Consider the following 43273-nt stretch of genomic DNA (forward strand, 5'->3'; position numbering starts at 1 on the left):
CTCGTCCTCGGCCTCGGACTGCTCGGCGGGGCGGCGGCCGGAAGCTGGCTGGGCGACCGCCCCGGCGCCCAGCCGTCCACCGCCGATACCTACGCCCACGCCCGCTCCGCCTGGCACAGCATCCCCGTGGCCGACCTCTTCCCGCGCACCCTGCGCGGCAAGGGCGAGGGACCCGGCGGCGCCGACCGCGTCTGGACCCGAATAGCCGTCGCCCCGGACAGCAGCTGCGGCGGCGGATTCGATCCGCTGCTCGCCAAGGCGCTGGCCCCGGTGGGCTGCAAACGGCTGGTGCGCGCCACGTACACCGACGCCACCAGCACCAGCGTCACCACCGTCGGAGTGCTGATCACCACCTCGGGGCCCACCGGGATGCGGGCGCTTCAGCAGCGCTTCGTCACCGAGAAGCTGGACGAGCGCACCGATCTGATGCCCCGCGCATACGCCGCCAAGGGCACCGCCGCGGCCGGATTCGGCGACGACCAGCGCGCCAGCTGGCGGATCCGGATCCTCACCGACGCCCCCGCCGTCATCTACACCGTCACCGGCTTCGCCGACGGCCGTGAGGTCACCGACCCGCAGTCGGCGGGCGAGGCGACCCAGCGCGGCGCCACCTCGGCCCCCGCGCAGTCCGGCCTCGGCAACGACGCCCGGGGCATCGCCGACGCGATCGAGGCCGGGTTCCGCCGGGCCCTGGACACCTTCACGGAGACCACTTCATGACCGGGATCGGGCGGCGCCTCGCCGTGGCACTCGCCGCCGCCGGGCTGACCCTGGTGCCCGCCGCGCCCGGATACGCCGACGGCATACAGGCCCAGGAGTGGGCGCTGGACACCCTCCACGTCCGTGAGGCATGGCAGACCACCAAGGGCTCCGGGATCACCGTCGCCGTCCTCGACACCGGCGTCGACGAAGGCCACCCCGACATCGAGGGCCAAGTGCTGCCGGGGAAGGACCTCATCGGCTTCGGCGCCCGGCGCGGCGAACGCGCCTGGGCCCGCCACGGCACCGCCATGGCCGGGATCATCGCCGGGCACGGCCACGGCGCCTCCGGCGGCGAGGGCGTCCTGGGCGTCGCGCCCAAGGCCCGGATCCTGCCGGTGCGGGTGATCCTCGAGGACTCCGATCCCGACCGCAAGAAGGCCCGCTCGACCCGTGGCGGCGCGCTCGCCGCCGGGATCCGCTGGGCGGCCGACCACGGCGCCGACGTCATCAACCTCTCGCTCGGCGACGACAGCGCCTCCGCCCACCCCGAGGCCGCCGAGGACGCCGCCGTGCAGTACGCGCTGCGCAAGGGCGCGGTCGTGGTCGCCTCCGCGGGCAACGGCGGTGAGAAGGGCGACCGGGTCTCCTACCCGGCCGCCTACCCCGGGGTCATCGCCGTGACCGCCGTGGACCGCTACGGCTCCCGCGCCGCCTTCTCCACCCGCCGCTGGTACGCCACCGTCTGCGCGCCCGGCGTCGACGTGGTCATCGCCGACCCCGACAAGCGCTACTACGAGGGCTGGGGCACCAGCGCGGCCGCCGCCTTCGTCTCCGGCTCCGTCGCGCTCGTCCGCGCCGCCCACCCCGACCTGAGCCCGCGCCAGATCCGCGGACTCCTCACCAGCACCGCCCAGGACGTCCCCGAGGGCGGCCGCAGCGACGACCTCGGCGCGGGCCTGGTGAACCCGGCGGCCGCGATCACCGCGGGCGACAAGCTGAAGCCCGAGGCCCAACGGCCCGCCGTGGCCGCCTCCCCGAACCGCTACTTCGGCAACGGCCCCGGCCACACCCAGGGCGCCCACGACGACTCCGGCCCCAACCAGATGGCCCTCCTCGCCGGCCTCGCCGGCACGGCCCTGATCGTCGCCGCGATATCCCTGTGGCGCGGCTCGGGCCCCCTGCGGGTGCCCCCGCGACTGCGGGCACTGCTGCCGGGGACGCGTACGCGCTGAGCGCCGCCCGGGCGCCGCGGTGATCGGCTAAGGCCCGTTGCCAGGCGCACCGCTGACGGGGTTCCGTCGGCCTGAGCGGCGCCGGCCGCCACGCCGCCGGTCCGGGGCCGGTGCGCGCCTGCTCGTGGGGAGGCCGCGCGCCGAAGGCCCGGCGGCGGTCGTCGGCTGGGGGCCGTTCCGGACCAGTCCGCTCACCGCGACGCGTATGCGGCGGTCGTCGCCACGGCCGTCCGGGCCACCTCTTCCACCAGCGCCACTCCGCCCTCCTGGTCGGCATTGCCCTCGGAGAGCACCGCGATCAGATGGGGCCGCCCGTTCGCCGTCACCTCGCCGATGCTGTTGACGACCCACAGGCCGGTGGCGTCGCGGGGCATCCAGCCGTTCTTGAGCCGGGCCCCCGGGCCGGTGCCGTCCGCGGCGGACGATATGCCCCAGGCCTGACCGTCGATGACGCGGCCCATCAGCGTCCGCAGATACGCCTGGGAGCGCGCGCTCAGCGGGGAGCCGTCCAGGAAGACCGCGCGCAGCAGGGTCAGCTGATCGGACGCGGTGGTGCGGGTCAGCCCCCAGCGTCCGCTGTCGTCGGTGTGGGTATCGGTCAGCCCGAGCCGTCCCAGCGCGGTCTCGAAACCGTTCGGCCCGCCGATCGTCCCCCACAGCGCCGTCGCCGCGTCGTTGTCGCTCTTCTCGATCATCACGGTGGCGTACGAGCGCTCCTGGGCGGTCAGCCGCCGCCCCTCGTCCTGCGCCCCGACCAGCAGCGCCGCGAGGATGCCGACCTTGACGACGCTCGCCGTGGCGTACGAGCCGTCGCCGTGGGCCGCGGTCACCCCGGACCCCGTGTCCAGGACGGCGACCGAGAAGTTCGCGGTGGAGCCCGAGGTCAGGGGCGCGAGCGCGTCGGCGAGCGCCCCGTTCGGCCCGTCCGCACCGGACAGGGCGGGCAGCACCGGGCCGTCGTCATCCACCTGTGCCACGCCGTCTCCTTCACTGCGCCCGCCCCGGGTGGGGGTGCGGGGGATCTCGGTCTCCTCGCTGTCGATACCCTCATGGCGTGGCGCTCAAGAACATTCCCGACCCCGGCTTCTCCGGCGACGACGGCTCAGCCGACCCCCGGCTGACCGCGGCGCTCGCCGCCTGGGCCGATGACCGCTCGGCCGAACCGGAGGTGCTGGCCGCGCTCACCGAGGCCCGCCTGCTCGTTCCCGTGGTGGCGATCCTCGGCGAGGCCGAAGTGGTGGAATCCAAGCCGCGCGAAGCGTCCGTTGAGGGTGGTGGTGGGCGACGGGCGGGCAGGCTGCGCCGTGACAAGACCAGCGACATGGCGGTGCCCACGTTGCAGGCCCCCGACGGCCGGCGCGCGCTGCCCGCGTTCACCTCGCTCGAGACGCTGGCCCGCTGGCGCCCGGACGCCCGGCCGGTGGCCGTACCGCTGCGCCAGGCGCTGGAGGCCACCGCCCATGAGAAGGCGGACACCCTGGTCCTGGACCTCGCGGGCCCGGTGCCGTACCAGCTGACCGGCCCCGCCCTGCTGGCCCTCGCCGAGGGGCGGACCAGCGCCGATCCGCTCGCCGACCCGGCGGTGACCGAGGCGGTGCGCACCATGCTGGCCGCCGAGCCGGAGGTGCTCAGGGCCCATCTGGCCCCGGCGGCGGACGCCGACGGGATGCTCGCGCTCGTCCTGACGCCGGAGGCGCCCGCGCGCGAGACGGCGCACCGGGTGGCGGGCGCCCTGGCCGCCGACGAGGTGCTGCGGGCGCGGCTGGTGCGCGGGCTGACCCTGGCGCTGCTGCCGCCGGACGCGAACGTCCCCGGCGAGCCGCTCTTCAGCCGCTGAGGGGCGGGGCCCGGCCCCTCCCCATTCGGACCAACAGGCGAATCCTCCCGATACCGCCCACAATGCTTAGGCGACTGGCGGTCGGAATCTGCGTGAGGAGAGCGCCATGGAGACGAGAACGGTCGTAGCGGAGTTCATCGGGACCGCGATGCTGGTCCTCTTCGGAGTCGGTTCGCTGGTCCTGGCGGGCGACTACATCAACGCCCTGGGGATCTCGCTCGCCTTCGGCTTCACGCTGATCGCGATCGCCTTTGCCTTCGGACGCATCTCGGGCTGCCACATCAACCCGGCGGTGACCCTCGGTGTGCTGCTGGCCAGGCGCATCGACATCCGTACGGCCGTCCAGTACTGGGTCGCGCAGTTCGTCGGCGCGATCGTGGGCGCGGCGATCCTGTTCCTGCTCGCCAACCAGGTGCCCCGGCTCCAGACGGCCGGCGCCTTCGGCAGCAACGGCTACGGCGGCCGCTCACCGGTCGGCATGGGCGCGGGCGGGGCGTTCCTCGCCGAGGTACTGCTGACCTTCCTGCTGGTCTTCGTCTTCCTCACGGTGACCCACGCGGTGCCGATGGTGGGCGCCGAACCGGTCCCGGTGGGCCTCGCCCTCGCCGCGGCCAACCTGATCGGCATCCCGCTGACCTGGGCCTCGGTCAATCCGGCGCGCAGCTTCGGCCCCGCGATCTTCGCGGGCGGCGACGCGCTCGGCCAGCTGTGGCTGTTCATCGTGGCGCCGCTGGTCGGCGGGGTGCTCGCCGCGGTGGTGCACCGGTTCACCCATCAACATCCGGCGGGCCAGGCCGACCGGGAGGAGGCGCATCCGCCTCCGGCGACCGGGCCGTGGGGACGGATGCGCGGTGGCCACCGCCCCGAGGCGGGTGGCCCGGAGACCAAGGGCCCGGAGGCGGCCTGAGCCTGAGCCGAGACCGGGGCCCGGCCGTGAAGGGGGGCAGCGGTCGGCCGAGGACGGCGGCCGATCAGCCGAAGATCGGACCGGTGAACTTCTCGCCGGGTCCCTGCCCCGGCTCGTCCGGCACCACCGACGCCTCGCGGAAGGCGAGCTGGAGGGACTTCAGGCCGTCCCGCAGCGGAGCGGCGTGGAAGGAGCTGATCTCCGTGGCACCGGCCGTGACCAGCCCCGCCAGGGCGTTGATCAGCTTCCGCGCCTCGTCCAGGTCCTTGTGCTGGGGGCCCTCCTCGGCCAGGCCCAGGTTGACCGCGGCGGCGCTCATCAGGTGCACCGCGACCGTGGTGATCACCTCGACGGCGGGCACATCCGCGATGTCCCGGGTCATCCGGTCGAAGTCGGGGGCCGGCGGCTGCCCGGCGTTGGCGTCGCTCATGGTGGTCGGGGCTCACTTCCTGATGGACGGTGTACCCCAGCCTAGGCGTCCGCCCGGCACCGTACGCACGGGGCGGGTGAGTTCACAGGAACGGGCAGGAACGGGAGGGACCAGGGAAGCCAGGCGTCCGGGAAGCGTGGGAACGGCGGACGCCGGGGACACGGCGGGTGAGCATCCCGCGCGGGTGCTGGTATCGTAGATAAACGACCGGCCGGTCACCTGTGTGTCCGGCCCACAAGTGGAGGCTCCCCAGCTCCCACCTCCCGACCCCCCGGGTCGGCAGGTCATCGGTCAGGCTGCGCCCCGCGGTGATATCGCGGCGGTGCTCCCGGTCAATGAGGAGCCCCGCCTGTGTACCCGTCGGGGCGTTTTGTGCGTCACGACGCGGTGGTCTCAACCTAAGAGACGTTACGCGGCAGTCCGCCAGGCGGTCGCGTGGTGCAACCGAGGAGGATCCATCAGCGCCGAGCCCCGCATCAACGACCGGATTCGCGTCCCCGAGGTGCGACTCGTCGGTCCCAGTGGCGAGCAGGTCGGCATTGTGCCGCTTGCCAAGGCCCTGGAGCTTGCGCAGGAGTACGACCTCGACCTGGTCGAGGTGGCGGCGAACGCCCGTCCGCCGGTCTGCAAGCTCATGGACTACGGAAAGTTCAAATACGAGTCGGCCATGAAGGCCCGTGAGGCGCGCAAGAACCAGGCGCACACGGTCATCAAGGAGATGAAGCTCCGGCCGAAGATCGACCCGCACGACTACGACACCAAGAAGGGTCACGTCGTCCGGTTCCTCAAGCAGGGCGACAAGGTCAAGATCACGATCATGTTCCGTGGCCGTGAGCAGTCCCGGCCCGAGCTTGGCTACCGCCTGCTTCAGCGGCTCGCCGAGGACGTCCAGGAGTTGGGCTTCGTCGAGTCCAACCCCAAGCAGGACGGGCGCAACATGATCATGGTTCTCGGTCCGCACAAGAAGAAGACCGAGGCGATGGCCGAAGCCCGCGAGGCGCAGGCCGCCCGCAAGGCGGAGCGCCAGGGCGTCAGCGCCGTTGAGGAGCCCGCCGAGGAGCCCGCCGAGGCGTGATTGGGCGAGGCGAGAGCCTCGACCGCCCACCCGGAGTCGCACGGCCCCGGAGACCAACCGAAACATATGACGCTTCCGGATGCCCGGATCGTGGTCGCCCCCGCGCCGCGGCCGCCCGGACAGCGCCCTGACGAGGAGAGTACGGCGACATGCCGAAGAACAAGACGCACAGCGGTGCCAGCAAGCGCTTCAAGCTCACCGGCTCCGGCAAGGTGGTGCGCCAGCGCGCCGGTCGCCGCCACCTTCTCGAGCACAAGCCGTCCACGCTGACGCGCCGCCTGGCCGGAAAGGTCGAGATGGCCCCTGCCGACGCCAAGAAGATCAAGAAGCTTCTCGGCAAGTGACGCCGCTGCCCCGCTCCGGCGGGGCGAGGCGAGCGCCAGACCGGGACCCACCGGGACCTATTCGTTTCCGGGCCGCGTGAGTCACCCGCGGCCCCGTACAAGGAGTTAACAAGTGGCACGCGTCAAGCGGGCAGTCAACGCCCACAAGAAGCGCCGGGCGATCCTCGAGCAGGCCAGCGGCTACCGGGGCCAGCGCTCCCGCCTGTACCGCAAGGCCAAGGAGCAGGTCACCCACTCTCTGGTCTACAACTACAACGACCGCAAGAAGCGCAAGGGCGACTTCCGTCAGCTGTGGATCCAGCGCATCAACGCCGCTGCCCGCGCCAATGGCATGACGTACAACCGCTTCATCCAGGGTCTGAAGGCCGCGAACATCGAGGTCGACCGCAAGATCCTGGCGGACCTCGCGGTCAACGACGCGAACGCGTTCGCGGCGCTGGTGGAGGCTGCGCAGAAGGCGCTGCCGAGCGATGTGAACGCGCCGAAGGCCGCGTAGGCGCTGCGCTGAGCATTGCCGGGTGGACCCGCAGGTGAACGATCACCTGCGGGTCCGCGCACGTCGGCGCCCCCCCGGGGTCTCGCCGCCGGGCGCGGCCCGGCGGCCGGGTTCGGGCTGTGCCCCCTTGGGTTTCGTCGCGGGGCGCGGCCTGGTGGCCGGGCTCGAGGTGTGCCGTCGCGGGGTGCGGCCCGGTGGCCGGGTTCGGGCTGTGCCCGCTTGGGTTTCGTCGCCGGGTGCGGCCCGGTGGCCGGGTTGTGCCCACCCGTCCCGCCCTGCGGGACGATTGCCCACAACCGGGGTGCGTTCCGCTCTGCCGGATGGCTGGCCCCGGCTTCGTGCGGCGCCGCCGCTGCGGGGCTGCTTGCGGTGCCGCGGTCGGGTACGCCCTCCCCGGAGGCCCGGAGGCCCGGAGGCCCGGAGGCCCGGAGGCCCGGAGGCCCGGAGGCCCGGAGGCCCGGAGGCCCGGAGGCCCGGAGGCCCGGAGGCCCGGGGGCCCGGGGGCTTGTTCCCGGTTTCGGGGAGGGGCGGGGTGGGGGAGTCCGCCCCGCCGGACGATGCCCCGCAGCCGGGCGCGCCGCTGTCCCGGCGGGGCTTGCGGCGCTGCCGCCCGGCCCGGGCGGGAACCCGGGCGGGAACAGGTGCCGGTCCCGGTACGCGCAACCAACACACCACACGAGAAAGCGCACCCCATGGCGACCCCCGAATTGACGTCCCTGCGATCGCCACGCGTCACCGCCGCCCGGCGGCTCGCCAAGCGCAGCTTCCGCGGCAAGGAGCGGCGGTTCATCGTCGAGGGGCCGCAGGCCGTACGGGAGGCCATCGCGCATCTCGTGGAGGTGTACGCCACCCCCGAGGCCGCCGAGCGGCACCAGGAGATCCTGGACGCCGCCCGCGCCGCGGACATCCCCGTGTTCTCCGCGACCGACGACGTCGTCGCGGAGATGTCCGACACGGTCACCCCGCAGGGCATCGTCGGGCTGTGCCGCTTCCTGGACTCGCCGTTCGAGGAGATCCTGGCCGCCCGGCCGAGGCTCGTCGCCGTACTCGCCAACGTCCGCGACCCCGGCAACGCCGGCACCGTGCTGCGGTGCGCCGACGCCGCCGGGGCGGACGCGGTCGTACTGACGGACGCCTCCGTGGATCCGTACAATCCCAAGGCCGTACGCGCCTCCGTCGGCTCCCTCTTCCACCTCCCCGTCGCCGTCGGCGTGCCGGTCGAGCGCGCGGTGAGCGGGCTGCGGGAGGCCGGGGCGCGGGTGCTGGCCGCGGACGGGGCGGGGGAGCGGGACCTGGACTCCGAGCTGGACGACGGGCTGCTGGGCGCCCCCACCGCCTGGATCTTCGGCAATGAGGCATGGGGCCTGCCGGAGGCTACCCGCGCACTCGCGGACGAGGTGGTGCGCGTTCCGATTCACGGCAGGGCCGAGAGCCTCAACCTCGCCACGGCCGCCGCCGTGTGCCTCTATGCCTCCGCTCGTGCGCAGCGCGCTCCCGCAGGGTGCCGTTCCGTCACATCGACCTAGTAGGGTTGCCCCCTCTGGGAGGGGATCCGGGAGGGGGTGTGGGGATGGACGTCAGGACCTCCGGCGCCAGGGCGGCCGAAGCCCATGCGCCCGGAGCGGAGCGAGACGGGAAGCAAGCGGAGCGAGACGGGAAGCAAGGCGAGGGGCACGGCCGCCCGTCAACCGGGGAGGGCCCCGGCGGCGCGCCGGACGCCTTCGGACCGCACCCCGACGAGCTGCCCGACGGCCTGGTCGTGGCCGACGAGACCGGCCTGGTCACCTGCTTCAACGCGGCGGCAGCCCGCATCACCGCCACCGACCCCGCGGACGCGATCGGCCGTCGGCTCGAGGTGGCCCTCCCGTTAGAGGACCTGGACGGTCGGCGCTGGTGGGCGCTGACCGATCCCTATGGAGGGCTGGCCATCCGGGCCGGGCAGCCCGAGCGGAACCTGCTGCTGCCGGGCGGCCGCGAGGTGCTGGTCTCGGCCCGCTATGTGCGCGAGCGGCCGACCGGGCCGGTGCGCCGGGTGGTGGTCTGTCTGCGCGGCACCGAGGCCCGCCGCCGCACCGAGCGCAGCCATGCCGAGCTGATCGCGACCGTCGCCCATGAGCTGCGTTCGCCGCTGACGTCCGTGAAGGGGTTCACGGCCACGCTGCTGGCCAAGTGGGAGCGGTTCACGGACGACCAGAAGCGGCTGATGCTGGAGACCGTCGACGCCGACGCCAACCGGGTCACCCGACTGATCGCGGAGCTGCTGGACATCTCCCGGATCGACTCCGGCCGGCTGGAGGTGCGCCGCCAGCCGGTGGATCTCGCCGCCGCCGTCCGCCGCCATGTGCAGGCGCTCACCGCGGCCGGGCACACCGCCGAGCGGTTCCTGATCAGGGTCAGGGGACCGCTGCCCAGGCTGTGGGCCGATCCGGACAAAATCGATCAGGTGCTGGGCAACCTGCTGGAAAACGCGGTGCGCCACGGCGAGGGAACGGTCACCATTGACATAGCGCCCGCACCGGCCAGGCCGGTCGCGGAAAGCCCCAAGGAAGGCCCCGCTGAAGGCCCCACTGTCGAAAGGACCGCCGTCACCGTGAGCGACGAGGGCCCCGGTATCCCGGAGGAGTCGATGAGCCGCGTCTTCACCCGCTTCTGGCGGGGCAGCAAGCGCGGCGGCACCGGCCTGGGGCTCTACATCGTCAAGGGCATCGTCGAGGCCCACGGCGGCACGATCACCGTCGACCGGGCCCGCGGCGGCGGCGCGGAGTTCCGATTTACCCTGCCCGTGGGCACCCCGGCCTATCTGGCCTGAGACACCCGCGGGCTTCTTCAGCAAGGGGTGGACCCCGGCGCGGCGGCCGTCGCGCGGCGTCCCCCGGGACAGCACCCCTCCCGCGCCCCTTAGACTCGGGCTTTGGCACCTTTGGCGTCCCCTGTACGGGGCGCAGCGGTCGCAGCCAGTCGAGCCGGGGTCGCGCAGCCGGGGGGCACCTCCCAGCGGTAGCTGGGGGACAATCGGAAGCACGGGAAGAGATGTCGGCACCCAATAAGTCGTACGACCCTGTCGAGGTCGAGGCACTGAAACCGGAAGAGATCGCCCGCAGGCGGGACGAGGCGCTCGCCGCCATCACCGCCGCCGGGGACCTCGAGGCGCTGCGCGAGGTGAAGGTCGCCCACACCGGCGACCGCTCGCCGCTGGCCCTCGCCAACCGCGAGATCGGCGCCCTGCCGCCGCATGCCAAGGCGGACGCGGGCAAGCGCGTCGGCCAGGCCCGCGGCCAGGTCAACCAGGCGCTGAAGGCCCGGCAGGAGGAGCTGGAGGCGGAGCGCGACGCCCGGGTGCTGGTCGAGGAGGCGGTGGACGTCACCCTGCCGTACGACCGCACCCCGGCCGGCGCCCGCCACCCGATCACCACGTTCTCCGAGCGCATCGAGGACGTCTTCGTGGCGATGGGCTACGAGGTCGCCGAGGGCCCGGAGGTGGAGGCCGAGTGGTTCAACTTCGACGCGCTCAACTTCCCGCCCGACCACCCCGCCCGCGAGATGCAGGACACCTTCTTCGTGCGCGGCGCGAAGGACGGCAAGGACGGTGAGGGGTCCGGTGTGGTGCTGCGCACTCACACCTCGCCGGTGCAGATCCGGTCGATGATCGACCGCGAGCCGCCCATCTATGTGATCTGCCCGGGCCGCACCTACCGCACCGATGAGCTGGACGCCACCCACACCCCCGTCTTCAGCCAGGTCGAGCTGCTGGCCATCGACGAGGGCCTGACCATGGCCGACCTCAAGGGCACGCTCGACCACATGGTCCGGGCGCTGTTCGGCGAGGGCATGACCACCCGGCTGCGGCCGAACTTCTTCCCGTTCACCGAGCCGTCCGCCGAGATGGACATGCTGTGCTACGTGTGCCGCGGCGAGTCCGTGGGCAACCCGGACCGGCCCTGCCGCACCTGCTCCAGCGAGGGCTGGATCGAGCTGGGCGGCTGCGGGATGGTCAACCCGCGGGTGCTCATCGCCTGCGGTGTCGACCCGGACCGGTACAGCGGCTTCGCCTTCGGCTTCGGCATCGAGCGGATGCTGATGTTCCGGCACAACGTGGAAGACATGCGAGACATGGTCGAGGGTGATGTGCGCTTCACCAGGCCCTTCGGGATGGAGATCTGATGCGGGTCCCGCTTTCTTGGCTGCGGGAGTACGTCGACCTGCCCGCCGGTGAGACCGGCCGCGACGTACAGGCCAAACTCGTCGCCGCCGGGCTCGAGGTCGAGACGGTCGAGCAGCTCGGCGCCGGGCTCAAGGGCCCCCTGGTCGTCGGACAGGTGCTGGCCATCGAGGAGCTGGAGGGGTTCAAGAAGCCCATCCGCTACTGCCAGGTGGACGTCGGCCAGGCCAACGGTACGGGTGAGCAGCAGAACATCGTCTGCGGCGCCCGGAACTTCGCGGTCGGCGACAAGGTGGTGGTCGTGCTGCCCGGCGCCGAGCTGCCCGGCGGCTTCGCGATCTCCGCGCGCAAGACCTACGGCAAGACCTCCGAGGGCATGATCTGCTCCGCCAGCGAGCTGGGCATGTCCGACGACCACGACGGCATCATCGTGCTGCCGCCGGAGTACGAGGTCGGCACCGACGCGATCGAGCTGCTCCAGCTGGTCGACGAGGTCCTCGACATCGCGGTCACCCCGGACCGGGGCTACTGCCTGTCGATGCGCGGGGTCGCCCGTGAGACCGCGACCGCCTACGAGCTGCCGCTGAGCGACCCGGCCCTGCTCGACGTGCCCGCGCCCAACAGCCACGGCTACCCGGTCAAGGTCGCCGACCCGGTCGGCTGCGACCGCTTCACCGCCCGCACCGTCACCGGGCTCGACCCCGAGGCGCGCTCCCCGATCTGGCTCCAGCGGCGGCTCCAGAAGGCCGGGATGCGCCCGGTCTCGCTCGCCGTCGACGTCACCAACTACGTGATGCTGGAGATCGGCCAGCCGCTGCACGCCTACGACCGCTCCCGGATCACCGGGGCGATCGGGGTGCGCCGCGCGCAGCCCGGCGAGAAGCTCACCACCCTCGACGGCACAAAGCGCGTCCTGGACGCCGAGGACCTCGTCATCACCGACGAGAGCGGCCCCATCGGCCTCGCCGGAGTCATGGGCGGCGCCAACACCGAGATCGCGGACGCCAACGAGACGGCGGGCACCACCGAGGTCGTCATCGAGGCCGCGCACTTCGCCCCGGTCTCGGTCGCCCGCACCGCCCGCCGTCACAAGCTGTCCTCCGAGGCGTCCCGCCGGTTCGAGCGCGGTGTCGACCCCGAGGCCACCTCGGCTGCGGCGCAGCGCACCGTCGATCTGCTGGTGCTGCTCGCGGGCGGCACCGCCGAGGTGGGCGTCACCGAGATCATCGCGCCCAGCGCCCCGCACACCATCACGCTGCCCGCCGACCACCCGGACAAGGTCGCGGGCGTGCCCTACGGCCGCGAGACCGTGGTGCGCCGGTTGCAGCAGATCGGCTGCGACGTCTACGGGGCCGACGACCTCACGGTCACCGTGCCCAGCTGGCGGCCGGACCTCACCGACCCCAACGACCTGGCCGAGGAGGTCATCCGGCTCGAGGGGTACGAGAACCTCCCCTCGACCCTGCCCCAGCCCCCCGCCGGACGCGGGCTGACCGAGCGTCAGCGGCTGCACCGCCGGGTCGGCCGGGCGCTGGCCGGGGCCGGCTACGTCGAGGCGCTGAACTACCCGTTCCTCGGCGAGGAGGTCCTCGACCAGTTCGGGCTGGCCGCCGACGATCCGCGGCGCGATCTGGTCCGCCTGGTCAACCCGCTGTCGGACACCGAGCCCGCGCTCCGTACGACGCTGCTGCCCGGGCTGCTCGGCGCGCTGCGCCGCAACGTCGGCCGTGGCGAGCACGACCTGGCGCTCTTCGAGACGGGGCTGGTCTTCCGCGCCACCGGTGACGAGCCGCCCGCGGCCATCCTGCCCGTCGACCGCCGTCCCACCGACGAGCAGATCGCCGGGCTCGACGCGGCGCTGCCGCACCAGCCGCGCCGCGTCGCCGTCGTCCTCGCGGGCGACCGCGAGCAGGCCGGGTGGTGGGGCAAGGGCACCCCGGTGAGCTGGGCCGACGCCGTCGAGGCGGGCCGGATCGTGGCCCGCGAGGCGGGCGCCGAGCTGATCGTCCGCCAGGACCAGCAGGACCCCTGGCACCCGGGCCGGTGCGCCGCGCTGCTGGCCGTCGTCGACGGCCAGGAGATCCTCGTCGGCAACGCCGGTGAGCTCCACCCCCGGGTCACCAAGGCCCTGGGGCTGCCCGAGCGCACCTGCGCGATGGAGATCGAGCTCGACCGTCTCGAGCAGGCCGGCGTCGGCCGCGTGGAGGCGCCCCACGTCTCCACGTTCCCGGTGGCCACGCAGGACGTCGCGCTGGTCGTGGACGCGTCCGTGCCCGCGGCCGAGGTCGAGACGGCGCTGCGCGAGGGCGCGGGGGAACTGCTCGAATCCCTCCGCCTGTTCGACGTCTTCACCGGTGAGCAGCTCGGCGAGGGCAGGAAGTCGCTGGCCTACGCGCTGCGCTTCCGCGCCCCGGACCGCACGCTGACCGCCGAGGAGGTCGCCGCGTCCCGCGACGCCGCGGTGTCGGCGCCCGCCGACCGCACGGGCGCCACCCTGCGCGGAGCCTGACGGCACCCGGCTCCCGCCACCACGGAGGGGCGCACCCGTACGCAACGGGTGCGCCCCTCCGCCGTTCCCGGCGCACCAACGGATGGGGCGCCCCCGACCCGGGTGCGCCCATCGCCGTACCCCGGCCCCCGCGACGGCGGACGCACGCGCCACGCCGCGCCGCGGGCGGCCCGGGACCGCGGGCGCGCGGCGCTTCACCGCGCTCCGGGCCGTCCAGCGCGCGGGCCGCCGTGGTGGCCGCGTTATGGGGTGTCCGGCGCGATCACGCGGGCTTTCCCCTCCCCGCCCCTTCCCGATACCAAGGGCTCCGCCCCTGGACCCCGGGGCCTGGGGTGGAGCCCGGCTACGCCGTGGAGCCTCATATCGGTGCCGTGGGTGCGGGCAGGTAGGGGAGCGACCCGCCCCTACCCGTAACCAGGGGCTCCGCCCCTGGACCCCGGACCCCGGACCCCGGACCCCGGACCCCGGACCCCGGACCCCGGACCCCGGACCCCGGACCCCGGATCCCGGGGGCGGGGGTGGACCCACCATCCTGGTTGATCGCGCTGCCCCGCACGACGGCGAGCACCGGGTGACCGTTGTGACGCGCGTCCGGCAGCCGCTCCATCCTGTCGCGCGGGAGCCCGTCGCGCGGTGGGGCCCCGTCGCGCGGTGGGTCCTGTCGGGCGGCGCGGAGCCGGGTGGCGATGTCGTGGGAAGGGGCGGGGAGGGGGACAGCTCGCCGCAGGCGTCGCGGTCCGTCGCGCTCCCCGGCGGGCGCCGTCGGCCTTGCGGGCGGGCTTGGGGGCGGGCTTGGGGGCTACGGCCCCTCCGTAGCCCCCAAGCCCGCGGCCCCCGGTCAACGGCAAACAGCCGACATCCGTCCGCGGCACGGCGGGGTGTTCGGGTGGGCGCCCGGGGTGCGGTCACCCGATCAGGTGAGATGCGGAGGCGGCTGGTCCAATTGGCAGAAGCTGTCGCAAGAATCGTGCCGGTCGTACGGCCCATGCGGGACCGACCGTCCGGGGGCCCGGCCGACCGCCTCATTGGCCGGCGTTGGGGGCGACACATGATCGGGACATCGGCAGTCGGCGGCGCGTTCGTACGGAGGGCCGGGAGCCTGCGGGCGGCCGCCCGCGCCGTCCCCTGTCTGTGGGTGCTCGGCGTCATCTGCTGGGAGCTGCTGACCCCGCACCACACCGAGGTCGTCCCCCTCATCGCCGCGGCACCCGCCATCGCCTGCGCGAGCGGCGGCCGCCGCGGATGCGTGCTGCTGCTCGGCGGCGCCGGTCTGCTGTTCGCCCTCGCGCCCGCGACCGCGCTGGAGCCCGACGGCGAGGTCACGGACCCGCACGCCCCGCTGGTCACCTGCTGCGCCATCGTCGGCGTGGCCCTCGGCGGTTATCTCACGGCGGGCCGCAAGGTACGGCTGGTCCGCGAGCTGGAGGAGCTCCGGGCGGTGGCGGCCGCGGCGCAGGACGTGGTGCTGCGGCCGCTCCCGGCCCGGCTGGCGGGCATCGAGCTGGCGGGCGGCCATCTGTCGGCCAGCCGGGGCGCCGCCGTCGGCGGCGATCTCTACGAGGCGCTGGCCACCCCGTACGGCGTCCGCGTCATCATCGGCGATGTGCGCGGGCACGGCCTCGCCGCGATCGGCACCGTGGCCGCCGTCCTCGGCAGCTTCCGCGAGGCCGCCCATGAGGAACCCCGGCTCGGCGGGGTGCTGCGGCGGCTCGACCGCGCCCTGGAGCGCCATCTGCGGGCCCGCGCCGACGGGGAGTGCCCGCTGGACAGCCATGTGGACGAGGAGTTCGTGACCGTCCTGCTGCTGGAGGTGGGCCGGGACGGCGAGGTCACCGCGCTCAACTGCGGCCACCCCTGGCCGTACCGCCTCCGCGAACAGCCCGTGGGCCCGGCCCTGGCCCGGCAGACCGCCCCCGGCGAGGTGCTGCCGCCGCTCGGCCTCTTCCCGCTCCCCGCCGAACTCCCCACCGCCCGCTGGGGCGTCCTGGAGACCGGCGACGCCCTGGTGCTGCACACCGACGGCGCCGAGGACGCCCGTGACGCCCAGGGCACGTTCTTCCCGCTGCGCCGCGCCCTGTCCGAGGCCGCGGGCGCCGGACCGCTCGTCCCCGCGGCGGTCGTGGCGGGGGTGCGCTCGGCGCTGCTGCGCCACACCGGCGGCCGGCTCGCCGACGACGTCGCGCTGCTCGCCCTGCGCTACGACCACTGCCACCTGTCCGCGACCACGGCCCTCACCCGTCCCGCCGCCGACGCCCACCGGGGCTAGGGGATGCCCGCCGGGCCCTGGCGCCCGCGGCGGGCTGTTCCCCTGCCCGCCCCTTCCCGAAACCGGGGCTCCGCCCCAGACCCCGGGTCCAGGGCGAGGCCCCTGGCAACAGGCGCGGGTGGGCGGGCTGGTCCCGTCGTGCTCCTTCCCGCGGCATCGATTTGCGGCGCCGCGGCATGGTGGGGCTCCGCCTCAGGGCCCGGGGCCCAGGGGCGGAGCCCCGGTATCGGGAAGGGGCGGGTTGGGGAAGGGCCAACGCCCCCGCCCCACCCCGTCCCGATTCACACCCCGTGCGAATGGCCCTCCACTACGCTGGCGCCACCGAGCGCTTCGGGAGGGCGAGATGGAGCCCAACACACTGCTCGACTCCGTGCTCGACGAGGCCGGAGTCTCCCACGCGGGACTGGCCGCGCATGTCAACGAGGCGGGCCGGGCCCGGGGGATGAAGCTGCGGTACGAACACACCGCGGTGGCCCGGTGGCTGAAGGGCCAGCGGCCGCGCGGCCAGGTGCCGGACCTCATCTGCGAGGTGCTGGGCGAGCGGCTGCACCGCGCCCTCACCCTGGACGACATTGGACTCGGCACCCCCGGCAGCGCCCGCGGCCCCGCCACCCCGCTCTCCGGATTCGTCGAGCGCGCCACCGCGCTGTGGCGCTCCGACGAACAGCAGCGCCCGCATGTCGTCGAGGCCCCGGCGGTCACCGGAACCCCCGCCGTCATCCCGGTGTGGGAGTGGGAGAACCCGCCCGAGGACTCCGATGTCTCCCGGCGCGGGCTGACCCGCGTCAGCATGACCGACATCGAGACGCTGCGCGCCGCCCGCGCCCACTACGAGCAGATGTACCGCAAGGCCGGCGGGGTCGCGACCCGGACCCGGGTGGTGGGGTTCCTCAACTCCGAGGCGGCGCCGCTGCTGCGCGGCTCCTACGCCGACGACACCGGCCGCCAGCTGCACCGGGCCACCGGCGGCCTGGTGGCCATCGCCGGGATCTGCGCCTACGACTCCAACACCCACGGCCTGGCCCAGCGCTACTTCCACCAGGCGCTGCGGCTCGCCAAGGCCAGCGGCGACCGGGGCCTGGGCGCGTATGTGATAGCGCTGCTGGTCAACCAGTCCCTCTTCATGAAGGAGTACCGGCAGGCGGTCGCCTTCGCCGAGTCGGCGCTGCGCGCCGCGGGTTCCCAGATCACCCCCGCGCTCGCCGCCGACCTCTACGCCATGCAGGCCAAGGCGTACGCCCGGCTCGGCGACGGCGCCGGGGCGCTGTCCTGCATCCGGCGCGCCGAGACCGCCGCCGACCGGATCAGACCGGGCCAGGAGCCCGACGAGACCGGCTATGTCCAGCCCGGTCTGGTGAACGTCCAGGTGGCCGAGGCGCTGCTGAGCCTCGGCGACCTCGGTGGCGCCCGCGAGCACGCCACCGCCGCGGTCGGCACCCCCGCCCATGACCGGGGCCGGGTGCACCGGCTCGCCATGCTCACCCACATCGAGCTGCGCCAGGGCGAGGCGGACCGGGCGGGCGCCACCGCGGTGGAGATGACCGAGCGGGCGCGGGGCATGGAGTCCCAGCGGTTACGCGACCGGCTGCGGGCGGTACGGGAACACCTCGCGGCCAGCGGAAGCGCCGCGACGGCCGAGGCCGCCGAACTCATCGACGGGGCACTGCGCGTTCCTCTGTGACCGCGGTTCCGCTCGCGGGTCCGCACTCTCGTCAGCGGGTGGCCCAGGATGGCCTCCCGTGCGACGAAAGGTGGCTGACAGTGCGCTGGAAGAACCTCAGGGAGCGGACCGTGTACGAGAACCGATGGTTCCGGGTCAACCTCGCCGATGTCCGGCTCCCCGACGGACGTCAACTCGATCACTATCTGATCCGGCTGCGCCCGGTGGCCGTGGCCACCGTGGTGAACGCGGCCAACGAGGTGCTGCTGCTGTGGCGGCACCGGTTCATCACCGACGCCTGGGGCTGGGAGCTGGCCGCGGGCGTCGTCGAGGACGGTGAGGACATCGCCGACGCCGCGGCCCGGGAGATGGAGGAGGAGACCGGCTGGCGGCCCGGCCCGCTGCGCCATCTGCTCTCCGTCGAGCCGTCCAACGGGCTCACCGACGCACGGCACCACATCTACTGGGCCGAGGAGGCGTCGTACGTCGGGCACCCGGAGGACGACTTCGAGTCGGACCGCCGCGAGTGGGTGCCGCTGAAACTGGTGCCCGACCTGGTGGCGCGGGGCGAGGTGCCCGCGGCCAACATGGCGGCCGCGCTGCTGCTGCTCCACCACATCAGGCTCGGGTAGGCCGGGCCGGCGGCCGTCCTGGCTAGTGTCCCGCCGCCTGCCATACCGCGACGGCCAGGGCGGACACCCCGGTCAGGGCGGCGATGGAGGGCAGCGGCCAGCGTCCGTGCTCCAGGATCCGTAGCCGCCCGCCCAGTTGGTTCACGTCCTCCTCAGCCTGCTCTCCGCGGTGGTCGAGCAGGGCGAGCCGGCCGTCGACGCGGGTGAAGCCCACTTCGACGGTCCGGCGCAGTTCCGCGAGCTCCACGGCTAACGCGGCTTGCTCGGGCTCGGTGGTCACGGGTTGATCCCCTTCCGGATGTAACGTCCATGCAGTGGTGACGCTCCGAGTCAAGCGCATGACCAGGTGGTGCGGGAGCGTGTGTGGGGATGGTGTGTGAGTCACCGGCGCACACCCCGTGCGAAAGGCGGGTGCTCAGCGGGTACTCATGGGGGACGGCGGTCGCGGGAAGGGACCACGAGGGGCGGGCGGACCGGATGGAGCGGATCCATCCACAGGCCGACCAGGCCGGACAGGTCGGACAGAAGGGACGGATGTGCGACTGATCGCCGCTCCGATGTGGGAATTCGGCGCCGACCAGGGAGTGCGGCAGTTCGCCGAGCTCGGCGTCGCGCTGGTGCTGTCCACCCTGATCGGGCTCGAGAGGGCGGTGCAGCAGAAGAGCGCCGGGCTGCGCACCCACACCCTGGTGGGTGTGGGCAGCGCGCTGTTCATGCAGGTCTCCCAGTACGGCTTCACCGATGTGCTGTTCCGCGACCACGTCGGCCTCGACCCCTCGCGGGTGGCGGCGCAGATCGTCTCCGGCATCGGCTTCATCGGCGGTGGCCTGATCTTCGTCCGGCGGGACGCGGTCCGCGGACTGACCACCGCCGCGACCGTCTGGCTGACCTGTGCGGTGGGCATGGCCTGCGGCGGTGGTCTGGCCCTGCTGGCCACCGCCGCCACCGCGGTGCACTTCCTGGTGATCCGGGGCTATCCGGTGCTCACCCGGCGGCTGCCGACCGTCTGGTCGGCCGAACGGGTGGAGTTGCAGCTCTCGTACCGGGTGGGCGCCGGGCTGCTGCCGCGCGTGCTGGAGCTGTGCACGGCCGCCGGGTACAAGGTGCTGCGGGTCCGGGTGGACCGGGCGCCGTGGAAGGGCCGGGACCGCGGCACCAGGATCGTCCGGGCCGAGGAGGAGGCCCGGCCCGCCGATACGGGCGTCGCCGAGGTGGTGCTCGCCCTCGAGGGCACCGGGGACGTGCTGCGGCTGGTCGGGGAGATCTCCGAGCTGGACGGCGTCCTCGGCGCCGACGCGGGCCACGACCTCGACGGCTCGGACTGACGATCTCGCACCGACGACGTCAGACCTCCCATCGACGGGTTCGGAACGCCCGCCCCGGCGACCGCGGCTCGCTTCATGGTCCCCGGTCTGACCTGGGACGAACGCCCTCGGCGAGACACGATCGGGACCGGTGGCGGAACGATCCGGTCAGCGTCGCCGGCATCCGGAGCGAGCCGTGTGCCCACTCAGTACGAGTAGAAGCCCGAGCCCGTCTTGCGTCCCATACGGCCCGCGTCCACCATCCGCAGCAGCAGCGGGGGAGCGGCGTACAGCGGCTCCTTGTACTCCTCGTACATCGAGTCGGCGATCGCCACGATGGTGTCCAGGCCGATCAGATCGGACAGCTTCAGCGGGCCCATCGGGTGGGCGCAGCCCATCTCCATGCCGTTGTCGATGTCCTCGCGGCTGGCGATCCCGGACTCGAACATCCGGATGGCGGACAGCAGATACGGGATGAGCAGCGCGTTGACCACGAACCCCGCGCGGTCCTGGGCGCGGATGGCGTGCTTGCCCAGGATGTCGGCGACCAGCGCCTCGGAGCGCTTGATGGTCTCGTCACCGGTGGTGAGCGCCGGGATCAGCTCCACCAGCGCCTGCACCGGCGCCGGGTTGAAGAAGTGGATGCCGATCACCTGGTCCGGGCGGGAGGTGGCGACGGCCAGCTTGACCAGCGGGATGGAGGAGGTGTTGGAGGCCAGGATCGCGTCCGGGCGGGTCACCACCTGGTCCAGGACCTGGAAGATCTCGGTCTTGATCTGCTCGTTCTCGACGACCGCCTCGATCACCAGATCGCGGTCGGCGAATTCCCCCAGATCGGTGGTGAAGCTCAGCCGGTCCAGCGTCGCGTCGCGCTGCTCCTCGGTGATCTTGCCGCGCTCCGCGGCCTTCCCGAGTGAGTTGGTCAGCCGGGTACGCCCTATCTCCAGGGCCTCGCCCGTGGTCTCCGCGACCATGACGTCCAGGCCGGATCGGGCGCACACCTCCGCGATGCCCGCACCCATCTGGCCACAGCCCACCACTCCGACGCGTTCGATGTCGGTCACATCGTGCCTTTCGCTGGTCCAACCGTCCGTTGTGTCGTCCCCCTGTCGCCCCAGACGTTACCCTCCGGTTATCGGTAGGGGGCGGGCCGGGGCCGGAAATCCGGCCCCGGCCCGCCCCCGCCGTCAGGAGATGTCGCCGCGCAGGATGCCACGCCCGTTGGTGGCCAGGTAGACCCGTCCGTAGACCCGTGGGTCGCCGGTGATCGCGGCGCCCGTCCAGCCCCACTGATGGGCGTCGTCGTTGATCCGGGTCCAGCTCGCCCCGGCGTCCGTGGAGCGGAAGACGCCCCGTACGCCGCCGATTCGCGCGCTGGTGTAGAGCGTCTGGTACGAGGCGCCCGGCGCCGCCTTGCCGAAGCCGATGGTGTCCGCCTGCTGGACACCGCTCAGCTTGGTGAAGGTCGCGCCGGAGTCCGTGGAGTGCCACAGCCCGTACGCCCCGCCGGTGCCGCCGCCCGCGAGCCAGATGTCGCCGTCGGCGCCCGGCAGCGCCTTGAACCGCACCGGGCCGTCGGCCGGCAGCCCGGAGGACGCCCTGGCGGTGAAGGTGGCGCCGCCGTCGGTGGAGACGTAGAAGGTGCCCGCCTTGAAGCCGTAGAACTTCTTGGGGTTCTTACGGTCGGACTCCACGACCGCCCCGGCCGGGATGCCGCTCGACGCCGACCACGCGTTGCCGAAACCGGTGGTGTGGTAGACGGCCGAGGTGCCCTCCGGGGCCCAGACGAAGCCGCTGCCGTCGGCCGCCGCGGCCACCGTGCCGCCACCGGTGACCCCGGACGGCTCGCTGCCCTGGAACCAGTTGGCGCCGTTGTCGGTCGAGAAGGCGATCCGCGGGGCGGAGTCGTTGTTGCCCACCCGGACCACGGTGTTCGGACTGGTCTCGGCGTAGTCCAGGCTGGTGGTCGTGGTGAACGTCGGCGAGGTGTACATCCTCGTGGGCACCGCGTCCGGATCGGTGTGGCGGAAGCCCCCGATGTCACCGAGCGCGCTGAGCAGCGGGGCCCCGGTGGGCGGGCTGGCCAGATCGTTCACCGCCGTCTCCTCCAGGCCCCTGACCATGGGCGTGATGGCGATTTTGCCGCCCGTGTCCCAGTTTCCGAGGTTCTCCGTGCCGTAGACCGTCGCCCCCGTGCCGTACATCATCCGGTTGGAGTCGAACGGGTCGATCTCCAGCGCCTCGGTCATCCAGCCCAGCTTCGGGGTGACTTCGGGCGGGGAGGGGTTGGTGCCGAAGGTCAGCCAGGGGACGGCACTGACGTCCTGGGTGTAGCGGAAGGACCGGTTCGGATAGCTGGTGAAGTCCCAGGCCCGGGTCCAGGTGGCGCCGGAGTCGGTGGAGCGGAAGATCTGGGTGTCCGGCCACCAGGAGCTGTAGCCGGTCACCATCAGCGTGCCCGGCTTCTGGCGGTCCACCGTGAGCCCGCTGTAGCCGAAGTAGGTGTCGGCGTCCGCCATGGGGCTGATGTTCTTCCACTCCCCGGTGGCCGTGGTGTACCGCCACACCTGGCCCTTCTCCCCGTCGTACGGGCCGCCCTTGTCGCTGGTGGTGAGGTACAGATAGCCGTTCTTGGCGTCCAGGACGCCCTTGTGGGAGAGATAGCCGGTGGGCTGCCCGGCCACCCGCGACCAGGTGGCGCCCGCGTCCGTCGAGCGGTAGACGGTGTTGTCCTTGTCGGCCACGCCCACGTAGATGGTCTTCGTGGCGCCGCCGGCGGACCCGGTGCGCTCGTCGAAGGTCACCCACACCACGCCCTGGTTGTCGCTCAGATAGCCGCTGGTGTCGCTCGCGTCCTGGACGTACGTGCCGGGGTTGGGGAAGGAGGTCACCTTGGACCAGGTGACACCGGAGTCGGTGGAGCGCCACAGCCCGTTGCCGCTCGGCGCGCCGAGGTAGAGCACGCTGTTCCGGTTGGGGTCCACCGCCAGCCGCTCACCCATGCCCCGGCCCGGCATATTGCCGCCCAGCTTGAAGGGGAGGGTGGTGGACTGCCAGCTGGCGCCCCGGTTGGCCGAGCGCAGGATCGCGCCGTTGCCGGGGTCCCAGCTGTTGGTGTACGTACCGGCCGCCACATAGACCTTGTTGGGATCGACCGAGTCGCTGGCCAGGCTCACCACCCCGGTCCAGCCCCAGTGGTCCCAGTCCAGCGAGTCCAGCAGCGGCACCCACCGCTTGCCGGACTGGTCCCAGCGGTACGCCCCGCCGATGTCGGTGCGGGCGTAGGCCAGGTTCTTCTCCTTGCGGTTGAAGACGATGCCGGGGACGAAGCCGCCGCCGTCCACGCGGACGTTCTTCCAGGTGTAGGCGTCGGCCTGGGCGGTGCCCCGGGCGGGGGAGGCTTCGGGGCGGGCCGCGGCGGGGGAGGCCGCCGCGGTGAGTAATCCGCCGACGAGCGCCAGCGCGGCCATGAGCGCGCCGACCGGTCTTCTGCCGTTGCTGCGCACGGGAACTTCCTCTCCGGACGTGGGGGTGTGAGGCGTGCGGGCCATGCGAACCGTGCGGGCGAGGGTATTTGGGAGCGCTCCCATGCGTGCGTCATCCGATGCTAGCGGCCGGATGGCCGTGCGAGAAGGGTGAAGTCAAGGGGTCCTCAAGGGGTGTTGGGCCCAACCGTTCCGGATTCGCGGTAGGCATTGCCGGGCGCCCCACAAGGGCCCCATCATCAGCGGGAGTTGCCACCACATCGGGCTCGCCGCCCCATGGCACCCGGCGCGGGCCGCCCGGCCACCGCTGGGCCTGCGCCCCCGGCGCGTCGGCGTTGTCCGACACCACGCCTTCTCGGGGGCGACGGGGGAGGGCTCCCGGCCTTTCGGGTCCCGGCCGGTGGCGGCGGGCTTTACGTTGACGGCACGACCGAGGCGAGGAGTTGGGTTTCGTGGGTCGGATCACGCGCAGAAGTCTCACGGTGGCGGCCGCCGGAGCGCTGGCCGCCACCGTCACGGCGGGTGACGCGCTGGCGGAGGGGCGGGGCGGTGGGCACCGGCCCGAGTTCCGCGGGATGTGGCTGGCCACCGTCGCCAACCGCGACTGGCCGTCCAGGCCCGGTCTCCCCGCGCAGCAGCAGCGGGCCGAGCTGCTGGGCTTCCTCGACACCGCCGTGAGCCGCCGGCTCAACGCGGTGGTCTTCCAGGTCCGGCCGACGGCGGACGCGCTGTGGCCCTCACCGTACGAGCCGTGGGCGGAGTGCCTCACCGGCGTCCAGGGCAAGGATCCGGGCTGGGATCCGCTGGGCACCGCCGTGCGCGAGGCGCACCGGCGCGGTCTCGAGCTGCACGCCTGGTTCAACCCGTACCGGATCGCCAACCACACCGACCCCGCGCGGCTGATCCCCACCCATCCGGCCCGGGTGCACCCCGAGTGGGTGGTGCCGTACGGCGGGAAGCTCTACTACAACCCCGGGCTGCCGGAGGTCCGCCGCTTCGTCCAGGACGCCATGCTGGACGCGGTCGCGCGCTATGACATCGACGCCGTCCACTGGGACGACTACTTCTACCCGTATCCGGTGGCCGGTCAGGTCTTCGACGACGACGCGGCGTACGAGCGCCACGGCGCGGGCTTCCCGGACCGCGCGGCCTGGCGGCGGAACAACATCGACCGCCTGGTGTACGAGACGGCCGTGCGCGTCAGACGACTGAAGCGGCGGGTGCGGTTCGGCATCAGCCCCTTCGGCGTCTGGCGCAACCAGGCCACCGACCCGCTCGGCTCCGCCACCACGGCGGGGGTGCAGACCTACGACGACCTCTACGCGGACACCCGTGGCTGGGTGCGGCGGGGCTGGCTGGACTACGTCGTCCCACAGGTCTACTGGAACATCGGCTTCGCCGCCGCCGACTACGCGGTGCTCGTCCCCTGGTGGTCGGAGGCGGTCCGGGGCACCGGGGTGAACCTCTACGTCGGCGAGGCGCTCTACAAGGCGGGCGATCCGGCGCAGCCGGCGCCCTGGCAGGACCCGGCGGAGCTGTCCCGGCACCTGAGCTTCGACCGGGACTTTCCCCAGGTGCGCGGCAATGTGTACTTCTCGGCCAAGGAAGTGGTCGCCGACCGCAACGGCGCCATGGCGCGCGTGGTCGCCGACCACTATCCGTATCGCGTCCGTCCGCCCCGCTGACCCGGGCCCTGCCCCGTGGGGGCGGCTACGGGTGTCCGGTCCGCCGCGGGGGTCCAGATCCGTCGGCCGCCCTCTACCGCTGCCCGGGTCCGGCGGCCAGGTGGCGGACGACCGAGTCGGGCCCGGGGGAGAACAGGCACTCGTGTCCGTCGTCCTCGTAACGCACGCGGTAGGGCGGTTCCCCGTTATCCCCGAGCACTTCGATGATCTCCGCTACACGATCGTGAATTCCGACAACCCTGCCGTGCACCAGCAGCTTGTCGCCTACGGTCGCCTCCATGTGCGTGACCTCCCGTCCGCTGGAGGGCAATGCGGTCTGCTGAGGACATGCGATCCCTGAGGCCAGTCTATGGCCGGTTGTCCTGGTTTGCTCCGGCCGGGGGGTGATTTCGGTCCACCGCTTCGGGGACCGGGTCGGAGCCTTCGACGGTTTCGGACTCGGGTGTGCGGCGCTCGGGTGTGCGGCGCTCGGGTGTATGGCCCTCGGGTGTGCGGCCCTCGGGTGTGCGGCCGGGGCCGGAAGCCCGTACCGCCCCTGCCGGGACCCGGGCCCGCTGGGTCACCCCGATGCACACCAGCACCGCGACGGCGGCGATCGGGGCGGCGGGGGTCAGCGTCTCGCCGAGCAGCAGCACCGACCACACCAGGGTGAGCAGCGGCTGGGCCAGTTGGAGCTGGCTGGCCCTGGCCACTCCGATGGCCGCCATCCCCCGGTACCAGACCACCAGGCCCACGAACTGCGAACCGACCGCCAGCCACAGCAGCCCGGCCACCGCCCGGCCGCCGAGGTGGACGTCCTCGCCCGCCAGCGCGAGCACCGCGCCCGGCACCGAAAGCGGCAGACAGCCCACCAGCGCCCAGCCGATCACCTGCCAGCCCGGCATATGGCCGGCCAGCCGGCCGCCCTCGGTGTAGCCCGCCGCGCACACCACCAGCGCGCCGAACAGATACAGATCGCCGGCGGTGAGCGCTCCGCCGCTCTGCTGCACCGCGAAGGCGATCACGACCGCGGCCCCGGCCAGCGCCGCCGCCCAGAACACCCGTGAGGGCCGCACCCCGGTGCGTACGGCGGAGAAGGCGGCGGTGGTGAGCGGCAGCAGGCCGACCACCACGGCCGCGTGCGCGGTGGTGGAGGTCTCCAGGGCGAGCGTGGTCAGCAGCGGGAAACCCACGACGACCCCGGCCGCGACGACCAGCAGCCCCGGCCAGTGGCGGCGGTCCGGCACCGGGACCCGCAGGGCGGCCAGCGCCCCGCCCGCGATCAGCGCGGCGAGCACGACCCGGCAGGTGGTCGTTGACCAGGGGCCGAGGCCGGTGAGCGCCCAGGCGGTGGCGGGGAAGGTGAGGGAGAAGGCGGCCACGCCGAGCGCGGCGAGCAGGGTGCCGGTGCGGAGGGCGAACGGTGTCGGGAGCGCCGGGACCGCGTGAGCGTCGCCCCGGCCCGGGGCGGGGCCGCCGCCTGGTGCGGGGTCGGCGCCCGGGGGTGGGTCGGCGCCCGGGGCGCGGCCGCCATCTGGTGCGGGGTCGGCGTCCGGGGCGGGGGCACCGCTCACCGCTATCGCACTGCCGTCAGTAGCGCTATCCTGTGCTGTCATGCAACAGCGTAGCAGTGTGGCTGAGCTCGCGGAATCGCTGCGGAGGGACCTGGACCGCTACTCACCCGGTGAGAAGCTGCCGTCCAGCCGGGCCCTGGTCGAGCGTCACCGGGTGAGCCCGGTGACCGTCTCCCGCGCCCTCGCCGCGCTCGTCGCCGAGGGGCTGGTGGTCACCCGCCCCGGCGCCGGTGCCTTCCGCGCCGACCGGCCGCGGGCCGGGGCGCCGCGGCCGGGCGACACCTCCTGGCAGGAGGTCGCGCTGAGTGTGGAGACGGCCGGTGAGTCGGTGCCGCGCTCGGTGGACGCCTCCGGCGTCCTGGCCACGCTCGCCGCCCCGCCGCCCGGGATCCTGGAGTTCAACGGCGGCTATCTGCACTCCTCCCTCCAGCCCGAACGGGCGCTGGCCGCCGCCCTGGCCCGCGCCGGGCGGCGGCCCGGTGCCTGGGACCGCCCGCCGGTGGAGGGCCTGCCCGAGCTGCGCGCCTGGTTCGCCCGCGAGATCGGCGGCCCGGCCGGGGCCATCGGCGCCTCCGACGTCCTGGTCACCGCGGGCGGCCAGTCCGCGCTCACCAGCGCGCTGCGCGCGCTCGCGCCGCCCGGCGCGCCCGTCCTCGTCGAGTCCCCCACCTACCCCGGCATGCTCGCCACCGCCCGCGCCTCCGGGCTGCGCCCCGTCCCGGTCCCGGTGGACGCCGACGGGGTGCGCCCCGATCTGCTCGCCGAGGCGCTGCGGGCGACCGGCGCCCGGGTCTTCGTCTGCCAGCCGCTGTTCCAGAACCCCACCGGCGCGATGCTCTCCGCCGAGCGGCGCCGCGAGGTGCTCGCGATCGCCCGTGAGGCGGGCGCGTTCGTGGTGGAGGACGACTTCGCGCGCCGGCTCGTCCACGAGGACGCGGCCCCGCTGCCCGCCACCCTCGCCGCCGATGACCCCGACGGGGCGGTGGTCCACGTCTGCTCGCTCACCAAGGCCACCTCGCCCAGCCTGCGGGTGGGCGCGCTCGCCGCCCGCGGCCCCGCGCTGGAGCGGCTGCGCGCGATCCAGGTGGTCGACAGCTTCTTCGTGCCCCGTCCGCTCCAGGAGACCGCCCTGGAACTCGTCGGCGCGCCCTCCTGGCCCCGCCATCTGCGTACCGTCGCCGCCGAACTGCACGCCCGCCGCGAGGCGCTCGTCACCGCCGTACGGCGGGAGTTGCCCGCGCTGGAGCTGCGCCATGTCCCGCCCGGCGGCTACCACCTGTGGCTGCGGCTGCCCCAGGGCACCGACGAGGCCGCCCTGGCCTCCGCCGCGCTGCGCACCGGGGTCGCCGTCGCCCCCGGCCGCCCGTACTTCTGCGCCGAACCGCCCGCGCCGCATGTACGTCTGAGTTTCGCGTCGGTGGCGGGCACCGGTGAACTGGCGGAGGGGGTGCGGCGGTTGCGCACCGCGTGCGAGGAGGTACTGGCGTAGCGGCTGTCCGGCGAACCGGAACGCCTGCGGCGGGCTGCTCCCCTCCCCGCCCCTCCCCGAACCTGGGGCTCCGCCCCAGCCCCCGGTCCCGGGGCTCCGCCCCAGGCCCCGGTCACGGGCCCCCGGACCCCGGTCCCGGGCCCGCCCCAGCCCCCGGTCCCGGGGCTCCGCCCCAGGCCCCGGTCCCGGGGCTCCGCCCCAGCCCCCGGTCCCGGGGCTCCGCCCCAGGCCCCGGTCCCGGGGCTCCGCCCCAGGCCCCGGTCACGGGCCCCCGGACCCGGGCCCGAACCCCGCCCCAGACCCCGGACCCGGGCCCCGCCCCAGGGCCCGGGCTCCGCCCCTTCCCGGGTATCGATATGCGGCTCCGCCGTGTGGCGGGGCTTCGCCCCAGACTCGGGGGCCGGGGGCGGAGCCCCTGCCACGCGGCGGAGCCGCGTATGCATGCTGCGGGGAGGGGAAAGCGCGGCGGAGCCGCACATCGACACGGCCCCCTGCCCCTCCGGGGCGCCCGCATTCTGCCCGCCACCCACGATGCGCACGGTGTTCATGAGACGGCCGCTTCGAGCCGCCCGATGACCCGGCGCACACCGAAAGGGCCTGCTCTTCTCCTGGTTACGGGCCCTTCAGCCGCGGCCGTGACCTTACGATGCCGGGATGACGTTTCGGCTGACGCTGGTCGCCGCCGGCCGCAGTTCCTCCCGGCTGGGGGAGCGCTTCGGGGACGACCGGCCGTTGGATTCGGAGGGCCGGCTCGCCGCCGAGCGCGCGGCCCCCGGGCTGCTGCCGCTGGCCGCGGCGGAGCTGCGCTACTGCTCGCCGTCGACCCGCAGTCGGGAGACCGGCGACGCGCTGGGCTTCACGCCGCTGGTCCAACTCGCCCTCCGCGACTGCGACATGGGCCGCTGGGCGGGCCGTTCCCTCGCCGATGTGATGGCGCGCGAACCCGCGGAGGTGGACGCCTGGCTCGGCGATCCGCGCTCATCGCCGCACGGCGGGGAGTCGCTGCACGCGTTCATCATGCGGATCGGCGGCTGGCTGGACACCCGCCCGGCCGAGGACCACGCCAAGATGGTGGCCGTGGCCGACCCCGGGGTGGTCCGCGCCGCCCTGATGTACGCGATCAAGGCGCCGCCGCACTGCTACTGGAACGTCGACATCCGTCCGCTCTCCACGGTCACCCTCACCGGCCGGGCGGGCGAGTGGCGGCTGCGCGTGGACGGTACGTAAGCACAAGGGCCCCCGCTCACCGCGTGAGCTCCTCGGCCAGCAGATCCATCAGCAGTCCGTCGTGCCACGTACCGTCGGCGCCGCGCTCATAGGACCGCATGACGCCGACGGGCCGGAAGCCGACCTTGGCGTAGCACCGGATCGCGGCGGCGTTGTCCGCCGCCGGGTCGATCACGATCCGGTGGTGGCCGTGGTCGGTGATCAGATGGCGGGCCAGCGTGCGTACGGCGTCGGTGCCCAGCCCCTGCCCGTGCACCGCCGGGTCCAGATAGATGTCGATGTTCGCGTGCCGGTAGTCCGGGTCGGCCTCGGCCGACCACTGGATCATGCCGATCACCACACCCTCGTCCTCGCTGTCCTCGATGGTCAGGTGCTCGGCACCGGTGTCGGCCAGGTCCTCGCGCACCGCCGCCACCAGGTCCGCGCCGCCCCGCCAGCGCGCGTACACCTCGGGCGTGGCGCGGATCGCGGCCAGGGAGGGAACATCGGAAGGGACGGTGGGGCGCAGTACCACCCGCGCGCCCCGCAGAGTCATCGGCATGGACCGGACGATCCCATCGGAGCACGGGCCGTGACCAGGGCGCGGCTTTCTGCCCAGGGCCCTTTCGGGAAAGCGCTCGGCACCGGATATCTTGATGTCGAGCAATGTTGCAGACGTGGAGCGGAGCACCCGGTGACTGACTCGACCATCATCTATACGCACACGGACGAGGCCCCTGCCCTCGCGACGTACTCGTTCCTGCCGGTGATCGAGGCGTATGCCTCCACCGCCGGGGTCGGCGTGGAGAGCCGGGACATCTCCCTGGCGGGCCGGATCATCGCCCAGTTCCCCGAGCACCTGGAAGAGGGCCAGCGCATCCCCGACGCCCTCGCCGAGCTGGGTGACCTCGCCAAGACCCCCGAGGCCAACATCATCAAGCTGCCGAACATCTCGGCCTCGATCCCGCAGCTGAAGGCCGCGGTCGCCGAGTTGCAGCAGCAGGGCTACGCGCTGCCGGACTACCCGGACGACCCGAAGACCGACGAGGAGCGGGAGATCCGCGCCCGTTACGACAAGGTCAAGGGCTCCGCGGTGAACCCGGTGCTGCGCGAGGGCAACTCCGACCGCCGCGCCCCCGCCTCGGTGAAGAACTACGCCAAGGCCAACCCGCACCGCATGGGCGCCTGGACGGCCGATTCCAAGACCAATGTGGCCCACATGGACACCGATGACTTCCGCTCCACCGAGAAGTCCGTGGTGATCCCGGAGGACGGCGCGCTGCGCATCGAGCTGGCGGGCGACGACGGCTCCACCACCGTGCTGCGCGAGTCGGTACCGGTGCTGGCGGGCGAGGTCGTGGACGCCTCCGTGATGCGCGTCGCGGCGCTGCGCGAGTTCCTCTCGGCGCAGGTGGCCCGCGCCAAGGCGGAGGGCGTGCTGTTCTCGCTGCACCTGAAGGCCACGATGATGAAGGTCTCCGACCCGATCGTCTTCGGCCACGGCGTGCGCGCCTTCTTCCCCAAGACCTTCGCCGAGCACGGTGAGACCCTCGCCGCCGCCGGTCTGACCCCGAACGACGGTCTGGGCGGCATCCTCAAGGGCCTGGAGGACCTGCCCGGGGGCGCGGCGATCAAGGCGTCCTTCGACGCCGAGCTGGCCGAGGGCCCGGAGCTGGCCATGGTCGACTCCGACCGCGGCATCACCAACCTGCACGTACCGTCCGACGTCATCGTCGACGCCTCCATGCCGGCCATGATCCGCACCTCCGGCCATATGTGGGGCCCGGACGGCGAGGAGCACGACACCCTCGCGGTGATCCCGGACAGCAGCTACGCCGGGATTTACCAGGCCGTCATCGACGACTGCCGCGCCCACGGCGCCTTCGACCCGGCCACGATGGGCTCGGTGCCCAACGTCGGCCTGATGGCGCAGAAGGCCGAGGAGTACGGCAGCCACGACAAGACCTTCGAGATCCCCACCACCGGCACCGTCCGCGTGCTGGACGGGGCGGGCAACGCGATCATCGAGCAGGTCGTCGGCGCCGGTGACATCTTCCGGATGTGCCAGACCAAGGACGTGCCGATCCAGGACTGGGTCAAGCTGGCCGTCACCCGCGCCCGCGCCACCGGCGACCCGGCCGTCTTCTGGCTGGACGAGGGCCGCGCCCACGACGCCAACCTCATCGAGAAGGTCAAGGCGTACCTGCCGGAGCACGACACCGAGGGTCTGGACATCAGGATCCTGGCCCCGGTCGAGGCGATCAAGCTCTCCCTCGAGCGGATCCGCCGCGGCGAGAACACGATCTCGGTCACCGGCAACGTCCTGCGTGACTACCTGACCGACCTGTTCCCGATCCTGGAGCTGGGCACCAGCGCCAAGATGCTCTCGGTCGTCCCGCTGATCAACGGCGGCGGTCTGTTCGAGACCGGCGCGGGCGGCTCGGCGCCCAAGCACGTCCAGCAGCTGGTCAAGGAGAACTACCTGCGCTGGGACAGCCTGGGCGAGTTCCTGGCCCTCGCGGTCAGCTTCGAGCACCTCGCACAGAAGACGGGCAACGCGCGGGCCCAGGTCCTCGCCGACACCCTCGACCGGGCGACCGGCACCTTCCTCGCCGAGAACAAGTCGCCCAGCCGCCGCGTCGGCGGTATCGACAACCGCGGCAGCCACTTCTACCTGGCCCTGTACTGGGCCCAGGAGCTGGCCAAGCAGACCGACGACGCCGAGCTGGCCAAGGCGTTCGCCCAGCTCGCCGACACGCTCTCCAGCCAGGAGCAGACGATCGTCGACGAACTGCTCGCGGTCCAGGGCTCCCCGGCCGACATCGGCGGCTACTACCAGCCCGACCCGGCCAAGGCCGCGGCCGTCATGCGCCCGTCCGCGACCCTCAACCAGGCCCTCGCCACCCTCGGCTGACCCGCCTGGCGCGCCTGACGCGCCTGACGCGTCACCGCACCGCCCCCGGCCGGCACCCGCCCGGCCGGGGGCGGTCCCCTTTTCCGTCCCTTATCCCGTCTCCTTTCCGTCTCCTTTCCGTCTCGTACGGGCGGCTATGTGGCGGGGACGCCCATCAGGGCCGCGGCCTGATCGGTGGGGCCGGGCACCGGCCCCAGCCATTCGCAGAGCAGGACGGTGGCGTCGTCCTGGAGGCGGCCGTCGTGGTGGGCCATGACGGCGCCGACCAGACGGCGCAGCGTCTCCGGAACGGGCAGCCCGTCGGCGTGCTGCCGGATGAGGAAGTCCACGAACCGGGTCAGGCCGAACTCGCGGCCGCCCGGGCGCCGCGCCTCGGTGATGCCGTCGGTGTAGAACACGAGGCGGTCGCCGGGCTGGAGCTGCTCCCGGCACAGCGTGGCCTCCAGCTCGAGTCCCATGCCCAGGGGGAGGCCCGGCGGACACCGCAGATGGGTGGTCCAGCGGCCGCCGCGAATGATCAGTGGCGGGTGATGGCCGAAGCTGACCCAGCGCAGCTCCCCGCTGCGGGTGTCCAGATCGGCCAGGATGCCGGTGGCGTAGCGGCCTCCCTGGAACTGCTCGATGAGCGCCTCGTCGACCTTCTCGCCGGTCCGCACCAGGTCGGCGCGGCGGCGGCGGGCGTTGCGGCACGCTCCCAGGGCGAGGTTGGCGGTCAGCCCGGCCGCGGTGTCGTGCCCCATCGCGTCGAAGACCGCCAGGCGCACCATCGGTCCGTCCGTGGCGTAGTCGTACGCGTCCCCGCTGATGTCGAACGCCGGCTCCATGACGGCGGAGATGGCCACCCGGCCGTCCGCGTAGGTGGTCTGTGGCATCAGCCGCCACTGCATTTCGGCCGCGATGGTCATCGCCTCGCTGCCCACCAGCCGGGCGAAGGCGTCGCTGAAGTCGCGCTTGCTGACCACGATGAGCGCCACGAGGGCGGAGAGCAGTTTCATGTCCTCGCGGGCCCGTGCGTCGTCGGTGGCCGTGGTGACCCGCAGCAGACCGATGCGCTCGGTGCCGTTCAGCAGCGGCACCCACCACTGGTGGCGGCCCGGCTGGGCGGGAGCCGCGGGCAGCACCTCCCCGTACTGGTAGGCCCGGCCCGGCACGGTGCCCTCGACCTTGAGCTCCTCCGGTTCCCCGCCCTCCGGCCCCATGGCGCCCGAGGCCGTCAGCTCCCGTAGTACGCGCCGCCGCACATCGACCAGGTAGATCAGCACCTGGCCGATACCGGCGGCTGCCGCGTGCTCGGCCACGGTGACCGGCAGCATCTCCAGCGGCATCAGATGGCTGGCGGCCAGCAGTTCGCCGAGCAGCTGCCTGCTGCCCGACTCCCGACTCCGGTCCGTCACGACCGCTCCCTCTCGTCCGAGGCCGCGGATCGCGGCCCGGCACCCCCTTCAGTGTCGCGCGGAACGGTTCCTCACGTACGTCGAGACGGTGAGGCGACCTCCCAGGCCGCCTCGATCATCCGGAAGATCTCGTCCACGGCGGCCTCCGGATCGGGCGCCTCACGGGCCAGCGCATAGGCGTCGATCACGAACCTCGCGATCGTGCGGCAGGCCGTCGTGGTCCGCGACTGACCGGGATCGGCGGCGATGGCCGCTGCCAGCGACTCGGCATGGCGCAGCCTCATCGACTCCTCGTACTCCCGCAGTGCGGGCGATGCCTCGATCATGTGCCAGATCGGGGCGGCGCCGTCCGCCGCGCAATGGCGCACCAGGGCCTGGATCTCACGGCGCAGCGCGGGGAGGAGCGGCTCATCCGGCGCCCGGCCGGTGACCGCCTGGGTGAGGCGTTGCTCGAAGTCCTGGTCCTGCTCGAACACCAGGGCCTCTTTCGAGGCGAAGTGGGAGAAGAGCGTGGTGACGGCCACGTCGGCCTCGGCGGCCACCTCACGGATGCCCACCGCTTCGTACCCGCGTTCCAGGAAGAGCCGGAGGGCGGTGTCGGCGATCTTCTGGCGGGTCGCGGCCTTCTTGCGCTCACGGCGTCCGGGCGGCACGGTCATGGGCTCACGCTATCAGATACAAAACCAGAACCGTTTTGAAACACTAACCGTTAGTGTTACGGTCGGCCGCATGAAGAAAGTGAGCTTCGCCGAGTTCGGCGGTCCGGACGTTCTGCACCTCATCGACGCCGAGGAGCCCCACGCGGGCCCCGGCCGGATACGCGTCGCCGTACGGGCGGCGGGCGTGAACCCCGTCGACTGGCGGATCCGTGAAGGCCAGGTCCTGGGGGCCCATCCGACCGTGTTGCCCTCCGGGGTCGGGCTGGACGCCTCCGGGGTGGTGGACGAGGTCGGCGAGGGCGTCGAAGGGGTCGAGATCGGCGACCGCGTGTTCGGCGAGGGTTCGAGCACCTATGCCGAGTTCGCCGTGCTGTCGGCCTGGGCCCGGATGCCCGAGCGGCTGACGTTCGAGGAGGCGGCCGGGTACCCCTCCGTGGTGGAGACCGCGCTGCGCGTCATCCGCGAGGTCGGCGTACGGGCCGGGCAGACGCTGCTGGTCAGCGGCGCGTCCGGGGGAGTCGGCTCGGCGGTGCTCCAGATCGCCCGCGACCGCGGCATCGCGGTGATCGGCACGGCCGGGGCCGCGAACCAGGACTATCTGCGGAGCCTGGGTGCCGTCGCCACGACGTACGGCGAGGGCTGGGTCGAGCGGGTGCGGCGGCTCGGTCAGGTCGACGCGGCGCTCGATCTGGCCGGTTCGGGGGTGATCCGCGAGCTCGTCGAGCTGACCGGGGACCCGCGGAAGGTGGTCTCCATCGCCGATCTCGGCGCCCCGGAGCTCGGTGTCCGGTTCTCCGGCGTGGCCGGGAGCGTGCCGGAGGCGCTCGCCGAGGCCGTCGACCTCATCTCGCGGGGGAGGCTCCACATCCCGGTCGAGAAGTCGTACCCGCTCGCCGGGGCCGCGGCGGCGCACATCGACAGCCAGGCCGGTCATACGCGCGGGCGCCGGGTCATCGCCCTCTGACCCTTTGCATAAAGCTGCCGTGAAACGTATAGTCATGCCATCATCTAGGGAGGACGACGGCGATGGCCATACGTGCTGCGGTGGCGGGCGCGAGCGGATACGCGGGCGGGGAACTGCTGCGGCTGCTGCTGGCCCACCCCGAGGTGGAAATCGGCACCCTGACCGGAAACTCCAATGCCGGACAGCCCCTCGCCGGGCTCCAGCCCCATCTGCTCCCGCTGGCCGGGCGGGTGCTGGAGCCCACCACCGCCGAGGCGCTGGCCGGGCATGACGTGGTCTTCCTGGCGCTGCCGCACGGGCAGTCCGCCGCCGTGGCCGAGCAGCTCGGTGACCAGGTCCTGGTCATCGACTGCGGCGCCGACTTCCGGCTGGAGGACGCGGCGGACTGGGAGAAGTTCTACGGTTCGCCGCACGCCGGCACCTGGCCCTACGGCCTGCCCGAGCTGCCCGGCGCCCGCGCCGCGCTGGAGGGCACCAAGCGCATCGCGGTGCCGGGCTGCTACCCCACCGCCGTCTCCCTCGCGCTCTTCCCGGCGTACGCGGCCGGGCTGCTGGAGCCCGAGGCGGTCATCGTCGCCGCCTCCGGGACCTCGGGCGCGGGCAAGGCGCCCAAGCCGCATCTGCTGGGCAGCGAGGTCATGGGCTCGATGAGCCCGTACGGCGTCGGCGGCGGCCACCGGCACACCCCCGAGATGATCCAGAACCTGTCCGCCGCGGCGGGGGAGCGGGTGTCGGTCTCCTTCACCCCGACCCTCGCCCCGATGCCCCGCGGCATCCTCGCCACCTCCAGCGCCAAGGCCAGGCCCGGAGTCACCGGGGAGAGCCTGCGCGCCGCGTACGACAAGGCGCTGCGGGACGAACCGTTCGTCACCCTCCTCCCCGAGGGCCAGTGGCCCTCCACCGCCGCCGTGTACGGATCCAACGCCGCGCTGCTCCAGGTCGCCCATGACGAGGCGGCCGGACGCGCCCTCGTGATCAGCGCCATCGACAACCTGACCAAGGGCACCGCGGGCGGCGCGGTGCAGAGCATGAACATCGCCCTCGGCCTCCCCGAGGAGCTGGGACTTTCCACGATCGGAGTCGCTCCATGAGCGTTACGGCAGCCCAGGGCTTCACGGCCTCCGGCGTCGCGGCAGGGATCAAGGAGAACGGAAACCCCGACCTCGCACTCGTGGTGAACACCGGCCCGCGCCTCGCCGCCGCGGCCGTCTTCACCTCCAACCGCGTCAAGGCGGCCCCCGTCCTGTGGTCCGAGCAGGTCATCAAGGGCGGTCAGGTCTCGGCCGCCGTCCTCAACTCCGGCGGCGCCAACGCCTGCACCGGCCCGCTGGGCTTCCAGGACACCCACGCCACCGCCGAGAAGGTCGCGGAGGTCCTCGGCCACAGCGCGGGCGAGGTCGCCGTGGCCTCCACCGGGCTCATCGGCGTCCGGCTGCCCATGGACGCGGTGCTGTCCGGGGTCGGCAAGGCCGCCGAGGCGCTCTCCCCGCACGGCGGCGAGAAGGCCGCGATCGCCATCAAGACCACCGACACCGTCCACAAGACGGCCGTCGTGCAGAGCCCCGCCGGGTGGACCGTGGGCGGCATGGCCAAGGGCGCCGGGATGCTGGCCCCGGGCCTGGCCACCATGCTCGTCGTCCTCACCACCGACGCCGACGTGGACACCCCCGGGCTGGACACCGCGCTGCGCGCCGCCACCCGCACCACCTTCGACCGGGTCGACTCCGACGGCTGCATGTCCACCAACGACATGGTGCTGCTGATGGCCTCCGGCGCCTCCGGTGTCACCCCCGACACCGCGGAGTTCGCCGAGGCGGTCCGCCAGGTCTGCGCCGATCTCGCCCGTCAGCTGATCGGGGACGCCGAGGGCGCCTCCAAGGACATCCGGATCGAGGTCGTGGGCGCGGCCACCGAGGACGACGCGGTGGAGGTGGGCCGCTCGATCGCCCGTAACAACCTCCTCAAGTGCGCCGTGCACGGCGAGGACCCCAACTGGGGCCGGGTGCTCTCCGCGATCGGCACCACCTCGGCCGCCTTCGAACCGGACCAGCTCAACGTCGCGATCAACGACGTCTGGGTGTGCAAGAACGGCTCGGTGGGCGAGGACCGGGAGCTGGTCGACATGCGCTACCGCGAGGTCCGGATCACCGCCGACCTGTCCGCGGGCAGCGCCTCGGCGGTCATCTGGGCCAACGACCTCACCGCCGACTACGTCCACGAGAACAGCGCCTATTCGTCATGAGCCAGCCGACCACCCGTAAACACACCGCCCTGCCCAAGGCCCGCATCCTCATCGAGGCGCTGCCCTGGCTGACCCGCCACCACGGCAAGACCGTGGTGGTCAAGTTCGGCGGCAACGCCATGGTCGACGACGAGCTGAAGGCCGCCTTCGCCCAGGATGTCGTCTTCCTGCGCCACGCGGGTCTGCGCCCGGTCGTCGTCCACGGCGGCGGTCCCCAGATCAGCGCACAGCTGGACCGGCACGGTCTGGTGAGCGAGTTCAAGGCCGGGCTGCGGGTCACCACCGACGACGCGATGGACGTCGTACGGATGGTGCTGGCCGGGCAGGTCCAGCGCGAACTGGTCGGGTTGCTCAACCGGCACGGCCCGCTGGCCGTCGGCATGACCGGCGAGGACGCGCATCTGATGTCCGCCACCAAGCACTTCGCCGAGATCGACGGCGAGCAGGTGGACATCGGCCGAGTGGGCCAGATCACCGAGATCGACACCGGCGCGGTCCGGGCCCTGCTGGACGACGGCCGGATCCCGGTCGTCTCCTCCATCGCCCGCAGCGTCGACGACGGCCACGTCTACAACGTCAACGCCGACACGGCCGCGGCCGCCCTCGCCGTCGCGCTGGGCGCCGAGACGCTGATGGTGCTCACCGATGTCGAGGGCCTCTACGCCGACTGGCCCAACAGCGACGAGGTGATCAGCAAGCTCACCGCGAGCCAGCTGGAGAAGCTGCTGCCGGAGCTGGCCAGCGGCATGGTGCCGAAGATGGAGGGCTGTCTGTACGCCGTGCGCCACGGGGTCACCACCGCCCGTGTGCTCGACGGGCGCGTACCGCACTCCATCCTGCTGGAGATCTTCACCGACGAGGGCATCGGCACGATGGTCCTGCCGGACGGGACCGCGATCGGCAAGGACGACCAGGACAGCAAGGGCGACAAGGGGGAGGACCAGTGAGCAACGCGGAGCTGAAGCGGCGCTGGCAGGGGGCGCTCATGGACAACTACGGCACCCCCCGCCTCCCGCTCACCCACGGCGAGGGCACCAAGGTCTGGGACGCGGACGGCAAGGAGTACCTCGACTTCGTCGGCGGTATCGCGGTCAACTCCCTCGGCCATGCCCACCCAGCCGTCGTCCGGGCGGTGTCCGACCAGATCGCCACCCTCGGCCATGTCTCCAACCTCTTCGTGGCCGAGCCCCCGGTGGCGCTCGCAGAGCGGCTGCTCCAGCTCTTCGGCCGCTCCGGACGCGTGTACTTCTCCAACTCCGGCGCGGAGGCGGTCGAGGCCGCCTTCAAGATCGGGCGGCGCACCGGGCGCACCCATATGGTGGCCACCGACGGCGGCTTCCACGGCCGCACCATGGGCGCGCTGGCCCTGACCGGCCAGCCCGCCAAGCAGGAGCCCTTCCTCCCGCTGCCCGGCGATGTGACGCATGTGCCGTACGGGGACGTGGAGGCGCTGCGCGCGGCCGTCACCACCGACACCGCCCTCGTCATCCTGGAGCCCATCCAGGGCGAGAACGGCGTCATCGTGCCGCCGGCGGGCTATCTGGCCGCGGCGCGGGAGATCACCCGGGCCACCGGCACCCTGCTGGTGCTCGACGAGATCCAGACCGGGATCGGGCGGACCGGGCACTGGTTCGAGCACCAGGCGCAGGGCGTCGAGCCCGATGTCGTCACCCTCGCCAAGGGGCTCGGCGCCGGGCTGCCCATCGGCGCCACGCTCGCCTTCGGGCCCGCGGCCGAGCTGCTGACCCCGGGTCAGCACGGATCCACCTTCGGCGGCAACCCCGTCTCCTGCGCGGCCGGTCTCGCGGTCCTCGACACCATCGCCGCCGACGGCCTCCTGGACCGGGTCAAGCGGGCAGGGGAGCGGCTGCGTAACGGAATCGAATCGCTCGACCACGCATTGGTCGCCCGGGTCCGCGGTGCCGGGCTGCTGCTCGGTATCGTGCTCACAGAGTCCCTCGCGCCGCAGGTGCAGAAGGCGGCTCAGGACGCGGGACTCCTGGTGAACGCGGTCGCGCCGGATGTGGTCCGGCTCGCCCCGCCGCTCGTCATCTCCGACGGCGAGGTGGACACCTTCCTCCGGGAGCTGCCCGCCGTCCTGGACGCCGCACATGAGGGAGACGGGGAACGACGAGCCGGAGACTGACGACACCGATGACCGAGGCGCAGCACACCGACGCGCAGGACGTGGGCCACGGCGGACCGGCCGTGCCGCAGACCCGCACCGCACGCCACCGCCGGATCGTGGACATCCTGAACCGGCAGGCCGTGCGCTCCCAGAGCCAGCTCGCCAAGCTGCTCGCGGACGACGGGCTCTCCGTCACCCAGGCGACGCTCTCCCGGGACCTGGACGAGCTGGGCGCGGTGAAGATCCGCAACACCGGCGGTGAGCTGATCTACGCGGTGCCGAGCGAGGGCGGCGACCGCACGCCGCGCGCCCCGCTCGGCGAGTCGGCGAGCGAGGCGCGGATGGCCCGGCTGGCGGGTGAGCTGCTGATCTCGGCGGAGGCGTCGGCCAACCTCGTGGTGCTGCGCACTCCGCCGGGCGCCGCCCAGTTCCTCGCCTCGGCCATCGACTCGGCGGAGCTGCACGACATCCTCGGCACCATCGCGGGCGACGACACGCTGCTGCTGATCAGCCGCGACCCGCTGGGCGGCCAGGCGCTCGCCGACCACCTGCTGCGGCTGGCCCAGAAGGAGCGCTGAGGCGCCCTTAGGGGCGCGGGACTGTGTCGGTATGCGGCTCCGCCGCGCGGGCGTGACCAGCCACAACTGCGCCGCAGATGTTCGACGGCAGGTCAGGGCACTTCCGGTGGAACGCTCAGCTCAGCCGTTGGCCGCCCGCCGCTCCGCCCCGCGGGCTCGGTACGACATCCAAGCCGCCACCACCGCCCCCGAAACGTTGTGCCAGACGGAGAACACCGCGGCCGGGAGCGCGGCCAGCGGGCTGAAGTGGGCGGCGGCCAGGGAGGCGGCGAGCCCGGAGTTCTGCATGCCGACCTCGAAGGCCATGGCCCGGCTGGCGGGCGCGCCCAGCCGGGCCAGCTTGCCGGCCCCGTAGCCCAGCGCCAGGCCGAGTCCGTTGTGGAGCACCACGGCGAGCAGCACCAGCGCCGCGGCCGACTTGATGGCGTCCGCGCTCGCGGCCACCACGATGGCCACGATCACGCCGATGGTGACGGCCGACAGCCAGGGCAGCAGCCCCAGCAGCCGCTGGATGAACCGCCCGGCGACCAGCCGTACGACCAGCCCCCCGACCACCGGCAGCAGTACGGTCTTGAGGATGTCGGTGACCATCGACTCCGCGTCCACCGGCAGGAACTCCCCGGCCAGCAGCAGCGTCAGCGGCGGGGTGACCAGCGGCGCGAGCACCGTGGAGACGGTGGCGACCGACACCGACAGCGCCACATCGCCGCGCGCCAGATACGTCACCACATTGGAGGCCGTTCCGCTCGGCGCACAGCCGACCAGGATGACACCGGCCGCCAACTGCGGGGAGAGGCCGAGGGCGTTGGCGATCAGCCACCCGAGACCCGGCATGATCACATAGTGCGCGACCAGCCCGAGCGCCACCGCCCAGGGCCGCTTGGCCACACCGGAGAAGTCCCGCGGGGTCATGGTGAGCCCCATGCAGAACATGACCACGCCGAGCAGATAGGGCACGTTCGGCGCCCAGCCGCTGAAGGTGCCCGGCGTGGCGAGGCCCGCCGCACCGGCGGCGAGGACGAGGAGGGGGAAGACGGTGACGGCCCGCCGGGCCGCCCGGTCGGCGGCGGCGGGCTCCGGTGAGGGCGAGGGCGCCCGCCCCGCCGCCGTCGGGGAGTTGTCCGCGGAGCTCTTCGATTCGGATCGCACCGCGTGATGGAACGCTTCCGGGGGTGCCTTCCGCAACACCGTCTCGTTATGTGGTCACTACACCCACTATGTGGAACGCAGTGGCGGCAGCGGCAGTGGAAGCCCCGGCAGCCCGTCGATGCTGCTGGCGATGTGCTCCTTCTTGTGGAAGTAGCGGTCCAGCGACTCGTCGTCCTCCCGCCGGAAGCGGGAGGCGTGCAGCGGGCGGTCCTCGCGGTAGTCCAGATACGGGACCGCGTAGCCGCAGGTGTCCCGGATCAGCTCGGCCGACACCACGATGATCGCCCGCAGCCCGTGGTCGTCGACATCGATGTCCGGGAAGTGCGCGAGCAGCGCGGGGAAGCGCGGATCGTCACGGAACACCGGCTCGCCCCGGCCGTGGACGCGCACGATGTTCGGCGGGCCGGTGAAGGCGCACCACATCAGGGTGATCCTGCCGTTCTCCCGCAGATGGGCGATGGTCTCCGCGTTGCTCCCCGCGAAGTCCAGGTAGGCCACGGTCAGTTCGTCGAGTACGGCGAAGGAGCCGGCCAGCCCCTTCGGGGAGAGGTTCACCGTGCCGTCCCCGGCCAGCGGGGCGGTGGCGGTGAAGAACATCTTCTGCTCTTCGATGAAGGTGCGGAGTCTGCCGTCGATACGTTCGTACACCTTTCCCATGTGGCGCATTATCCCTGCGGGTGGTCGCCGGGTCGATGTTTCCATGGGCGTATGGCCACCAAGAAAGCCTCCGCGCGAGCGTCCGCGACTGAGCCCGCGATCCGGATCCGCCGGGTGTACGACGCCCCCGACCCGGACGACGGCACCCGCGTCCTGGTGGACCGCGTCTGGCCGCGCGGCCTCGCCAAGGCCGACGCCCAGCTGGACGAATGGGCCAAGGACGCCGCCCCGTCCACCGAGCTGCGCCGCTGGTACGGCCATGACCCGGACCTCTTCCCGGAGTTCACCCGCCGCTACCGCGCCGAGCTCACCACCCCGGAGCGCCGCGAGGCCGTCGCCCACCTCCGCGAGCTGACCGGCTCCGGCCCCCTGACCCTCCTCACGGCGGTGAAGGACCTCGACCACGGCCATGTCCAGGTGCTGGCCGAGGAGATCCGCGACCAGGGGTGAGCGCCGCCGAGAAAGGGTCTTCCGCGCATGGGAGAGGGTCTTATACGCAGAGCTCCGCCGAGTGGCGGGCGAAACCGCTGGTGTGCCAGGTGGAGCCGTCCGCGCTGATCACGAATGCCTCGGCGTCGGGGAGCCGTCCCAGCCAGGGGCGGGCGCGTTCGGCGCCCATGGCGCAGGCCGCGGTGGCCACGGCGTCCGCGTCGGCCAGGCTGGTGGCGATCACCGTGACCGAGGCCAGGCCCCGCGCCGGGGGGCGGCCGGTGTGGGGGTCCAGGATGTGGCAGCCCCGCTCGGCCGGGCCCGAGGTGGCCACGGCCAGCTCGCCGCGGGCCTCCACGATCGCCGCCAGCTCGCCGCGGCGCAGCGGATCGGCGATGCCCACCCGCCAGGGGCCGCCGTGCACCTGGACGTCGCCGCCGCCGTTCACACACACCGACCCGGCGCCGGAGGAGACCAGCATCCGGGCGGCGCGCTCCACCGCCCAGCCCTTGACCAGGCCGGTCGGGTCGGGGCGGCCACCGGCGTAGCGGGCGGTGAACCAGCCGCCGCTGCGGTGCTCGGCGTCCTCGCACAACCGCAGCACATCGCGGACCTCGGGGTCGCAGCGCGACAGCGTCAGCTCACCGCGCCCCAGCCGGCTGATCTGGCTGTCCCGGCGATAGGTGGAGAACAGCTCGTCCACCCGGTGCAGCCCCACCACGGCCCCGTCCAGGGCGGCCTGCACCCGGGGCCGGTCGGCGGGCGCGACCTCGCGGATGTCGAAGGAGAAGACCGTGCCCATGACGTGCTCGACATGGCGCAGCGGCTCGGGTTCGTCCATTCCGTACGTCACTTGGCACCCGCCTTGTCCAGCGCGCTCTGGAGCGACTTGGCGTAGCCCTCGCTGGTGTAGGTGGCCCCGGAGACCGTGTCCACCTTCGCCGCGGACACCGCCTGCTGGTTGAGCTTGGGGATGGAGTCCTTGGCGATCTGCTCGCTGCGCGGCCCGGAGTCCGGGGTCTTGACCGCCTGCGCGCCGGTGATCTTCCCGCCGTTGACGGTGAGGCTCACCTGGACCGGGCCGTACTGCGTCTGCACGGCGTCGCCGGTGACCGTACGGGCGCCGCCCGTGCCCGCCCCGGCCCCCGTGCCCGCCCCCGCCGTCAGGAGATGTCGCCGCGCAGGATG

39 protein-coding genes and 1 pseudogene are annotated in these 43273 nt (G+C 73.0%); 26 read left to right on the forward strand and 14 right to left on the reverse strand.

Going from position 1 to position 43273, the window contains the following annotated elements:
- On the forward strand, positions 1-720 hold a 720-nt coding region (locus ABD329_RS41480; protein WP_344317767.1), incomplete at its 5' end, for a hypothetical protein.
- Entirely contained in the window at positions 717-1934 is a 1218-nt protein-coding gene (mycP, locus tag ABD329_RS41485; RefSeq protein ID WP_198280485.1) for a type VII secretion-associated serine protease mycosin, read from the forward strand. The genes ABD329_RS41480 and mycP, both read left to right, overlap by 4 nt.
- A gap of 191 nt (positions 1935-2125) precedes the next feature.
- On the opposite strand, the gene ABD329_RS41490 is transcribed toward mycP, so the two are convergent.
- Positions 2126-2911 carry a serine hydrolase gene (locus ABD329_RS41490; RefSeq protein ID WP_309142882.1) on the reverse strand — a complete coding sequence of 262 codons (786 nt, stop codon included), beginning with the start codon at positions 2909-2911 and terminating at the stop codon, positions 2126-2128.
- A 77-nt stretch (positions 2912-2988) separates the two neighbouring features.
- Between ABD329_RS41490 and ABD329_RS41495 the strand changes: the two genes are divergently transcribed.
- Entirely contained in the window at positions 2989-3771 is a 783-nt protein-coding gene (locus ABD329_RS41495) for an SseB family protein (RefSeq protein WP_198280486.1), read from the forward strand.
- 106 nt (positions 3772-3877) lie between these two features.
- Positions 3878-4678 (forward strand): aquaporin, encoded by an 801-nt coding sequence (locus tag ABD329_RS41500; RefSeq protein WP_198280487.1) that lies wholly within the window; start codon positions 3878-3880, stop codon positions 4676-4678.
- 64 nt (positions 4679-4742) lie between these two features.
- Here the strand turns inward: ABD329_RS41500 and ABD329_RS41505 are convergent, their stop codons facing one another.
- Positions 4743-5108, reverse strand: a complete 366-nt coding sequence (locus tag ABD329_RS41505; protein ID WP_086885515.1) for a DUF1844 domain-containing protein — start codon at positions 5106-5108, stop codon at positions 4743-4745.
- A gap of 457 nt (positions 5109-5565) precedes the next feature.
- Between ABD329_RS41505 and infC the strand changes: the two genes are divergently transcribed.
- From infC to ABD329_RS41555, 10 genes are all read left to right on the forward strand, one after another.
- The gene (gene infC / locus ABD329_RS41510) at positions 5566-6183 is read left to right on the forward strand and encodes a translation initiation factor IF-3 (protein ID WP_164433124.1); all 618 of its coding nucleotides are present in this window, start codon (positions 5566-5568) and stop codon (positions 6181-6183) included.
- Positions 6184-6332: 149 nt separating this feature from the next.
- On the forward strand, positions 6333-6527 hold the full coding sequence (gene rpmI, locus ABD329_RS41515) for a 50S ribosomal protein L35 (protein ID WP_020867203.1): 195 nt from the start codon (positions 6333-6335) through the stop codon (positions 6525-6527).
- Between the two features lie 112 nt (positions 6528-6639).
- The gene (gene rplT / locus ABD329_RS41520) at positions 6640-7023 is read left to right on the forward strand and encodes a 50S ribosomal protein L20 (RefSeq protein WP_009713826.1); all 384 of its coding nucleotides are present in this window, start codon (positions 6640-6642) and stop codon (positions 7021-7023) included.
- A 692-nt stretch (positions 7024-7715) separates the two neighbouring features.
- Positions 7716-8549, forward strand: a complete 834-nt coding sequence (locus tag ABD329_RS41525) for a TrmH family RNA methyltransferase (protein ID WP_344317768.1) — start codon at positions 7716-7718, stop codon at positions 8547-8549.
- A gap of 44 nt (positions 8550-8593) precedes the next feature.
- Positions 8594-9832 (forward strand): sensor histidine kinase, encoded by a 1239-nt coding sequence (locus ABD329_RS41530; RefSeq protein ID WP_198281164.1) that lies wholly within the window; start codon positions 8594-8596, stop codon positions 9830-9832.
- A gap of 221 nt (positions 9833-10053) precedes the next feature.
- Positions 10054-11184, forward strand: coding sequence for a phenylalanine--tRNA ligase subunit alpha (pheS, locus tag ABD329_RS41535; protein ID WP_198281162.1), 1131 nt, complete (start codon positions 10054-10056; stop codon positions 11182-11184).
- On the forward strand, positions 11184-13691 hold the full coding sequence (gene pheT, locus ABD329_RS41540) for a phenylalanine--tRNA ligase subunit beta (RefSeq protein WP_344317769.1): 2508 nt from the start codon (positions 11184-11186) through the stop codon (positions 13689-13691). Before pheS ends, pheT begins: the two co-directional genes overlap by 1 nt.
- Before the next feature lie 1048 nt (positions 13692-14739).
- Positions 14740-15957 (forward strand): PP2C family protein-serine/threonine phosphatase, encoded by a 1218-nt coding sequence (locus tag ABD329_RS41545; protein WP_198280387.1) that lies wholly within the window; start codon positions 14740-14742, stop codon positions 15955-15957.
- Positions 15958-16300: 343 nt separating this feature from the next.
- On the forward strand, positions 16301-17638 hold the full coding sequence (locus ABD329_RS41550) for an NsdA family TPR-like regulatory protein (protein ID WP_198281548.1): 1338 nt from the start codon (positions 16301-16303) through the stop codon (positions 17636-17638).
- An 80-nt stretch (positions 17639-17718) separates the two neighbouring features.
- On the forward strand, positions 17719-18249 hold the full coding sequence (locus ABD329_RS41555) for an NUDIX hydrolase (protein WP_037961561.1): 531 nt from the start codon (positions 17719-17721) through the stop codon (positions 18247-18249).
- Positions 18250-18271: 22 nt separating this feature from the next.
- Here ABD329_RS41555 and ABD329_RS41560 read toward each other — a convergent pair whose 3' ends face one another.
- Complete coding sequence (locus tag ABD329_RS41560; RefSeq protein ID WP_037961557.1) at positions 18272-18529, reverse strand: hypothetical protein; 258 nt, start codon at positions 18527-18529, stop codon at positions 18272-18274.
- A 277-nt stretch (positions 18530-18806) separates the two neighbouring features.
- On the opposite strand from ABD329_RS41560, the gene ABD329_RS41565 reads away from it, so the two are divergent.
- Positions 18807-19574 (forward strand): MgtC/SapB family protein, encoded by a 768-nt coding sequence (locus ABD329_RS41565; RefSeq protein WP_198281550.1) that lies wholly within the window; start codon positions 18807-18809, stop codon positions 19572-19574.
- Between the two features lie 185 nt (positions 19575-19759).
- Here the strand turns inward: ABD329_RS41565 and ABD329_RS41570 are convergent, their stop codons facing one another.
- Complete coding sequence (locus ABD329_RS41570; protein WP_198281549.1) at positions 19760-20617, reverse strand: 3-hydroxybutyryl-CoA dehydrogenase; 858 nt, start codon at positions 20615-20617, stop codon at positions 19760-19762.
- 123 nt (positions 20618-20740) lie between these two features.
- Positions 20741-23059 (reverse strand): xyloglucanase, encoded by a 2319-nt coding sequence (locus ABD329_RS41575; RefSeq protein ID WP_344317771.1) that lies wholly within the window; start codon positions 23057-23059, stop codon positions 20741-20743.
- Positions 23060-23490: 431 nt separating this feature from the next.
- Between ABD329_RS41575 and ABD329_RS41580 the strand changes: the two genes are divergently transcribed.
- Positions 23491-24723, forward strand: a complete 1233-nt coding sequence (locus ABD329_RS41580; RefSeq protein ID WP_344317773.1) for a glycoside hydrolase family 10-like protein — start codon at positions 23491-23493, stop codon at positions 24721-24723.
- Positions 24724-24796: 73 nt separating this feature from the next.
- Here ABD329_RS41580 and ABD329_RS41585 read toward each other — a convergent pair whose 3' ends face one another.
- Both ABD329_RS41585 and ABD329_RS41590 read right to left on the reverse strand, forming a co-directional pair.
- Positions 24797-25003 carry a DUF1918 domain-containing protein gene (locus tag ABD329_RS41585; protein WP_020867170.1) on the reverse strand — a complete coding sequence of 69 codons (207 nt, stop codon included), beginning with the start codon at positions 25001-25003 and terminating at the stop codon, positions 24797-24799.
- Between the two features lie 265 nt (positions 25004-25268).
- A pseudogene (locus ABD329_RS41590) lies at positions 25269-26318 on the reverse strand (DMT family transporter); the annotation flags it as partial.
- Here ABD329_RS41590 and ABD329_RS41595 point away from each other — a divergent pair.
- Together ABD329_RS41595 and ABD329_RS41600 are read left to right on the forward strand one after the other, a co-directional pair.
- Positions 26317-27765: an aminotransferase-like domain-containing protein gene (locus ABD329_RS41595; RefSeq protein ID WP_198282363.1), complete on the forward strand. Its 1449-nt coding sequence runs from the start codon at positions 26317-26319 to the stop codon at positions 27763-27765. The pseudogene ABD329_RS41590 and the gene ABD329_RS41595 sit on opposite strands and share 2 nt — an antisense overlap.
- A gap of 654 nt (positions 27766-28419) precedes the next feature.
- A complete protein-coding gene (locus tag ABD329_RS41600; RefSeq protein WP_198278191.1) occupies positions 28420-28992 on the forward strand; it encodes a histidine phosphatase family protein in 573 nt (190 codons plus the stop codon).
- A 16-nt stretch (positions 28993-29008) separates the two neighbouring features.
- Here the strand turns inward: ABD329_RS41600 and ABD329_RS41605 are convergent, their stop codons facing one another.
- On the reverse strand, positions 29009-29527 hold the full coding sequence (locus ABD329_RS41605) for a GNAT family N-acetyltransferase (protein WP_198278203.1): 519 nt from the start codon (positions 29525-29527) through the stop codon (positions 29009-29011).
- Positions 29528-29665: 138 nt separating this feature from the next.
- Between ABD329_RS41605 and ABD329_RS41610 the strand changes: the two genes are divergently transcribed.
- Complete coding sequence (locus ABD329_RS41610; RefSeq protein WP_198278192.1) at positions 29666-31885, forward strand: NADP-dependent isocitrate dehydrogenase; 2220 nt, start codon at positions 29666-29668, stop codon at positions 31883-31885.
- Between the two features lie 134 nt (positions 31886-32019).
- On the opposite strand, the gene ABD329_RS41615 is transcribed toward ABD329_RS41610, so the two are convergent.
- Positions 32020-33210, reverse strand: a complete 1191-nt coding sequence (locus ABD329_RS41615; protein WP_198278204.1) for a PP2C family protein-serine/threonine phosphatase — start codon at positions 33208-33210, stop codon at positions 32020-32022.
- Positions 33211-33350: 140 nt separating this feature from the next.
- Positions 33351-33938: a TetR/AcrR family transcriptional regulator gene (locus ABD329_RS41620; protein ID WP_198278193.1), complete on the reverse strand. Its 588-nt coding sequence runs from the start codon at positions 33936-33938 to the stop codon at positions 33351-33353.
- Between the two features lie 70 nt (positions 33939-34008).
- On the opposite strand from ABD329_RS41620, the gene ABD329_RS41625 reads away from it, so the two are divergent.
- The 6 genes from ABD329_RS41625 (at position 34009) to ABD329_RS41650 (ending at position 39850) form a co-directional block, all read left to right on the forward strand.
- A complete protein-coding gene (locus tag ABD329_RS41625; protein WP_198278194.1) occupies positions 34009-34902 on the forward strand; it encodes an NADP-dependent oxidoreductase in 894 nt (297 codons plus the stop codon).
- A 62-nt stretch (positions 34903-34964) separates the two neighbouring features.
- Positions 34965-35993, forward strand: coding sequence for an N-acetyl-gamma-glutamyl-phosphate reductase (gene argC / locus ABD329_RS41630; RefSeq protein WP_198278195.1), 1029 nt, complete (start codon positions 34965-34967; stop codon positions 35991-35993).
- Positions 35990-37144: a bifunctional glutamate N-acetyltransferase/amino-acid acetyltransferase ArgJ gene (argJ, locus tag ABD329_RS41635; protein WP_198278196.1), complete on the forward strand. Its 1155-nt coding sequence runs from the start codon at positions 35990-35992 to the stop codon at positions 37142-37144. Before argC ends, argJ begins: the two co-directional genes overlap by 4 nt.
- Positions 37141-38091, forward strand: a complete 951-nt coding sequence (gene argB / locus ABD329_RS41640; protein WP_198278197.1) for an acetylglutamate kinase — start codon at positions 37141-37143, stop codon at positions 38089-38091. Before argJ ends, argB begins: the two co-directional genes overlap by 4 nt.
- On the forward strand, positions 38088-39290 hold the full coding sequence (locus ABD329_RS41645) for an acetylornithine transaminase (protein ID WP_198278198.1): 1203 nt from the start codon (positions 38088-38090) through the stop codon (positions 39288-39290). Before argB ends, ABD329_RS41645 begins: the two co-directional genes overlap by 4 nt.
- Positions 39291-39298: 8 nt before the next feature.
- Positions 39299-39850 carry an arginine repressor gene (locus ABD329_RS41650; RefSeq protein ID WP_037964504.1) on the forward strand — a complete coding sequence of 184 codons (552 nt, stop codon included), beginning with the start codon at positions 39299-39301 and terminating at the stop codon, positions 39848-39850.
- A 120-nt stretch (positions 39851-39970) separates the two neighbouring features.
- Here the strand turns inward: ABD329_RS41650 and ABD329_RS41655 are convergent, their stop codons facing one another.
- Together ABD329_RS41655 and ABD329_RS41660 are read right to left on the reverse strand one after the other, a co-directional pair.
- Positions 39971-40999 carry a bile acid:sodium symporter family protein gene (locus tag ABD329_RS41655; RefSeq protein WP_309142773.1) on the reverse strand — a complete coding sequence of 343 codons (1029 nt, stop codon included), beginning with the start codon at positions 40997-40999 and terminating at the stop codon, positions 39971-39973.
- Between the two features lie 66 nt (positions 41000-41065).
- A complete protein-coding gene (locus ABD329_RS41660) occupies positions 41066-41656 on the reverse strand; it encodes a pyridoxamine 5'-phosphate oxidase family protein (RefSeq protein ID WP_198278200.1) in 591 nt (196 codons plus the stop codon).
- 51 nt (positions 41657-41707) lie between these two features.
- Between ABD329_RS41660 and ABD329_RS41665 the strand changes: the two genes are divergently transcribed.
- Entirely contained in the window at positions 41708-42106 is a 399-nt protein-coding gene (locus ABD329_RS41665; RefSeq protein WP_198278201.1) for a DUF488 domain-containing protein, read from the forward strand.
- Positions 42107-42146: 40 nt separating this feature from the next.
- Here ABD329_RS41665 and ABD329_RS41670 read toward each other — a convergent pair whose 3' ends face one another.
- Together ABD329_RS41670 and ABD329_RS41675 are read right to left on the reverse strand one after the other, a co-directional pair.
- Positions 42147-42887 (reverse strand): FAD:protein FMN transferase, encoded by a 741-nt coding sequence (locus tag ABD329_RS41670; RefSeq protein ID WP_425574442.1) that lies wholly within the window; start codon positions 42885-42887, stop codon positions 42147-42149.
- A 47-nt stretch (positions 42888-42934) separates the two neighbouring features.
- Positions 42935-43273 (reverse strand): FMN-binding protein (locus tag ABD329_RS41675; RefSeq protein WP_344317775.1); only part of this gene is annotated, 339 nt, incomplete at its 5' end.

Source organism: Streptomyces javensis, from assembly GCF_039525925.1.
In the GTDB taxonomy this organism is placed as follows: Bacteria; Actinomycetota; Actinomycetes; order Streptomycetales; family Streptomycetaceae; genus Streptomyces; species Streptomyces asiaticus.

Coding starts and splice junctions, on each gene's coding strand:
- ABD329_RS41620 (WP_198278193.1), bottom strand. CDS start 33,938: ATGACCGTGCCGCCCGGACGCCGTGAGCGCAAGAAGGCCGCGACCCGC.
- rpmI (WP_020867203.1), top strand. CDS start 6,333: ATGCCGAAGAACAAGACGCACAGCGGTGCCAGCAAGCGCTTCAAGCTC.
- ABD329_RS41665 (WP_198278201.1), top strand. CDS start 41,708: ATGGCCACCAAGAAAGCCTCCGCGCGAGCGTCCGCGACTGAGCCCGCG.
- ABD329_RS41595 (WP_198282363.1), top strand. CDS start 26,317: ATGCAACAGCGTAGCAGTGTGGCTGAGCTCGCGGAATCGCTGCGGAGG.
- mycP (WP_198280485.1), top strand. CDS start 717: ATGACCGGGATCGGGCGGCGCCTCGCCGTGGCACTCGCCGCCGCCGGG.
- ABD329_RS41670 (WP_425574442.1), bottom strand. CDS start 42,887: ATGGGCACGGTCTTCTCCTTCGACATCCGCGAGGTCGCGCCCGCCGAC.
- ABD329_RS41525 (WP_344317768.1), top strand. CDS start 7,716: ATGGCGACCCCCGAATTGACGTCCCTGCGATCGCCACGCGTCACCGCC.
- ABD329_RS41545 (WP_198280387.1), top strand. CDS start 14,740: ATGATCGGGACATCGGCAGTCGGCGGCGCGTTCGTACGGAGGGCCGGG.
- argB (WP_198278197.1), top strand. CDS start 37,141: ATGAGCCAGCCGACCACCCGTAAACACACCGCCCTGCCCAAGGCCCGC.
- ABD329_RS41605 (WP_198278203.1), bottom strand. CDS start 29,527: ATGACTCTGCGGGGCGCGCGGGTGGTACTGCGCCCCACCGTCCCTTCC.
- ABD329_RS41600 (WP_198278191.1), top strand. CDS start 28,420: ATGACGTTTCGGCTGACGCTGGTCGCCGCCGGCCGCAGTTCCTCCCGG.
- ABD329_RS41500 (WP_198280487.1), top strand. CDS start 3,878: ATGGAGACGAGAACGGTCGTAGCGGAGTTCATCGGGACCGCGATGCTG.
- ABD329_RS41585 (WP_020867170.1), bottom strand. CDS start 25,003: ATGGAGGCGACCGTAGGCGACAAGCTGCTGGTGCACGGCAGGGTTGTC.
- ABD329_RS41530 (WP_198281164.1), top strand. CDS start 8,594: ATGGACGTCAGGACCTCCGGCGCCAGGGCGGCCGAAGCCCATGCGCCC.
- ABD329_RS41615 (WP_198278204.1), bottom strand. CDS start 33,210: ATGCCGCTGGAGATGCTGCCGGTCACCGTGGCCGAGCACGCGGCAGCC.
- ABD329_RS41565 (WP_198281550.1), top strand. CDS start 18,807: ATGTGGGAATTCGGCGCCGACCAGGGAGTGCGGCAGTTCGCCGAGCTC.
- ABD329_RS41650 (WP_037964504.1), top strand. CDS start 39,299: ATGACCGAGGCGCAGCACACCGACGCGCAGGACGTGGGCCACGGCGGA.
- pheS (WP_198281162.1), top strand. CDS start 10,054: ATGTCGGCACCCAATAAGTCGTACGACCCTGTCGAGGTCGAGGCACTG.
- argJ (WP_198278196.1), top strand. CDS start 35,990: ATGAGCGTTACGGCAGCCCAGGGCTTCACGGCCTCCGGCGTCGCGGCA.
- ABD329_RS41550 (WP_198281548.1), top strand. CDS start 16,301: ATGGAGCCCAACACACTGCTCGACTCCGTGCTCGACGAGGCCGGAGTC.
- ABD329_RS41660 (WP_198278200.1), bottom strand. CDS start 41,656: ATGGGAAAGGTGTACGAACGTATCGACGGCAGACTCCGCACCTTCATC.
- pheT (WP_344317769.1), top strand. CDS start 11,184: ATGCGGGTCCCGCTTTCTTGGCTGCGGGAGTACGTCGACCTGCCCGCC.
- argC (WP_198278195.1), top strand. CDS start 34,965: ATGGCCATACGTGCTGCGGTGGCGGGCGCGAGCGGATACGCGGGCGGG.
- ABD329_RS41625 (WP_198278194.1), top strand. CDS start 34,009: ATGAAGAAAGTGAGCTTCGCCGAGTTCGGCGGTCCGGACGTTCTGCAC.
- ABD329_RS41505 (WP_086885515.1), bottom strand. CDS start 5,108: ATGAGCGACGCCAACGCCGGGCAGCCGCCGGCCCCCGACTTCGACCGG.